Raw genomic sequence first — 55,563 nt, forward strand, 5'->3', positions numbered from 1 at the left:
AGCGCCGGCTTCGGCCAGACCATCCGCTCCATCAACGGCTCCCTCGAATGCGACGGCAAGAACCCGGCCCAGGTCCAAAGCCGCATCGACGCCTACCAGCGCTTCGCCCAGATCCTCGGCGTCAGCCCCGGCGGCAACCTCTCCTGCTGACACCGATCCGTGGGACGGTGCCCTGCGCGTGGGCGAAACCCGCAGCGGAGGGCCATCCGCAGGTGCACCGTCACACCCCGTTCGCCACGGCCGCCGCGTTCACCGCGACGGCCGTGGCGCCTGCGGCCCACGCCGCCACGACGGTTGCTGCGGCCGGCCCTGGCGCCGCAGCGGATCCGGGTACGCAACTCGCCCCGCCGCCTCGACCGGCAGCGGGCCGCGCCGTCGGTCCCCGCGCGAGGTCCCGCCTCGCCAGGTCCCACGCCACCGGGCCCGCCCTGCGGGACCCTGCATCTCCGGTGCCCGCCCTGCGGGCCCCGCATCTCCTGGCGCGTTCTCGCTCCGCCGGCCCCGCACCTTCGGGCCGCGTCGACCGTCAGCCGCATCACTCCGACGCCGATACGGCGGACGGGGGTGCCGAATTCCCGGGTGGTCTTACCCGCAAGATCCATCTTGCAGGCGCTGCTGCCTCCGTGCATCCCGACACCGGAGTGCTCGGCCTGACGTCTTCAGGTGGCGACGGCCAGGGCGGGAGCTGGACAGAACCTCGCCAGGGCGCCTGGAAAGAGGGGAACCCTGGGTCAGGGCCGAGCTCCGAGTCCCAGAGCCCGGGGTCCGATGCCGGCGCCCCGGAGTCCGGGGCCCCGGGCCCGGGAGGCAGGTTCCCTGAGGTCACAGATGGGTGGCCCCTTTTCAGTCGGGCGGTGCCTCGCATAATGGGTGCGGGCACAGCCGTACGACGGCGGCCCGGGCGACTACAATCGTGTAGACGTTCCACGGGCCGTGGACGAAACGGGTGAAGGACGTTCCCATGACCGACTCGAAGGACGAACGCCGGCCGGCCGGCGAGCTCGAAGCGAGCGTCATGGCCGCCCTGTGGGCGGCCGGCGGGCCGCAGACCCCCGGCCAGGTGCAGCTCAGCCTGGGCGCCGACCTGGCGCGCACCACGGTGACGACGATCCTGTCCCGGCTGCATGAGAAGGGGGTCGTGGACCGGCACCGCCAGGGCCGCGGTTACGCCTACGTCCCGGTCCAGGACGCGCAGGGCCTCACGGCCCGCCGCATGCACACCGAACTCGACCGCGACGGCGACCGGCAGACGGTGCTGGCCCGGTTCGTCGCGCAGCTCAGCCCCGACGACGAGCGCGTCCTGCGCGACCTGCTCGAACCCGGTGAGCGATGACCGCGCTGCTGCTGCTTCCCTTGCTGCTCCCGCTGGCCATGCCGGCGCTGGCCCGGCGTACCCTCGACCGGCTCGCACCCGCCGTCGCGCTGTGGGTGATCACCGTCTCGGCGATCGTCCTCGCGGGCTGTTCGCTGGCCGCGCTCGGCGCGTTCGTGGTCACCGGGCTGCTCAAGCTGCCGGTCTTCGCGGCGCTCGGCGAGCTGGTCCACCCGCTGCGCACCGCCTCCGACCTCGTCGTCGTGCCCGCTGCGGCGACCTCGGTCGGCGTGCTCGCCGTGGGCGCCGGCACCCTCGTGCGCTCGGTGCTGCACCAGCTGCGTGCCTTCCGGACGGCGCGTGACGAGGCCGGACTCGGGCCGGCGGCCGGCGACCTGTGTGTGGTGGACTCGCCGCGGCCGGACGCCTACGCGCTGCCTGGGCGACCGCACCGCATCGTTGTCACGACCGCCATGCTGCGCAGCCTGGACGCGGCCGAACGCGAGGCGCTGTTCGCGCACGAACGGGCGCACAACGACGGCGGTCACCACTTCTTCCTCGCCACCGCCGAGCTCGCCGCGCACTGCCACCCCGCCCTGCGCCCGGTGCGCGAGACCATCCGGCTCGCGGCCGAACGGGCGGCCGACGAGGCCGCGGCCGGAGCCGTCGGGGACCGGCGGCTGACCGCCCGTGCCATCGCCCGGGCCGCCCTCGCCGGGCAGAGCGCGCGCTCCGCCCGCCCGGACTTCGCTCCCGCCGCGACGAGCGGGCCCGTGCCCCGGCGGGTCCAGGCACTGCTGTCCACTCCCGCCGCCCCGCGCCGGTCCGTCTCCTGGATCGCCGTCCTGCTGGCCGCCTGCGTGGCCGTCTCCTGCGCCGCGGTGGGGACCGGAATGATCGACTTCCACCACCGCGTGGAGGTTGCGCAGGGTGAGCAGAGCCGCTGACGCCCGGATCCCGGCTCCCGGATTACCGAATCCCACTGGCGGTTGCCGGGCCGCTCTGCGGCCCACCGATGCCCAACGGGCGGGCACTGACAACTGACGGCTGCCTAGTTTTACGTATAACCTCTACGGTCGTCGCTCCCTCGCGATGTGCGACTCACCTCCCGACTCACCGTCCGACTCGGCTTCCACCGGCAAGCCACCACGTTCCACCGAGAGGCCACGATGAGACACATCGCCCTGGTCACCCTTGTCGTCGACGACTACGACGAGGCGATCGGCTTCTACACCCGGGCACTCGGCTTCCGGCTGGTCGAGGACGACGCGCGGCCCGGCGGCGGGCGCTGGGTCGTCGTCGCGCCGGGGCCGGACCAGCTCGGCACCGGCCTGTTGCTGGCCCGTGCCGCGGACACCGGTCAGCGCTCCCGGATCGGCGACCAGACCGGCGGCCGAGTCGGCTTCTTCCTGCACACCGACGACTTCGCCCGCGACCATGCGCGCATGCGCGCCGCAGGTGTGACCTTCCTGGAGGAGCCCCGGCACGAGCCGTACGGCACCGTCGCCGTCTTCCAGGACCTGTACGGCAACCGCTGGGACCTGCTCCAGCCGGCCGGCTGACCCCGCACGGCGCCGTGATCCTGCCGTGGTTCTGCCGGGTCACCCAGCCGAGCCGAGCAGCAGGCCGCGCACGTACGCGGCCTGCCCGGCGTGCTGGAGGTCGTCGGACAGGACGCTGACCAGCCGCGTTCCGAGGGTGACCGGTGGGTCCCAGCGCTCGTCGACGACGCGGTCGAGGTCCCCCGCGAGCAGTTCGCGCAGCACCCCCAGGGTCTGCGTGTGCACGGCGTCGTAGTAGCCGGTCAGCAGATCGGCCGAGGCGACCCGCACCCTGGCGACCTTCGCCGCGCTGTGCCCGTACCCCGTGTCGTGGCGCGGCAGGCCGAGGCCGAAATGCTTCTCCCAGCCCTGGGCCAGCCACACCTGGTCGAGGCCGAAGGCGTCGGCGACATGGTCGTCCTGGACCCGGGTGAGATGCCAGACCAGCCAGGCGACCGGGTTGGCGTCCGGCACCGGACGGGCGTGCAGCTCGTCCGCGCCGAGGCCGTCGAGCGCGGCATGGACTTCGTCCTGGATGCGGCTGTAGCCGTCGATGAGGATGTCCCGGGCATGCATACGTCCACCTTGGCCCATCACTCGCCGTCACGCGTCCGGAATCCAGCTTCCGTGGAAGCCCAGCGGCACCCGTCCCGGCAGATGGATCCGGGCCACCGGTTCGCCGGTGAAGTCCTGCGCCGCGAGGATCACCAGGTCCGCGGCTCCGCGGTCCGGATCGTGGACGTACGCGATCGCGTACCCGTCGTCCTCCGCGGTCCGTCGGCCGGCCGCGTCCCGTGGTACGAACACCGCCTCGCCCGCCGCCGCGTCCCGCGGCAGCCGGTGCACCTCGGTGGTGCCGCGCAGCAGATCGTGCTTGATGAGCGCGTTGGAGAAGGAGCGGTCGGGCGGGGTGCCGTCCGGGGTGAGGTACGCCAGCGTCATGTCGGCCGCGGCCGCCGAATAGCCGTACCGGTGCCGCCGGGAGACCAGCGTCTCGTTCACGCGCGGGAATTCCTGCGGCCGGTTGTCCAGCGTCCGTCGCCGTATGCGGCCCTCGTGCAGGTCCACGCGCCAGCGTTCGAGTTTCGCGGTGCCCGGCCCGTAGGGGCCGCCCGAGCCGTGCCCGGCGACCAGGAACGGCGCGGGATACGTCGTCATGTCGATGACCACGGACGACCCCTCGTCGTACGCGTTCAGCGTGTGCGAGTAGTAGACCGGGTCCACCTCGAACCAGCGGGCCGCACCGCCGCTGCGGGGCAGGACGCCCACCCGCGCGGGATGGTCGCGGTTCCAGACGTACGGCACCGGATCGCCGCGCTCGGCCGCCGCCGGGTCGAAGGTGATCGGGATGTCGAAGATGACGACGTGCTTCTCGGTGAGCGCGAAGTCGTGCATCATCGGCGCGTCCGGCACCGGGATCCGGGTCGTCCGCGCGACCCGCCCCGACGGGTCCACCACCAGGTGCCGGACGTGGTCCCAGGTCGGGTAGTAGGCGATGGCGTGCAGCTCACCGGCGTGCGCGTCGTACTTGGTGTGGGCGGCGAACGCGCCGTCCAGCGTGCCCCGGAAGTCATGGGTGCCCACGGTGTTCAGCTCGCCGTCGAGTTCGTACGGCAGCGGCCCGCTCTCCTGCAAGGCGAGGATCTTGCCGCGGTAGGGGATGACATGCGTGTTGCACGGGAAGTCGTCCGGCGGCACCGGGCCCGGGTAGGGCTCGCCGAGCTTCTTCGCCACCTGTGAGGAGCGCACCCAGCGGTTGCGGTACCACTCCGCCCGTCCGTCGCGCAGCCGGACGCCGTGCACCATGCCCTCGCCGAGCATCCAGTGGTGGACACGCGGGTCCTCCAGGCCCAGCACATTGGGGCCGTTGCGCAGGAAGCGGCCGTTCAGTTCGCGCGGGATCCGGCCGGTGACCGGGAGGTCGAAGGCCGTCAGTTCCTCGCTGACGGGCCTGAACGCACCCTCCAGAAAAGGGTGGTGACGAGCTGTCGCGTGCCGCGCCGACGCCGCCGCCGCACGGTGGCCCGCCGCCCCGGTGAGGGCTGCCGCCGCCGCGATCCCCGCCGTGCCGCGCAGTACGCTCCGCCGTGTGTGTTCCGCCATGGTCGGTCCTCCTGGCCGTGGTCGCCGTGAGCAGTGGACAAGAGTCTGCGGCGGCGGACCGGCGGAATCAGGAGGGGTGAACCCCGTCCTGGGGTGGTGCCAGGCCCCCTGTTTCGAGCAGGGTCATGAGCGCACGGGCCGCCGGGCTGGTGGCCCGCTCGGGCGGCAGCAGGGCGATCGTCTCGTACTCCGCCTCGTCCGCGCCCTTCAGCGGGAGCGCGGCCAGCGAGGGCCGCTTGTGCCGGAAGTGGCGGGGCACGACGGCGATCCCCAGGTTCTCGTCCACCAGGTCCAGCAGGCTGTGCACGTCGTTGACCTCCAGCGCGACCGTACGGCGGACGCCGGCCACGGCGAAGACGGCGTCGGTGGTGCGCCGCGGGCCCCAGTCCGGGTGGAAGTCGACGAAGACCTCGCCGCCGAGGTCGTCCGGCTCCAGCACCGCCCCGGCCGTGGCCAGCCGGTGGCTGGGATGGCACAGCACGGTCATCGGCTCGCTGGTCAGCGCGACCGAGCGCAACTGATCCGTGTCGTCCTGCGTGCGGTAGGCGAAGGCCAGGTCGAGCCGCCCGGCCGCGACCTCCTCGGCCAGCGCGCCCGAGCCGGTCTGCCGCAGCAGGATCTCCACGTCCGGATGGCTTCTCCGGAAGGCGGCCAGCAACCCGGCCACCTGCACCCCGGCGATGCACTGCTCGGTGCCCAGTGCCAGCGTCCCGCGCAGCACGCCCTGCACGGCCGCGACCGCCTCGTGCGCGGCCCGCACCTGCGCGAGGATCCGTTCCGCCTCGGCCAGCAGCGCGCGCCCCGCCTCGGTCAGCGTCACCCGGCGAGTGGTGCGCACGAACAGCGGGGCCCGCAGTTCGCGCTCCAGCGACCGGATCGACGCCGACAGACCCGACTGGGAGACCATCAGCCGTTCCGCGGCCCGGGTGAAGTGCTGGTCCTCGGCGACGGCGACGAAATGCTGCAGATGACGCAATTCCATGATTGAGAAGCCTAGCCGCTCAATTTCATCTCATTCTCCTGTTGGACCGCTGCCCGTCGGCCGGGGAAGAGTGGGGGTGACCGTGTGCCAACCCCTCTGGAGTCGCGTTGTACACCGCACACCCCGACCGTTACGCCGACATGCCCTACCGGCGCACCGGCCGCAGTGGCCTGAAGCTCCCCGCCCTGTCCCTGGGTCTGTGGCAGAACTTCGGTCCCGACCGTCCGGCGGAGACCCAGCGCGCCATCCTGCGCCGCGCCTTCGACCTCGGTGTCACCCACTTCGACCTGGCCAACAACTACGGCCCGCCGGCCGGTGCCGCCGAGTCCGCCCTCGCCGAGGCCCTGAGGACGGACTTCGCGGCCTACCGCGACGAACTCATCATCTCCACCAAGGCCGGTTACCTGATGTGGCCCGGTCCCTACGGTGAGCAGGGTTCGCGCAAGTACATGCTCGCCTCGCTCGACCAGAGCCTCGGGCGGATGGGCCTGGAGTACGTCGACATCTTCTACTCCCACCGCTACGACCCGGAGACTCCGCTGGAGGAGACGATGGGCGCGCTGCACTCCGCGGTGCAGCAGGGCAAAGCCCTCTACGTCGGCATCTCCAACTACCCGGCGGAGCAGACCCGTGAGGCCACCCGCATCCTGAGTGCGCTGGGCACCCCCCTGCTCATCCACCAGCCGCGGTACTCGATGCTCGACCGCCGCCCCGAGGACGAGGGCCTGCTGGACGCCCTGGACGAGCTGCAGGTCGGCTCGATCGCCTACTCCCCGCTGGAGCAGGGCCTGCTCACCGCCCGCTACCTGCACGGCATCCCGGAGGGATCGCGGGCGGCGAGCGGGAGTCAGTTCCTGAACCGGGACGCGGTGACCGAGGAACTCGTCGGCAAGGTACGCGCCCTGGACGAGATCGCCAAGGGCCGCGGCCAGAGCCTGGCCCAGCTCGCCCTCGCCTGGGTACTGCGCGGCGGCAGGGTGACCTCCGCGCTGGTCGGCGCGAGCAGCCCGCAGCAGATCGAGGACAGCGTCGCGACCATCCGCAACCTGGACTTCGACGCGGACGAACTGGACCGGATCGACGCGATCATCAAGGCGTAGACAGTCCAGGAGTGAACAAAAGGGACTGGGAAGGGCCTTAAAGGTCTGAAGGTCCTCAAATGGCCAAGGATGCACCAGGGCAGCTCTGGGCAGCTCTGTGCAGACAGCCGTAGCCAGATGACGAGGCTGGCGTGGACCCCCGTACCGCGCCGGCCTCGTCGTCGGCTCCCGCACGTGCCGGGAGGCGGTTCGGGGCGGGTCGTCAGGCTTCGGCGGGTGACCGGTCCGAAAATGACAGGGCCCAGGTGATCCGGCCTTCGGCGTCCATGCCGCAGTGAATGGCGCGGCATGGACGCGGCGAATGCCTTCGTGTGCGCCGCAGGCTCGGTGGCGGTCCACGCCTCGAAGGCGCGGACGGTGGCGGTGTGGCGACGTTCCGTGTTCACGGGCATGCTGAATCAGCCTCCATCGAGGCGTCCTTACCGGTCAGGATCCGCGTCGACGGCTTGCCCATCCGGTGCGGCCACCCGGTCCGGCGGCGCGGGGCGGTCGATTGCCTCGCAGGTCATGAAGGCACGACCACGACAGGGGCGCAATCCGGCCATGCGAGAGGCCCCAAATGCCAGGAGACTGGCCGGAAAGGCATGGTGACAGTGTTTCAGTAGTGAAGATACTCGAACGCCAGGGGCACTTCACCGCTCAGGAGCCGCACGGAAAGCGAGGGCCGGCCGGCACCCTACAGCGAGGCGACGGGGGAGTGATCGTGCACGACGAATTCCTGTGCCATGTCACCGCGTACGGGACGTGCGGCGGACAGCGTATCGGTGTGCCGCTGGGAACCTACCGCGCACCCACCCTGGCCCTCGCCCTGTGGTGGCTCCGGGACCGGGCGTCCTGGATCGCTGAACGCCTCGATCCGACCCCCGAGGACCCGAGCGTCCCGCCAGGCGCCCTCGTCCCCGTGGCGGCGACCATACCCGATGTACCCGGACTGCTCCGCACCTGGTGCGCCGACGACGTCCAGCAGGAACTCGTGGCGGACGAACTGGCCGGCGGCCGGCTGGTGCGGATCGCCGTCGCCGACGACACCACGGAGTACGAACTGCTCGCCGAGTCCGTCGACGCCCTGCGCATGCAGCGCACCATCCCGGCGCTCGTCCTGCCCGTCGCCTGATACGCGCCTCTCGCGCCTCTCCCGTCCCGGCCACGTGACCACGGCCGGTGGGCGTGGGTCGCCAGCCGGCCCGGTGGGCGGGCGCACAGATGAGCGAATCGGTAGAATTCCGGCCAGGGCGGAGTGGCCGGCCATCGCCCCCGGCGGCGCCCGGACACGGCGTGGAGACCGGCATGGACCGCACGGCGAGGTGCGGCCACGCGACTCCGGCCTCGCCGGATCACCGTCCACGCCCTGCCGTCTCCCGGTCCGGGCGCCCCGCCTGGGAGACGCCCGACCCCGCCCGGCCCACGGTGCCCCTCGACCCACTGCTTCCGGTCCGGCTCACCGAGTGGCACGGCGACTGGGCGCACATCGTCTGCGCCAACGGCTGGACCGCCTGGGTGGACGGCCGTTTTCTCGTCGCCGTACCCCACGGCCCGGCCGCCGGCCGACACGGCCGATCCCGGCCCGCTGCTGGACCGCGCCGGACGCGCCCTCGCCCACTACCGGCGGCCGTGGTGGACCTCTCGGCAGGCGACCTGGACGGGCAGTCCTTCGGCGACCGCACACGCGGGCTGCGGACCGGGGTGGCGGTCGACGGGGAGTCGATGTGGATGTACGACGCCGACCAGGAGCGGTGACTGGACGGCGACGGCAGACGGCTGAGCACCTACGCCACCGACCGCGAGCACCCGGACACCCCGCCGTCCGGCCACCCGGCGTCGGGCCACCCGCCGTCCGGTGCCGCGGCAGCGGACGGCGAACCATGAGGACGGGAAGGAACGGCCGGAGGCCCGTACCCGGCAGCCCGTCTCACCGCCTCCTCACGCGTCGTTCCGGCCCGGTCCCGCCCCGGCGGTGCAGGGGCCGTGCCAGCAGTCCGCCGAGGAATCCGGCGACCAGCCCCCACACTGCTGCCCGACCGACCGCCGGCCACACGTCGGGCCGCAGCAGCAGTTCCCCGGACAGCCCGCCGCCCAGATCGCCGATGCCCAGCACGGACAGCCCGTAGTGCGCCGAGATCCGGCCGACGAGGCAGATCACCAGTACGGCCACGGCGAGGACGACGGCGAAGTGCAGCGCGTGCTGCCAGGCCCGTACCCGAGCCGGTGACCGTGCCACCATCAGCAGCGCGGCGGCCGGAACGAGCACGACCGCCGCCACCAGCAGCCACCATGCCCGCCCGTCGTGCTCGGCGAGCGTGCGCAGGTTCAGCGTGGAGACGCCCGGGGTGCGCAGCACCTCGTCCAGGATGTGCGGCATGGGCAGTCCGAACGGACCGTCCACCCGGCCGTGCCAGGTCGCGCCGAGACCGACGGTGAGGGCCGGCCAGGCCAGGTTCGGCAGCCCCAGCAGGAGCACCGCGAAGGTGTCCGCGCCATGCCCGCGTACGGCCGCCGTCACCAGCGCGGTCACCACACCCAGGGCCACGTACGCGAGCAGCAGCGCCACCACGGCCAGCACGGCCGGACGCGCCGACTCCTGCAACCGCGGCAGCCGGCCCGGCAGCGGCACCCCGGGCGACACCAGCAGTGCCAGCACCAGTACACCGACCAGCCACAGCAGACCGAACAGCACCGTCCGCGGCACGTCCGCGGCGAACCCGAGTCTCGGCGCCGAGTCGAACAGGCCGGTGAGGTCGCCGAGCACGCCGCTGCCGATGTCGACGGCGAAGGTCTGACGGGCGGCCAGTGCCAGGCCGGCCAGCCCGAGCAGCCACAGCACCGCGATCCGTGCGGCCCACCCGGCCAGTTCCCCGGCGCGGAGCGGTTGCCGGCGGCGCAGCGGACGCAGGAACGCCCCGCCCACCACGAACACCCCGACGAGGGCGACCGACAGCGGGACCACCGCGAGCCCCGCCCGGGTCTCGGCGAACGCCCCCGCGTTCCCCGACAGCTCGACACCGCCCCCGACCGCCGTCACCACGGTCGCCACGACGACCCGGGCGAACGCGCCGTCCGGAAGCCGGGCGGCCCCGGCCGCCCACAGCCCGAGCACGGCCACGACCAGCATGGCGACCAGCGCCGCCAGCACCGTGGCCACGGCCTGGAGCCAGCCGTGACGGCGGACGGGCCGGTCGGCGGTGGTGATGGCGCTCACGCTGCCACGCTAGACAGCGTCCGGACGGACCGCCCCCGCTGTGGTCCGTCCGCTGCCTCGGCCGGCGCCCGCGCGCCCGCCCGGACCGGACTTTCGGACCGGCGGTCCGGCCTGTTCCCGGCCTGCAGTCCGGCCTGTTATGGGCCGGCGAGCGGGAGCAGTTTCCCGGTGAGCCGGGTCTGTCCGTCCCGTACCGGCTACGCTCCAGATGTCCCGGAGTGCCGTCCCGAGGTCCGCCGTGCGCGGTCGGCGAACACGCGACGGGACTGCGGGGTCCTCCTCGGGGTACGAGCACTGGTGCAGCAGTGACCGGCCAGACCGGCCTCCGAGAGAGATACAGATGTTCGAGCACCTGGACGGGGCAGTGATACCGACTGGTTTCGATGTGCCCGTGGAACCGCTTCGGCGGGCGGCGCACTTCACGGGCGAGCCCGGATGCATCGCCGCGGCACGATCGTTCGCCGCGGTCTTCCTCCAACAGCTCAGGAGCGCGTGGCGCGCGACGATCGACGACCGCGCCGACGAGGAACTGCTCCTGGTGGTCAGCGAATTGGTCACCAACGCCGACCGGCACAGCGACGGCCCGTACATCCTCGAACTGGAGGGCACCGACGCGGCCGTCACGGTGTCCGTCTACGACAGCAGCGTGGCCCTGCCCAGGCGCTACCCGCGTGATCCCGAACGCGTCGGGCGGCACGGCCTGGAGATCGTGCACGCCCTGGCCGCCGAGGTGACCACCGAGCGCGTACCCGTCGGCAAACGGGTACGCGCTCTCCTCACCCTCGCCCGCTGAGCCGGGCGCGCGCCGCTCGGTGCGCGGGCCCGGCCGCGCCCGTCAGGCGTAGCCGAGTTCGCCCAGCATGCCCCGGCGCAGACGCGCGATGACCCGTTTGATCAGGCGCGAGACATGCATCTGCGAGCAGCCGAGCCGTTCGCCGATCTCCGCCTGGGTGGCCTCCTCCACGAACCGCAGATGAAGGATCTGCCGGTCGCGGTCGCTGAGATCGCCGATCAGCGGCGCCAGCGACTGGAAGTCCTCGACGAGCCGCAGCCCCTCCTCCTCGACACCGATGAAGTCGACGAGAACCGCCTCGCCGTCCTCCGGACCGTCGCCGGTGAGCGCGGCGTCGAGCGACGCGGAGTTGTACCCGTTGGCGGCCAGCTGGCCCTCGACCACCTCGTCCTCGGAGATGTCCATCAGCGCGGCCAGCTCCGCGACCGTCGGCTCGCGGTCCAGCCGGCCGGCCAGTTCCTCGCGGGCCTTGGCCAACTCGACGCGCAGCTCCTGGAGCCGCCGGGGTACGTGCACCGCCCAGGTCGTGTCGCGGAAGAAGCGCTTGATCTCGCCGACGATGTACGGCACGGCGAACGAGGTGAACTCCACCTCACGGGACAGCTCGAACCGGTCGATCGCCTTGATCAGACCGATCACCCCCGTCTGGACGATGTCCTCCATGTCGTCGCCGCGGCCCCGGAACCGGCCGGCCGCGAACCGGACGAGTGAGATGTTCATCTCGATGAGCGTGTTGCGCGCGTACTGGTGCTCCGGGGTGCCTTCTTCCAGTTCTGTCAGCCGCTGGAAGAACTGGCGGGACAACTCCCGGGCGTCACGCGGCGCGATCGACGTCGGGTCCTCGATTCCCGGCAGTGGCTGCTCGCCTGCTCCGTTCTCTGCGGTCTTCTCGACGACGTCTGTTCCCGGCCGGATCCCGGCGGTGTCCATTGCCCTCTCCCCACGCAAGTCACGATTCGCTGTCCGGACGCGCGGTCCGCGGTCCGTGTGCCGCGTCCCCGGTCCGTCTGTCCTGGCATGCCGGCTCACGTACCCGCAACCTGGCGCGCCATACTTCGTTCGTGGTTCGCCTACCCGGGGTGGGCCGGGGCATGCGCCTCGTGCGGAGGCGGGCCGGAAATCGGTTGGCGGCCACCGTGCGCACCGCCGATCCTGTGAACCATGACTGACATCACAGAACCTCAGGGCGCGCTGCCCGACCGGCTGTTCGGCTGGTGGGACATGTTCGTTCGACCCGAGGACGATCCACGCGGCGACGGCGGATTCGTGGGGGAGCGGGACACACTCGTCGGCTATCTGCGGGACCAGCGGCTGACGTTGGAGATGAAGTGTGCCGGGCTGGACGCCGAGGCCATGGCCCGGCGTTCGGTACCGCCGTCCAACCTGTCGCTGCTGGGCCTCGTCCGTCATCTGGCGGGAGTCGAGCACCATTGGTTCCGGCGGGTGATGGCCGGGCAGCAGGCACCCCGCCTCTACCGCACCGCCGACGACCCCAACGGAGAATTCGACGGCGCCGTGCCCGACCCGGAGCACGTCGCCGAGGCATGGCGGACCTGGCGGTCCGAGACCGCCTTCGCCGAGCGCCTGGTGTCCGAGGCACCGAACCTCGACGTCACCGGCACGAGCGGCGACGCGGACGAGCCGATCACACTGCGCGAGGTACTGGTGCACATGATCGAGGAGTACGCCCGGCACAACGGGCACGCCGACTTCCTGCGCGAACGGATCGACGGACGGGTCGGCCAGTAAACAGCTTGGGCGCACGGCATCGGCTCGTCCGGACCTTCGGGTGCCGGGACACGGTGACATCGCCGAAGCACGCGGACCCGCCGCCGCCCCCTGTGGCACCGATCCGGTCGGCCGGCCGATGAGTTTCCGGCCGCGGGCCGGTCGTATGGGGGACAGCGCTCCATGCTTCAGGAGGTACCGATGACCGCCGACGGATTCACCACCTGCCTCTGGTTCGACGGGCAGGCCGAGGACGCCGCCCATTACTACGTCTCGATCTTCAAGAACTCCAGCATCGGACGGATCGGCCGTTACAACGAGGCGGGCCCGGGCCAGGCCGGCTCCGTGCTCAGCGTCGAGTTCACGGCGAACGGCCAGAAGTTCGTGGCGCTGAACGGCGGTCCGCAGTTCACCTTCACCGAGGCGATCTCCTTCCAGATCTTCTGCGCGGACCAGGAAGAGGTCGACTACCACTGGACCAAGCTCACCGAGAACGGCGGCACGCCCGGCCCCTGCGGCTGGCTCAAGGACAAGTACGGCGTCTCCTGGCAGGTCGTCCCGGACGGGCTCCTCGACCTGCTCGGCGACGCCGACCCGGAGAAGGCGACCCGCACCACCCAGGCCATGTACGAGATGGGCAAACTCGACATCGCCACGCTGCGGAAGGCTTACGCGGGCGCGTAGCCGCCTCGGCGGTCCCATGACCGCCCCTGCGACCCGTGCCCGGTCCACAACGGCCCGCGCGTTCGCCCGAGCGGGGCGCCGCGGGATGCCGGGGGAGTGGACCGGGCACGGCTCATGTCCGGCAGACCGGATCGGGGCTCAGATCCGGTCTGCCACGATCAGCAGGTACTGGAAGCTGCCGTTGCGGTACGCGGACAGGAACGTGTCCTCGATGCCCGTGACCAGGTGGTCGGCCTGCTTGCGCAGCTCCCAGTAGGGGATCGTGGTCGCGGTGAGGTCCTGGACATGCACCGGGACCAGCCGGTTGGCGGCCATCGCCCGGAAGTACGCCGACCTCGGGTGGATGTCGCAGATGTAGTGCGCGTTGATCAGCGACACCTCCCGCGACGCCCGCCCGTACGTGTCGTTGTAGCAGCCGGTGACCACCACATAGCGCCCGCCGCGGCGCAGCAGCCGGGCGTGCTCGGCGAACAGCAGCTCCAGCTCGACGTACATGGTCGACTCGTTGTTCCAGGAAGCCGCGTACGCACCCCGTTCGAAGCCGGTGTCGAGCATGTTGCGGTGGTGGTAGCGCACCTTGTCCGCGATGCCCCGCTTACGGGCCTGCTCGTTGGCGAAGTCGGCCTGCTTGGCGGAGAGCGTGACGCCGTCCGCGTGACAGCCGTACCGCAGGTTGGCCACGACGCTGCCGCCGCCCCGCCCGCAGCCGGCGTCGAAGACGCGGTCGGCGGAGGTCAGCGGGCCGAGATGGGAGGCGAGCAGTTCGGCCTGGGCGTGCTCCAGGCGGTGCAGCTCGCCGGTGATCCGCTCCCGGCGCAGCTCGGGATCGGGCTCGTCGAGCACCGTCCAGTCGGCCTCACCCACGCCGTAGTGATGGTGGTACAGGTCGTCGATCTTTCCCAGTTCGAGGTTGACCGGGTTTTCCTCGGCGTTCCAGTAATCCGCGACGCGGTTCTGGTACGTGGACTGGGTCGGCACCGGTGCGGTCGTGGTACGGGCGACGGGGGCGGTGGTCAACGGTGACTCCTCGTGGCGCAGCTGGACAGTGGTTCGGAAAGCCTGCGACTGCCTGCGGCAGCGATTACCAGTAATCGGGCAGGTGGTAGCGGTGGGAATTGGTGGCGTGCCACTCGTGGTTGCCGGACACCCAGGCGGCGAGCCCCTCGGCGTACCGTGCGACCAGCGGCGAAGTGGCGGCGAGCAGGGCGGACTCCTCCTCGAAGGCCGTCATGATCCGGTTGTGGATCTCGACGGACTCCAGATAGGCGGCCTTCAGCCCGCACCGCTCGTTCGCGGCGACGACCTGGGGCAGATTGAGGTGGGTGGGGTCGCTGGCCAGCTCCTTGGTGAAGGAGTACAGGTCATTGACGATGGTGGTGGCGTTGCAGGCCAGCGCGGTGATCCGCTGGATCTCGGGGCGGGCGTAGACCGGTTCGGGCAACTCGTAGCCGTCCACGGCGTCGACGATCGACAGACACGGGCGGAAGTTGTTGAACTGCCGCATCACCAGGTACTCCCAGACCCGCGGCGTGTACCGGGTCTCCGCCCAGGCGGCCTCGGCCAGGTAGCCCAGGTGCAGCCGGGCGATGTCGTGCACGAACCGGTCGGTCTGGCTGGGGGTGGCGAGGCTCGCGAAGTCCTTGAGCGCGAAGTGGTAGGAACGCAGCGGCCCGTCCGCCCGCATGCCCTCGCGCCATTCCTCCTCCAGCTCGGGAACACCGTGGAAGGGATCGAGCGCGGACTGGGCCAGGATCAGCCGGCCGCCCAGACCGGCGCGCGCTCCGCCGCGGCCCTCGTCCTCCTCGCAGTAGCAGGAGTCGACGACGTTCTCCGCGAGCAGCAGCTTGCCTGCGGCGGTCAGCCGATCCAGATCGGCGGCCCCCGGATGCTGAAGCGCCACGGCCCGGCCGAACTGGAAGCCGGTGAAGTCGCCCTGCCAGGCCGCGGGGAACAGGTCGAGTTCACGCGCCCATGCCTCCAGTCTGCGGTCGACCTCGGCGGCCTTCTCCGGGTCGGCGGGCACGGCCGGCCGGTACCGCAGCCCGGGGATCGCGCCGGTGCGGCGGGTGGACAGCGTGCGCGCGATGTTCGGCGGTCCGGGCAGCGTGAGGGAGGTGGGGGATGTGGTCATGTGATGCTCCACGCCGTCATTCGGCACTCCGGCCGATCTGCACGTTTTCGAGGATGCCCGCCGCGTCGGGCACCAGGATGGCCAGTGAGTAGTAGGCGGTCACGAGGTAGTTGATGATCGCGGCGGTGTCGATGCCCATGAAGCGGACGTTCAGGCCCGGCTGGTACTCCTCCGGGATGCCGGTCTGGTAGAGGCCGACGACACCCTGGTCGGCCTCACCGGTGCGCAGCGCGATGATGCTGCTGGTGTGCTCCCGGCTGACCGGGATCTTGCCGCACGGGAGGAGGGGGACCCCGCGCCAGGCGGGGACCTCGTGCCCGTCCAGGCTCGCGGTGCCCGGCACCAGGCCGCGCCGGTTGCACTGCCGGAAGAACGCCGCGATCGCCTTCGGATGGGCCAGCAGTACCTTGGTCCTGCGGCGCATCGACAGCAGTTCGTCGAGGTCGTCCGGGGTCGGCGGACCGGTGAAGGTGCTGATGCGCTGGCCGTAGTCGACGTTGTGCAGCAGCCCGAACTCCCGGTTGTTGACCAGCTCCCACTCCTGGCGCTCCCGGATCTCCTCGACGGTCAGGCGCAACTGCTGCCGGGTCTGGTCCATCGGATCGTTGTAGAGATCGGCGACCCTGGTGTGCACCCGCAGCACGGTCTGCGTCAACGACAACTCGTACTCGCGCGGGGCGAGTTCGTAGTCGACGAAGCCGGCGGGCAGCGTCGGCTCGCCCACGTGGCCGGCCTGTATGGGGACGTCCGCCTCGCCCTTGCGGTTCACGGGTTTGCGCTGCCGCTCGACGTACGCGCGCAGATGCGCCCCGAGGGACGGCGCCCGCTCGGTGACCTCTTCCACCACGGCCCAGGGCAACGCCAGCACCACGCCCGCGGTCTCCGCCCGCACCGAGGTCAGCCACAGCGGGTCGGACTGGCCCACGGCCTCGTCGCCCATCTGATCGCCGTCCGCGACGACCCCGATGACCTCCTCCCCGCCGTACTTGCCGGCGGCGAAGCGGGTGAACCGGCCGTGGACGACCAGATACGCCTCCCTGACCGGCTGCCCGGCCTCGAACAGCAGGTGCCCGGCGCGCACTTCACGGGTCTCGAACCGCGCCGCCAGCTCCCGCAGCACCTCGACATCGGAATAACCGCGCAGCACCGGCAGTTCCGTCAGCGTCTCGGGGATCACCCTGATGTCGTCGGCGCCGTTCTGCTCGAAGTGCACCCGGCCACGACCGGTGCGCAGTTGGAGCCGGCGGTTGACCCGGTAGGTGCCGCCCTTCACGTCCACCCACGGCAGCGTTTTCAGCAGCCATCGCGAGGTGATGGCCTGCATCTGGGGCTCGGACTTGGTGGTCGTGGCGAGCCGGCGGGCCGCGCGGGTTCCGAGGCTGGTGAGTTCCCGCCCGGCCGAAAGGGCCTGGGCGGGCTCGGCTATCTCGGAGCCGGTGGCGCTGTCCGGAGTGGACACTTTCCCTCCCACTGGGTGAACAGGGGTGACCGGATCGGTCGGTGGTGTGCGAGGTGGTGGTGTGCTCGGACAAGCCAAGCAGTTGGGGCGGCGGCGTGGGATAGCACGAAGGGGGCGGGTTCGCACCAGGGGATGCGCAAACCCAGGGCTCGTGGCACACGGCGCGCGGACGATCACGCCGCGCGCCTCCCGTCTGCTCCCGCACGCGGTGACAAGGTCGCGTTTGATCTCGGGAAAGATCGCTGACCTCAGCGAAGGCCGGTGATGTCACGGAGGTTCGCCGCTCAGGACAAGTCGTTGACCAGCACCGCCGCGCCGCCGAAGCGCCCGGCCTTGAGGTCCCTGAGCGCCTGCGGGGCCCGCGACAGCGGATAGCCGTGCGTCGTCGCACGGACGGCGTGCTGCGCCGCCAGCGCCAGGAACGCCCGGCCGTCCGCACGGGTGTTGGAGGTGACGCTGCGCAGTTCCTTCTCGTAGAACAGATCGGTCTCGTAGTGCAGCGGCGGCACGTCACTGAGGTGGATGCCCGCGACCGACAGCACACCACCCCGGTCCAGCGCCCGCAGTGCGACCGGCACCAGATCGCCGACCGGGGCGAACAGCACCGCGCCGTCCAGGGGCTCGGGCGGCGCCTCGTACGCGTCGCCCGCCGAGACCGCGCCCAGCTCCAGAGCGAGCCGCCGGGCCTCGGCACCACGGGTGAGGACGTGCACCCGGGCGCCCTCGGCGAGCGCCACCTGCGCGCACAGATGGGCGCTGCCCCCGAAGCCGTACAGCCCGAGCCGGCCGCCCGGCGGCAGCGAGGTCCGCCGCAGCGCGCGGTAGCCGATGATCCCGGCGCACAGCAGCGGCGCCAGCGCCACGTCGGGCACGGCTCCCGGCAGCCGGTAGGCGAACGCGGCCGGCACGGTCGTGTACTCCGCGTAACCGCCGTCCGCGTCCCAGCCGGTGTACTCCGATCGCGGGCAAAGGTTCTCCGCGCCCCGCCGGCAGTAGGCGCAGGTGCCGTCGGTGCGCCGCAGCCAGGCCACACCGACCCGGTCGCCCTCGGCGAAGCCCTCGACGCCCTGCCCCGCCCCGGCGACCTCGCCGACCACCTCGTGCCCGGGGGTCACCCCGGGCCGGTGCACCGGCAGGTCCCCCTCCGTGACATGCAGGTCGGTCCGGCACACCCCGCAGGCGCGTACCCGCACCAGCAGTTCGTCGTCCCGGGGGACGGGTACCGGACGCTCCACGAGCCGCAGGGGTTCCCCCTCCACCGGTCCCGGCGCGGTCACCGACCACGCCCGCATGGTCCCTGTCGCCGTCGAGTCCGCCATGCCGTGCCCCGTCCCGTCGCAGCCCGCCGTACCCGCCCGCCGCCTCCAGTCTCGGGCAGGTCCGCCGGTTCGGCGCGCGGGTGGCAGCCGGGCTGGCTAGCGTGAGGGTGCGGGCAGTCCGACGCACCGGAGGGCGGATCCATGGCCGCACCACCTGAGGGAACCCCTTGCTGGGCCGACGCGATGTTCGACGACGCCGAGGGGGCCAAGACCTTCTACGGCGACGTCCTCGGCTGGGCCTTCGGCGAGGCGTCCGCGGAGTACGGCAACTATGCGCTGGCCTACGCCGGCGGCCGGGCGGTGGCGGCCGTCGTCCCGTCCATGTCCGGTCAGGAGGGCCCGTCCCAGTGGTGTCTGTACGTCGCCTCGCCCGACGCCGCAGCGACCGCGGCACGGATCCGGGACAACGGCGGCGAGATCCTGATGGAGCCGATGCAGGTCGGCGGGTTCGGCACCATGTGCCTGGCCCGCGAGCCCGGTGGCGCCCTGTTCGGCGTGTGGCAGCCGGACAGCCATGAGGGCTTCGAGGCCGTCGCCGTGCCCGGTGCCTACACCTGGGCCGAGGTCTTCACCCGCGAGCCCGAACGGACGGACGCCTTCTTCTGCGCGGTCTTCGGGTACCGGGCCAAGCAGGTCGTGGACGACGCCGTCGACTTCCGGTTGTTCGACCTGGGCGGCGACCCCGTCCTGGGCCGCATGAAGATGACCGACGACTTCCCGCCCGAGGTGCCGTCGTACATGAATGTCTACTTCGGGGTCGCCGACTGCGACGACGCCGTGGCCAAGGCCGCCAAGCTCGGGGGCATCCTTCACTTCGGCCCGATGACCAGCCCGTTCGGCCGGTTCGCGGCGCTCAGCGATCCACAGGGCGCACAGTTCTCGGTGATCGACATCTCGACGGCGGCGGGCGAGATGCCCCGGGCCGAGGACGTCTGACCGGGCCGGGACGGACGGTCCGCACCGCCATGGCATGATCGTGCCCATGGGTGAACGTGTGGTGGCCGCGTGCGACGGGGCTTCGAAGGGAAACCCCGGCCCGGCGGGCTGGGCCTGGGTGGTGTCCGACGAGGCGGAGTCACCGGACCGCTGGGCCGCCGGACCGCTCGGCAAGACCACCAACAATGTCGCCGAACTGACCGCTCTGGAGCGCCTGCTGGTGGCCACCGACCCCGAGGTGCCGCTTGAGGTCCGGATGGACTCGCAGTACGCGATGAAGGCCGTCACCTCCTGGCTGCCCGGCTGGAAGCGCAACGGCTGGCGGACGTCCGCCGGCAAGCCCGTCGCCAATCAGGACCTGGTGGTCCGAATCGACGAACTGCTCGAAGGCCGCTCCGTCGAGTTCCGCTATGTCCCCGCCCATCAGGTCGACGGCGACCCGCTGAACGACTTCGCCGACCGCGCGGCCAGCCACGCGGCCTCTGCCCAGGAGCCCGCGGGCAGTGCCCTCGGTTCGCCGGAACCACCGCCGTCGTCCGGCGCCCCGGCGTCCTCCGGCTCCCGGCGCGGGCCGGCCCGCCGCGCGGGCGGCGGCTCCTCCTCCCGCACCCTCAAGGCCAAGTTCCCCGGCCGCTGCGTGTGCGGCCGCGCCTACGCGGCCGGCGAGCCCATCACCAAGAACGCCCAGGGCTGGGGCCATCCGGAGTGCCGTACCGCGGAGGTCTGACCGGGGGACCGGGCGGGACCTTTCCGGTACCCGGCGCGGTGCGCCCGGCCGCCCGGCCGCCGCTCGTTCGGCCCCTGCCCGCCCATGTCGCCTCCTCCGGGCCGGGCCCGTCGTCCCCATGCCGGTCCCTGCTCCTGTGCTCATCCCCGTCCCCGCCGGACGGGGCCACGGCGTACGGCACCGACGGCGTCTGCCCTGTCCACTGGTGGACGTCCACGGCACGGCTGAGGAAGACGGCGGGCCGAACCGCAGTCCGACCCACCCCGCACTGCTACTCTGCGTCTTCGATCGATCACGTCGAGTGACTGCACGATTACCAGGGGTGTGCCGTGAAGGTCGTCTGTGTCGGAGGCGGGCCCGCCGGGCTGTATCTCGCGATCCTGCTCAAGCGGCAGGACCCGTCGTGCGACGTCACCGTCCACGAACGCCGCCCCGAGGGCTCGACCTACGGCTGGGGCGTCACCTACTGGCGCGGCCTGCTCGACCAACTCGGGGCGCACGACCTGGAGTCGGCGCGCGCCGTCGAGGAGCACTCGGTCCGCTGGAGCGACGGGGTCGCCCATGTGCGTGGCCTCGCCACCCACCACCACGGCGACCAGGGCTTCGGCATCGGCCGCCACCGGCTCCTGGAGATCCTCGCGGCCCGCGCCCGTTCCCTCGGCGTACGGCTGCAGTTCGAGAGCACGGTCCGCACCGCGCCGGCCGGCGCCGACCTCGTCATCGCTGCCGACGGCGTGCACAGCGCCCTGCGTGCCCCGCACGCCGGCCACTTCGGCACCGAGGTCAGGGCGGGCCGCAACCACTACATCTGGCTCGGCACCTCCAGGGTCTTCGACGCCTTCACCTTCGCGTTCGTCGAGACCGAGCACGGCTGGATCTGGTGCTACGGCTACGGCTACAGCGGCGAACGCAGTACCTGCGTCGTCGAATGCGCCCCCGAGACCTTCACCGGACTCGGCCTGGACCGGCTGCCCGAGACGGAGGGCCTCGCCCTGCTGGAGACGCTGTTCGCCCAAGTGCTGGACGGCCACCGGCTCATCGGCCGCGCCGCGGGCGACGGCGGCGCCCCATGGCTGAACTTCCGCACGCTCACCAACCGCACCTGGTCCCGCGGCAACCTCGTCCTGCTCGGCGACGCCGCCCACACCACGCACTACTCCGTCGGTGCCGGGACCACCCTCGCCCTGGAGGACGCGATGGGCCTGGCGACAGCCCTGCGCGCCCACGACACCCTCCCGCGGGCGCTCGACGCCTACGAACGCCAGCGGAAGGCCGAACTGCTCGCGGTGCAGAGCGCGGCCCGCTACAGCGCCCAGTGGTACGAGAACCTGCCCCGCTACATCCAACTGCCCCCGCACCGCATGTTCGCCCTGCTCGGCCAGCGCCACTCGCCCCTGCTGCCGTACGTCCCGCCGCAGCTCTACTACGGCATCGACAAGGCGGCCGGCCGGCTGGAAGCGCTGCGCAGGCTGAAGCGGTGGCTCGGCCCCCGGGCCGCCAAGGCCCTGTACGCGCGGTCGTCGGACGGCCACCGGTAGGAATCGGGCAGTTCTGGTGAACGATTATTCACCTGCTAGGGTGAATGGCCGTTCACCAACCTCCGACCGCTTCCAGGAGCGCCGATGGATCAGCCCGCCCCGATATCCCCGCCGCCCGGCGCCCGCGTCGGAGCGGCGCGCGCGAGGGACCGGGCGACCGTCCCGGTGCTGGCCTTCGGCGGCATCCTGATGGCCGTCATGCAGACCGTGGTCGTGCCGTTGCTGCCGGACCTGCCCCGGCTCACCGGGGCGTCCCCGGCCACCGTCTCCTGGACGGTCACCGCCACCCTGCTGTCCGGCGCGGTCCTCACGCCGGTGCTCGGCCGGGCCGGCGACATGTACGGCAAGCGCCGGGTGCTGGTCGGGGCGCTCACCCTGATGACCGCGGGCTCCGTGATGTGCGCCCTGTCCTCCGACATCTCCGTGATCATCACCGCCCGTGCCTTCCAGGGCGCGGCCGCCTCCGTGGTCCCGGTGTCGATCAGCATCCTGCGGGACGAACTGCCGCCCGAACGCCGGGGTTCCGCGGTCGCCCTGATGAGTTCCACGGTCGGCATCGGCGCGGCCCTCGGTCTGCCGCTGGCCGCGCTCGTCGTGCAGTACGCCGACTGGCACACCATGTTCTGGCTGACCGCCGTCCTCGGCGCGCTCGGTGTGCTGCTCGCCTGGTGGGCGATCAAGGAGTCGCCCGTACGGGAGCCGGGCCGGTTCGACGTGCTCGGCGCGTGCGGGCTCGCCGCCGGACTGATGTGCCTGCTGCTGGGTGTCTCCCAGGGCGGGCAGTGGGGCTGGGGCAGCCCGCGGATCCTCGGGCTGTTTCTCGCGGCGGTGGCCGTCCTCGCCCTGTGGTGGTGGTACCAGTTGCGCGCCGAGCGGCCACTGGTCGACCTGCGGCTGGTCAGCCGCCCCCGGGTCGGCCTCTCCCACGTCGCGGCCCTGCTGACCGGGTTCGCCTTCTACGCCAACACCCTCGTGACCGCCCAGCTGGTCCAGGCGCCCGAGGCAACCGGTTACGGCCTCGGTCTGTCCATCGTCGCCACCGGGCTGTGCCTGCTGCCTGGCGGTATCACCATGCTGCTGTTCTCGCCCCTGTCGGCCCGCATCTCCGCGGCCCGCGGTCCGCGGATCACCCTCGCCCTCGGGGCCGCGGTCATCGCCTGCGGCTACGCCGTACGCATCGCGGACAGCCGGGACCTCTGGATGATCATCGTCGGCGCCACGGTGGTCGCCACCGGTACCACCCTCGCCTACTCGGCCCTGCCCACCCTCATCCTGCGGGCCGTGCCGGCCGGGCAGACCGCGTCAGCCAACGGCGTCAACGTCCTCATGCGCACCATCGGCCAGGCGATCTCCAGCGCGGCCATCGCCGCCCTCCTCGTGCACCAAAGCAGCCCGGTCGGCGGGGTCCCGGTGCCCACGCTGCACGGCTATCTACTGGCGTTCGCGATGGCGGGCGCCGTAGCCCTGGCGGCCTGCGCGGCGGCCCTGGCCATTCCCGGGGGCACCGCCCCGGACGACCCCCGGCCGACCTGCGGCACCCCCCGCGGCGCACGGGAGCGGGCGATGGAGGGAGCATGAACACCATGGCCTCCCGACCCGGCACCGACCCACCCGCCTCGACCGGCGCTGCCGCATCCGTCCCGGCCGGTACCGCCGCATCGGCCCGCCGGGACGCCGACGCGACCCGGGCCGCCATCCTGAGGGCGGCCCGCCACTTCCTGGCCCGGCAGCCGCACACCGACGTCACCCTGAAGGCCGTCGCGGAACGCGCCGGCGTCAGCCCGCCGTTGATCCTCAAGTACTTCGGCAGCAAGGACGCCCTGTTCGCCCGCGTGATGTCCTTCGAGACCGACGCGGAGGCACTGCTGGACGCGCCCCTGGAACGGCTCGGTCCGCACATGGTGCGCTATGTCCTTGAGGGCCAGCGGCGCCGCGGTGCGGACCCGCTGGTGCGCATCGTCTTCGCGCCCCTGCACGGCGACCACGGCGCCGTGCTGCGGGAGAATTTCCGCGCTCAGGTGACCACCCGCCTGGCCGGCCGGCTCCCCGGCCCCGACGCGGGCCTGCGCGCCGAACTCGCCGTCGCCGCGCTTGTCGGCCTCGGCGCGATGTACGGCATCGCCCGCGGTGCGCACCTGCGCGCCTGCGACACCGACACCGTCGTCGAACGCTACGGGCCGCTCGTCCAGGCGCAGTTGACGCCCTCGTCCTGACGTCCGCGCCGGCCCACGGCCCGTCCGGAGCGGGCCGTTCCGGACGGACCGGAGGCAGATGACAGACTGATGGCATGGACGAACGCGTATTCGGTAGGTCGGGACAGCGGGCATCGGCCGTCGGTCTCGGCACCTGGCAGCTCGGCGCCGACTGGGGCGATGTCGACGACAAGGAGGCGCGCGCCGTGCTGGAGGCGGCGGCCGAGTCGGGAGTGACCTTCTTCGACACGGCCGACGTGTACGGCGACGGACGCAGCGAACAGACCATCGCCGCGTTCCTGCGCGGCAGGCCCGACCTGGAGGTGCAGGTCGCCACGAAGATGGGCCGCCGGGTCGACCAGATCCCGGAGAACTACGTCCTCGGCAACTTCCGCGCCTGGAACGACCGGTCGCGGCGCAACCTCGGCGTCGACCGGATCGACCTGGTGCAGCTGCACTGCCCGCCGACGCCCGTGTACTCCTCGGACGAGGTCTTCGACGCCCTGGACACCCTGGTCGCCGAGGAGCGGATCGCCGCGTACGGCGTCAGCGTGGAGACCTGCGCCGAGGCGCTGACCGCCATCGCCCGGCCGGGCGTGGCGAGCGTACAGATCATCCTCAACCCGTTCCGCATGAAGCCGCTCGGTGAGGTGCTGCCCGCCGCCCGGGAGGCGGGCGTCGGCATCATCGCCCGGGTGCCGCTGGCCTCCGGTCTGCTGTCCGGCCGGTACACCAAGGACACGGTCTTCGCCGCCAACGACCACCGCACGTTCAACCGGCACGGCGAGGCGTTCGACCAGGGCGAGACCTTCTCCGGCGTCGACTACGACACCGGCGTCGAGGCCGCCGCCGAGTTCGCCGACCTGGCCCCCGACGGATACACCCCGGCCCAGCTCGCCCTGCGCTGGATCGTCGAGCAGCCGGGCGTGACCACCGTGATCCCCGGCGCCCGCACTCCCGGCCAGGCCCGCGCCAACGCGGCCGCCGCAAAACTCCCGCAGCCGCCCGCGAAGACCCTGGCCGCGATCCGGGACCTGTACGACCGCCGGATCAAGGCCCAGGTGGAGGACCGCTGGTAGGGGCAGCGGCCGTTTGAACGGCAGGCCGGACGGTTAACCGCATCCCATGACGCACGCGGGCGACCGGACGGGACGCGACGAGAGCGACGAGGAGCGGGCCGACCGGATGTGGAGCGAACTCATCCAGGAGGTCCGCGTCGCCCAGACGGGCGTCCAGATCCTGTTCGGCTTCCTGCTCACCGTCGTGTTCAGCGCGAAGTACGACGACCTGGCCGACGCCGACCAGGCCATCTACACCGTGACCGTGGTGCTCGGCGCCTGCGCGACCGGGGCCCTCATCGGACCGGTCTCCCTGCACCGCATGGTCTCCGGGCGCCGCGTGAAACCCCGGGCGGTGCGCTGGGCCTCCCGGCTGACCTTCGTCGGTCTGTTCCTGCTGCTGGCCACCATGACCACCTCGCTGCTGCTGATCCTCAGGGTGGCCGGGCACGACACGGCCGTGGTGTGGCTGGTGGCGGCGGTGGTGGTCTGGTACCTGGTCTGCTGGTATCTGCTGCCGCTGTGGGTGCGCCGCCGCCACACCACGCGCTGAGTCCGTGAGCCGGGCGTCCCGGCCGACTCGGACCTGCCGGCGCCCGGCCCTGCTCGCGGGCCACCTCCGGGCCGGGGCCGGCCGGTCCCGGCGCCTGCGGCGTGCCAGGCGGACCGGCACCCACGGTGTGTCCCGCACCGGACGGCATCGAGGAGGAGCCGGGACCGTCCGGCCACCGGATTACGGTGCCGGGGCGTCCGTCACCGCAGCGCGAACCGCTCCGTGAACCCCATGAGGTCCCGCGGCGTCATGTTGCCCCCGCACACGACCAGTCCGAGCCGGGCGTGCCCGCCCACCCGTTCCAGCACCTGGCGGGCCGCGGGCAGCAGACAGCCGGCGGCCGGCTCCGACCACACCTTGGCGTGGTCGGCCAGGTCGAGACAGCCCTCGACGGCCTCCCGGTCGGACACCACGAGGACCTCCTCGACCAGGGCCGAGACATGGTCGTACGTCAGCTGGGACACCGACGGGGCGCTGAGCGTCGTGACGACCGAGGACAGGTCGACCGGCACCGGCCCGCCCGCCGCCAGCGCCTCGGACATCGCCTGGGCGCCGGCCGTCTCCACCCCCCAGACGCGCACGTCCGGCCGACGGGCACGCAGCGCCGCCGCCACCCCGGAGATCAGACCGCCGCCGCCGACACTGACGACGACATCGGTCAGTTCGTCGGCGTCGTCCGCGAATTCCAGTCCGACAGTGCCCTGCGCGGCGATCACGACGGGGTCGTCGAACGGGTGGACCAGTGTCAGCCCCTCGTTCCGCAAGCGGTTCACCAGCTTGAACGCGCTGTCCATGCCGTCGGTCAGCCGCACCGACGCCCCTGCCTCCCGTGCGATCTCGATCGAGCGCTCGGGCGCCGTCCGGGGCATGACGACCGTCGCCTTCACATCGAGGGCGCCGGCCATGACCGCGAGGGCGACCCCGTGGTTGCCGCCGCTGACCGCGACCGCTCCGGCCGCGCGCTCGGCCTCGCTCAGCGTGAGCAGCTTCGCCGTGGCACCGCGCGCTTTGAACGATCCGGTGCGCTGGAGCAGTTCGAGTTTGGCCGTGACCGGGACGCCGAGCAGCGCGGACAGTCCGGGACTCGGTACCGTCGGGGTGCGTACGACATGCCCGGCGATGCTCCGCGCCGCGGCCTGGATGTCCGAGATGCCGATCAAGGAACTCATCCTCTCCGGCGCGGTGTCGGGGCGGGGACCGCGCCGACCCGAACCCTGACCCGGGGACCCTGCGAAGGTCAACTCCGGGACCTGTGCCCGGGCCGCGGCCCGCCGGGAAGTCCGCAGGCCGCGGGCCCCGCGCCGGCCCGAGAAGGACGCTCCGGGCCGGGGCGTCGTCCTTCCCGGATCGGGCCGTCGGTCCATCCGAAGGGACACCGGCGCGGTACGGGCGGACCGTGCCACGGCGGGTCGTGTCACGGACGGGTCGTGACACGGGCGGACCGTGTCACGGGGGACGTGTCAGTGCTGTTGCGGCCGCTGCGGGGTCGCCTCGCTCGGACGCACCACGACGTATCCCTCACCTTGCAGCATCAGCTGCACCGCTTCGCCGGAACCGCCGCGCAGCATCGAGCCGATGGACTGCGACCGGTGCAGCGAGGTCTGCAGCCGGGTGGTCCAGCCGACCACCGCGTCCGTGTCGACGTAGACGGGGTAGTGCGCCGAGACCGGGATCACCAGCGGGGTGCCGTCGCAGACCAGACCGAGTCGGCCGTACCCGCTGAAGACGCTGTTGAACAGGCCGCCACCGGCGATGCCCGAGCCCTTGACGGTCTTGATCTCGTACGAGAGCGAGGCGTCGAAGCACAGCACGTTCCGGCCGTTGACGGTGAACTGGTCGCCGGGCTCGATCTCGACGACGAAGCAGTTCTGCGCCTCGTGCGCGAACCACGCCTCGCCCTGGCCGCGCACCGCCATGAGGGGCAGCCCCTCACCGGTGACCGCACGCTTGAGCATGCCGCCCACGCCCTGGCCCTTGCGTTCGAACTGGAGGCTGCCGCGGAAGGCGATCATCGCGCCCTGGCGGGCGATCATCTCGCCGTTGACCGCGTACTTGATGCATTTGGCGTTTTCGACGGACATGCCGGGCTCGACGGCCGGCTGCACCATGTGCTCACTGGAAAAGAGGTCACCCTTCATGCGGGCATGGTGTCCCGGAGCATGTCGTTCCGCCAAGATCGCGGAGTATGGTTTCGGCCCGGCGCGGTCCGGCGGTCAGGCGCCGAAGAGCTGGGTCCAGTACGTGCCCGTCCGCCCGCCTCCGGCGAAACCCACGCCGATGTGGGTGAAGTCCGGCTTCAGGATGTTGGCGCGATGGCCGGGACTGTTCATCCAGCCCGTCACCACCTCGGCGGCGGAGCGCTGGCCGCAGGCGATGTTCTCCCCGATCGTGCGCCGCCGGGAACCCGCGGCGGCGGCCCTGTCCCAGGGCTGTGAGCCCTCGGGCGAGGTGTGCGAGTAGAAGTCCCGGGCCACCATGTCCGCGCTGTGCGCCTGCGCGGCGGCCGTGAGCAGCGGATCCGGTGAGAGCGGCGCCAACCGCGCCCGCCGCCGCTCCCGGTTGGTCAGCTCGACCACATCGGCGCAGGTGCGCGCCAGCGCGTGGGGGGTGAGCGGGCTGGCCCACAGCGCCGTCCAGTAGACGTCGCCCGTGCGCGGCCCGGTGGCGTACGCCAGTCCGGTGTGCGTGAAGCCGGGATCCTGGAGGGTGCGCCGGGCCTGTTCGGTGCGCAGGCAGTACGCGACGAACTCGGCGGGCGTGCGCGGTCCTGAGACCAGGTGTTCGCCGACGGTGACGTAGGCGAATCCGGTCGCGGTGATCCGCTGGTGGAGCGCGGTGCCGTCCTGGCTCTCGGCGGCGAGACGGCCGGCGGCGGCCAGCGCGGCCGCATGGGCCCGCGCGGCGGCGACCAGCCGGGCGTCGAGGACGACCGGCGGTGCCCCGGCCCCGGCGCGGGCGGAGTTGACGAGGGGGAGGAAGCCCTCGGAGTCGGGCGCGGGGGACGCGGCGGGGGTGGACCCGGGCACGGGGGAGGTGACGCGGCGGGACATGGCGGAGGTGCCAGGTGCGGGGGAGGCGGCGGTGCGGGGGCCGTGGCGGTGCGCCGGCGTGGCCGTGGGCTCGTCGAGGACATCGACCCCGAAGTCCCTGGCGAGTCCGGCCAGCCCGTCCGCGTACCCCTGTCCGATCGCCCTGAGCTTCCAGACGGCGCCCCGGCGGTACAGCTCGGCGAGCAGCAGCACGGTCTCGGGGCCGGGGCGCGGCGGGGCGAACCGGGCCAGCGTCCTTCCCCGCACGTCGCCGACCTGGAGCACGGGCGCGGGCAGCCGGCCGAGCGGAGTGTCCGGCTCGGCGGGGCTGACGGCCACGGTGACCCGGACCGCGCCCGCGCGCAGCCGGGCCGGTTCGACGCTCAGCGTGTCGCCGCGCAGCCGGACGCCGGGGACGGCCGGCTGGTTGTAGAACACGAAGTCGGCGTCACCCGCGACCTTTCCGCTCTCCCCGGTGACGATCGCGGACACGTCGAAGGGACCGGGCACCCGCAAGCTCAGCCTGCCGTCCGGCAGGGGCAGATTGCCCCCGGGAACCAGCTCGCTCATCGTGCCGCCCAGGAGAAGTGGTGGTCCGGGCCCGGTCGGGTCCTCGGTACAACGCCTGGGCGGCACGCGATGGTTCCCGTGGTCCGCTCAGTGGCGGATCAGCGACGGGGCGATGTCCTCGGTACGCTCGACGGCCGCCGCGGCGCGCTTCCGGTCCGTCCGCTGTTTCCCGCAGAACGCCGACTCCAGTGTGCCCGCCATCGTGTTGAGCACCTTCGTGTTGTTGGAGGTGTTGGCGAGCGCGGTGACGCTGCGCCGGCCGTCCTCGCTGGTGAAGGCGTAGGTGTAGTAGCCCTGGACGACGCCCGTGTGGCCCTGCACCGAGACGCCGCAGGACAGGGTGCGGCGGCGCAGTCCGAGGCCGTACGCCGTCGTGCTGTCCACCTTCGTGAACCGTTCCATCTCCGCCAGAGACTCGGCCGAGGTCAGCTTGGCGTCGGCGAGCGCGGAGAGGAAGGTGTTGAGGTCCCGGGTGCTGGAGATGACGGCACCGGCGCTCTGCGCCCAGGAGACCGTCTGCTCGGTCGCGTCGACCAGTGCCTGCCCGGCCGTGTCCGGGGTGAGGTAGCCGCGGGCGTAGCGGCCCTGGATCCTGACGTCGGGGTGCACGTACGAGGTGTCGTTCAGCTTCAGCGGCTTGAAGATGCGGTTCTCGTACTCGGAGCGCACGGAGTGCCCGGTGATCTTCTCGATCAGCATCCCGGCCACCACGAAGTTGGTGTTCGAGTAGGCGTAGGCGGCGCCGGGCGTGTTGGTGCGCGCCTTCTTCAGCGAGAGGTCCACCAGCTGACGGTAGGAGTAGACCTTGTTGCGCACCGCCTCGAATCCGGAGACGGACTGGGCGAACATGTCGTCGGTGTAGTCGTACAGGCCGCTGCGGTGGCTCAGCACGTGCCGCACGGTGATCCGGTCGTCGGGCAGCAGGCCGGGCAGATACCGGTTGACGGGAGCGTCCAGGTCGAGCTGGTGCGCGTCCACCAGTTGCAGCAGGACGACGGTCGAGAAGACCTTGGTGACACTGCCGACGCGGAAGCGGTCGTCGGTGTCGAGGGCCCGCCGGGTGTCCTGGTCGGCGAAGCCCTGCGTCGCCGTGTACACGCTTCCGTCGTCGTCGATCCGGGCCATGGCGCCGGGCGCTCCCTGCGCCACCGCCGAGCGCAGTACGTCGCGCAGCTGCGCGGTGTCAGGCGCCGGCAGTGCGGTCGGCGCCTCGCCGCTGACCTGGCCGGGCGTGGCCCGGGCCGGCATCGCGAGCAGCGAGAGCGCGAGCGCTCCGAGCACCGCGCCGCTGCCGACCACTCCTCTGCCCACCGTTCCTGAGATCATCCGGTTTTCACTCCCATTTTCATTGATTCGGGGAGAAATATCCCGTATCGGGGCGACGTAACTTTCTCGTACGCCGTCAGATCTCCGCGGCTGACACACAGTTGGTGTGCGGCCGATCACCCGGTGGCACGGCTGCGCAGAGGACGCCGGGGGCGGCGGGCGGCCGGAATGCGAGCCAACTGCCCGTTCGACAACTGCTGTTTCATTTATTGACAGTAGAAAATAACGGCCCTAGGTTCCCGGCCATGCGTTCGACCCCACACCCCAAGTCGTTCCCGGCGCACACGCCGGCCGCATCACGGATCGCCACGACGGTCCCGTCCCCCGTTCCGGAAGCACGCGCCGTTCCGGCGGCACGTCCCGGGACGGCCACCGCTCCGGCCGCGAAGGCCGCGGCGCACCCGCGCCGTCGCCAGGCCGACGGTCACTGGTCCCCGGAACACGGACCACAGGACGCCGAAGGCACCACTTGTGCACCGGAACTGGTCCGGGCGCCGTTCGACAACTACCGTACGGCGACAGCGGAGTTGCAGCGGAACACTCCGTTTGCCGGCACCGTCGGCGGACTGCGCGAGCACCTCTACCTGCCCCAGGTGGGTCCCGCGAGCGGACGGCTGGAGGAACGGATGTCCCCGGACGACCTCGGCGAGACCGCCCACCGGCAACCGTCCCCGTTCGTCGGCCCCTTTCCCGGCGGCCGGACCACGACGGCGACCCACGGCGGCGACGACCGCACGGCCACCCTCGAACCGGGCCACCCGGTCACGCGCGACCCGGACCGCTCGGTCACCCGCGAAGGGATCGCCCGGTGACCGGCCGGCTCGCCCGCGGCTGCCGTGCCGTCGCCGTCGCCGTCGTCCTCGTGATCGCCGTCGGCCAGAACGCGTTCGCCCACGGGATCGACGCCCCCGGGACCGGCGCCGACCCGGACTCCGTCGTGACCTGGGCGGCGAGCGCCGACCGGATCGGCGACGCCGTCGCCGACCGCGGCTACCGGCTGATCGTGCACACCAGCGCCGGCGGCAGCGGGACCCGGATCCGGCTGTCCAACGCCTTCGGGGACCGGCCGGTGACGTTCGACAGCGTCCGTGCCGGGATCCGGGCCGAGGGCGCCGCGCTCAAGAAGGGCAGCAACAGGCGGGTGGCCTTCGACGGCGCCCGTACGGTCACCGTGCCCGCGGGCGCCGCCGTGTGGAGCGACCCGCTGCCCGGCACCCTGCCTGCCGCGACCGACCTGGTGGTGAGCCTGCACAGCCCGGACGCGGCGGGCCCGGTCACCGGTCACAGCATGGCGATGCAGACGTCGTACCTCAGCGACGGCGACCACACCGCCGAGGACTCCGCCGCAGGCTGGACCGCCACGACCGGCTCCTGGGCCTATCTCGACGCCGTCTCCGTGCGGCCGAAGGACGCTGCCACCCGGGCCGTGGCGGCGCTCGGCGACTCCATCACCGACGGCTGGGCGTCCACCGGCGACACCAACCGCCGCTGGCCCGACTACCTCGCCCGGCGCCTCGCGACCGCGGACACCACGGTCAAGGGCGCGGCCAACGAGGGGATCTCCGGCAACAAGGTCCTCGCGGACGGCGCCGGGCAGAGTGCCCTGAACCGGCTCGACCGGGACGTCCTGTCGCTGCCCGGGGTCCGCACCGTCTTCCTCTTCGAGGGTGTCAACGACATCAAGGCGCACACCGGTGTCACGGCCGAGGCCCTGATCGCCGGATACCGCGAGATCGCCGACCGGGCGCACGCCGCAGGCAAGTGCGTCGTCGGCGCGACCGTCGGCCCGTTCAAGGGCTGGTCCGAATGGGACCCGGAGGCCGAGGCCGTACGCCAGGAGGCGAACGCGTTCATCAGGACCGGCGGACTGTTCGACGCCGTCACCGACTTCGACCGCGTCCTGCGCAACCCCTACGACCCCGAGCGGATGCTGCCCTTCCTCGACGCCGGTGACCACCTCCACCCCAACGACAAGGGCATGCAGGCCATGGCCGATGCCGTCGGCCTGGACACGCTCGACTGCTCCCGCACACCCGGCACCCAGTGACCCCCCGCACAGCGAAGGAGCCGCACCAGTGAACCGACGTCAGTTACTCACCGGCGGGACCGCGCTCGCGGCCACCGCGACGGTCCTGTCCGCCGCGCCCGCCTCCGCCGCGCCCCCGCCCCTGCCCCGCAGGGCGGAGGTGGTCGCCGTCCTGCGGCGGGTCGCCGACCACTGGATCGGCTCCCACCAGGACCCGGGCGACAACGGCTGGGCCAACGCCACCTTCTTCAGCGGCCTGCTCGCGCTCCACCGCCTCAGCGGCGAGCCCCGCCACCTCGCCTACGCGAAGGCATGGGCCGAGAAACACGACTACGCGCTCAACGGCGGCGTCGCCACCCGCCACGCCGACAACCACAACGCCGGGCAGGCCTACCTCGACCTGTACGAGATCGGGGCCTGGCCGGCACCGCCGTCCACCCGGACGGCTTCCTCGGCTACGTCCAGAACGTCGGCGACCGCCCCGAGTCCAGCCAGCCCGTCACCTACGACAGCACCGCGAACTTCGGCGTGGGCGCGTTTCTGCTGGGGGGTGCGGAGTTCGCCCTGCTGTGCGGGTGACGCTCCGCCGGGTGGGCTGAGGAGAGGGCGCCGCTCGACCGCGGGTGTGCGGGGGCTGGTCGCGCAGTTCCCCGCGCCCCTGTCGGGGCGCGGGATTCAGAGGAGTATTTGTGCCCAGTTCGCGGGGACGCGGCCCGTCGGGCCCGGGACGGGCTGATCCGCCGGGTGGGCGGCCGGGGGAGCGAGTTCCGGGCCGGCCTCGGACAACTCCTGCGTGTCGTAGTTCCAGAACCAGCTCTCGTCCGGCTCGAAACTGCGGATCACCGGGTGGCCGGTGGCCTCGTGGTGGGCGGTGGCGTGCTTGGCGGGGGAGTCGTCGCAGCAGCCTATGTGCCCGCACTGCGTGCAGCGCCGCAGGTGGAACCACCACCCGCCGACGTCGTCGCACTCCACGCAGCCGGTACCGCTCGGCGGGACGGTGGGATCGATCGCGGTGTCGGTCATGCTGCCTCCTCGGGTGTCTCGGCGGCCAGCGGGAGCAGGACCTGGAAGCGGGTGTCGCCGGGCACCGACGTGACCCGGATGCTGCCGTGGTGCTTGTTGACGATGATCCGCCAGGAGATGTCCAGGCCGAGTCCGGTGCCCTCGCCGACCGGTTTCGTCGTGAAGAAGGGGTCGAAGATGCGGTCGCGGATCTCCGGCGCGACGCCCGGACCGGTGTCACCGAACTCGACCAGGATCTGTTCGTGGACCGGCGCCGTCCGGACGGTCAGCGTGCCCTCGCCGCCCGCGCCGTCCATCGCCGCGACTGCGTTGTCGACCAGGTTGGTCCACACCTGGTTCAGCTCCGCCGGGTAGGCCGAGATCGGCGGGAGCGTACGGTCGTACTCCCTGACGACGCGGATCCGCGGGCCGATCTTGGCGGACAGCATCAGCAGTGTGCTGTCGAGGAGTTCGTGCACGTCCACCACCCGGTAGGGCGCCCGGTCCAGCTGCGAGTACTGCTTGGCCGCATCGACCAGGTGCGAGATCCGGGAGGTGGCGTCCTCGATCTCGTTCATCAGCAGCTCGGTCTCGATCGTGTAGTTGAGCCAGCCGATCGCGCCGGGCAGGATCTCCTCGCCGACCGCTGCCGCTGCCTCCTCCAGCCAGTCGACGTCGAGCCCGGCCTGCACGAAGGCGGGCGCGACCTGCCAGCCGTTGTCCACGCCGTGCTCGTCGAGCCAGTCGGTGAGGGCGTCCTCCCGGTCGGCGGCCTCCAGCGGGCTGAGCGAGGGAGCCTTGGCGACCCGTTCCGCGGTGCGTTCCTGGACCTCGATGAGCGCGGCCAGCTCCTCCCGGGAGAAGGGTCCCTCGGTGATGACGGCCAGCTTGTGCCGCATCTTCGCCACTCGCTCGCGCAGGGTCGCGGTGGCCCGCACGGCGGCCGCCGCCGGGTTGTTCAGCTCATGCGTGAGGCCGGCCGACAACGAGCCGAGCGCCAGTAGCCGTTCCCGCTGTCCGACGGTCACCTGCGTGTTCTTCGAGCCGAAGAACAGCCCCTCCAGCAGGTGCACCGCCATCGGGAACCACTCGCCCATGATGTCCGCGAACGTGTCCGCGGGCAGTACGAAGAACCGCGTCGGCTCGGTGACGCGCATCGAGTTGCGGTACACCTGCCGCACCCGGTCGCCCAGATATGCCTGCATGGCGCCCGCGTACACGCCGCGCTGCGAGGTGCGGTTGGTCTCCACGTCGTCGCCCGCCACCCGGCGGGACATGACGACGGTGCCGTCGAGCATGACGTAGAAACAGGTGGCGGGCTCGCCCTCGGTGTACACCGGGCCGGGGTCGTGCAGTTCCACGTGTCCTTCCCGGCACAGCCGGCCCAACTGTTCCTGTTCGAGTTTCTCGAACAGGAACAGCGTGCCGATCTCCTTGGGACTGCACGGCATCATCCGACCGCTCATGACTGCTCCAGATACCGGTGGACGAGCATCACGGCCATGGCTCCCTCGCCGACGGCCGACGCGACGCGTTTGGCGGACTCGGCGCGCGCGTCACCCGCCACGAACACGCCGGGAACACTGGTCTCCAGGTGGTACGGCGGCCGGTCCAGCTCCCAGAGCGCGGGCGGGCGGCCGTCGGCCGTCAGATCGGGCCCGGACAGGATGAACCCGCGCTCGTCGCGCAGCACCGTGCCGTCCAGCCAGTCGGTGAGCGGGGCCGCGCCGATGAACACGAACATCCACTGAGCGTCGACGCGTTCCGTCTCCCCGGTCACCGCGTGCCGCAGCGTCAGCTGTTCCAGGTGGTCCGTGCCGTGCGCGGCCTCGACGACGGTGTGACAGCGCACGAAGATGTTGGGCGCCTCGTTGATCTGCTGGATCAGGTAGTACGACATGGAGGCCGACAGGTCCGCGCCGCGCACCAGCAGCGTGACCGACTTGGCGCCCCGGGCCAGGTACATCGCGGCCTGTCCGGCCGAGTTGGCGCCGCCGACGATGTACACGTCGTGTCCCTGGCAGGCGGCGGCCTCGGTCAGCGCGGAGCCGTAGAACACGCCGCAACCGGTCAGCCCCGTGCAGCCGTCGGCGGTCAGCTGCCGGTACTGCACCCCGGTCGCCAGGATCACGCTGTGCGCCGCCACCGCGGAACCGTCCGCGAACCGCACCACCCGCGCCGCGCCGTTGATCTCCAGACCGGCCACCTCGCGGGCGGTGAGGATCTCGGCGCCGAACTTGGCGGCCTGCCGCCGGGCCCGGTCGGTGAGCTGTGCGCCGGAGACGCCGTCCGGGAAGCCCAGGTAGTTCTCGATGCGGGAGCTCTGCCCGGCCTGCCCGCCGGTCGCCGACCGCTCCACGAGCACCGTCCGCAGCCCCTCCGAGGCCCCGTACACGGCCGCGCCGAGCCCGGCGGGTCCGCCGCCGATGACGACGAGGTCGTAGAAGTCGGCTGTCGGGGTCGTCGCCAGGCCCACCTTCGCGGCCAGCTCCGGCGCCTCCGGTTCGACCAGCACGGTCCCGTCGGGGGTGATCACCAGCGGGAGGCGCTGCCCGTCCTGCCCGGCCGCCGCCAGCAGCCGCCCGCCCTCCGGCTCCTCCACCGAGTACCAGCGGTACGGCACCTGGTTGCGGGCCAGGAACTCCCGTACGTCCGACGAACGGGCCGACCAGCGGTGACCGACGACCTTGGTGCTGGGCACCGGCCGGTGGTCGCTGCTGCGCCAGGACTCCAGCAGGTCGTCGAGCACCGGATACAGCTTCTCCTCCGGCGGGTCCCACGGCTTGAGCAGATAGTGGTCGAGATCGACGACGTTGATCGCGTCGATCGCCGCGTCGGTGTCCGCGTAGGCGGTCAGCAGCACCCGCCGCGCACCCGGGTACACGTCCAGGGCCTGTTCCAGGAACTCGATGCCGTTCATCTGCGGCATCCGGTAGTCGGCGAGGATCACGGCGACCAGGTCACCGCGCAGCTTCAGCTCGCGCAGCGCGCCCAGTGCCGATTCGCCCGACTCCGCGCGCACGATCCGGTACGACTGGCCGTAACGGCGCCGTAGGTCCCGGGCGACGGCACGCGAAACACCCGGGTCGTCGTCCACGGTCAAAATGACGGTCCGCGCTGTGTCGGCGGCCTGTGCCATATGTCTCCCACCCCGAGCGGTCTTCTCCACGGGACGGTGTCGCCGTCGTCACCGCGCCGGTCCATATCCCATCGTATGTTCGATCCGCCGGCTTCGCCCTGCCACGCCGGAGCGCACCCGCGACCAGGCCCGGGTGGGGAAGACTGACCCCGCACACGCGCGACGACGAGGAGGCTGCGCATGACACGCCCGATCACGGCGGGGGTCGACGGTACGGAGGAGAGCCTGGCCGCACTGGCGTGGGCGGCCCGCGAGGCCGTCCGCCGGGACCGGCCCCTGCACGTGGTGCACGCCTGGCATCCCCAGCACCACGAGGCGACCGCCGCGGCGGACCGGGACACCCAGCAGGGCTGGGTGCGCGACGCGACGGCCCGGGCGGTGCGCCCGGTCACCGAGCGGCACCCGGAACTGACCGTCACCACGGACGTCGTCGAGGGCCACGCCGCTGAGGCGTTGCTCGCCGCCGCGGCCGACGCCGAACTGCTGGCGCTCGGCTCACGCGGCCACGGACCGGTCGTGGGGTTCCTGCTCGGCTCCGTCGGCCAGCAGGTGATCGCCGGGGCCCGGCGGCCGGTGGTACTGGTGCGCGCCGGGGACCGGGCCGCGGCCGAGGCGGCCGGCCGGGACGTGGTCGTGGGCCAGCAGGGCGACCCCGAGGACAGCGCCGCCACGCTGCGCTTCGCGTTCGAGACCGCGGCGGCCCGCCGGGCCGGGCTCCTGGCCGTACGGGCCTGGACCCTGCCGCCCGTCTTCGCCTACAGCCCGGGCTCGATGAAGCTGCTGGACGACGCCGGGGGCCTGGAGCCGTACGAGAAGGAGGCGCTGGCCGAGGCGCTCAGGCCGTGGCGGGAGCGGTTCCCCGGCGTTCCCGTCACCGAGCACATCGAGATGGGCAGCGCGGGCCAGGTGCTGCTGTCGGTCGCGGAGCGGGCCCAGCTGATGATCGTGGGGCGCCGGGCGCACCGCACGGCGGTCGGCGCCCGCATCGGCTCGGTGGCCCACGGGGTGCTGCACCACGCGCCGTGCCCGGTGGCCGTGGTCCCGCACGACTGACCGGGCCCGCCGGACTGTCGGCCCGGGGCGCGGCCGGCGCGGCGCCCGGACCGGCGGACCCTTCACTCGGGGGTCGTCGGCTCCAGCGTCGCGCGGGCCTTCGGCAGGACGTTCTCGATGTAGTCGGAGACCGCCGTGTCCAGTCCTATGTCGTGCTGCGCACGCTCGGACAGGTACCAGCGGTGTTCGAGCAACTGGTGGTAGATCTCCGCGGGATCCATCGCGCCGCGCAACTCGGGCGGCACGGCCCGCACGGTGGGCCGGAACACGTCTCGCACCCAGCGGTGGGCCAGCACCTCGTCACGGGTGCTGAGGGGGTCGCCGGGCGCGTAGTCGTCCTGGGTGGCCATCCAGCTCTCCAGGTCGTTCAGCAGCCGCCGGGCCTGGTTCTCCTCGGTGTCCAGACCGGTCAGGCGCAGCAGTTGGCGCTGGTGGTGGCCGGCGTCGACGACCTTGGGCACGAAGGTGACCGAGTCACCGTTGGAGGAGTGCTCGATCTGCATCTCGGCGACGTCGAAACCGAGATCGTTCAGGCGCCGGATGCGGCGCTCGATGTAGTGGTACTTGCCGGCCGGGTACACCGAGGTGCGGGTCAGCTCCTGCCACAGGCCCTCGTAGCGGGTGCAGATCTCGTGGCCGAACTCGACGGGGTCCACGGAGGGGTGCAGCGCCCCGGACGCCTCCAGGTCCATCAGCTCGCCGCTGATGTTGACGCGCGCCAGGTCGAGGTCGTACTCCCGCTGGCCGGGGCTGAGCCGCGGGTGCAGGTCGCCGGTCTCGGCGTCCACCAGATAGGCGGCGTAGGCGCCCGCGTCGCGCCGGAACAGCGTGTTGGACAGCGAGCAGTCGCCCCAGGCGAACCCGGCCAGGTGCAGCCGCACCAGCAGCACGGCCAGCGCGTCCATCAACCGGTGCATGGTCTCCGGGCGCATGGTGGTCTCGAACATCGAGCGGTACGGCATCGAGCCGCGCAGGTGCCGGGTGACCAGCGCCGACTCCAGCGGTTCCCCGTCGCTGTCGGCGCGGCCCGTGATCATGGCCAGCGGGTCGACGGCGGGGATGCCGAGCCGGTCCAGGTCGCGCAGCAGTTCGTACTCGCGCAGCGCGGGCCGGCCGGCGAGTTCCTTGACCGCGATGACCTCGGTGCCGGCCCGGGCGTAGCGCACCACGTGCCGGGAGATGCCCCGGGGGAGCGGTACGAGGTATTCCTCGGGCCACTCCTCCAGGGGCAGGCCCCAGGGAAGTTCGAGCAGGAGCGCGGGGTGCTCCGGATTGGTGGCGCTGATCTGCAAGGCCATGGCTCGAACCCTACGACCTGCCGCGGCGGCCGGTGCAGGGCGGTCCGCCGCCTACGGGCGGGTGCCTCAGCCGGCCCGTGTCCGGGCTTGTTCGGCGGCCTCGCGCACCGGCCCGTGGTGGACCGGCCCGTGGCCCGGCAGCAGGGTGTCGCCCTCCAACTGCGCGATCAGCTCCAGCGAGGCCACCGTACGGGCCCGGTCGTGGTCGAACATGACCGGCAGCAGTTGGGGTCCGCGCAGCCGGGCGGTCGGGTGGCCGCTGACCAGGGCGTCACCGGAGATGACGATGCCGAGGTGGGGCAGGTGGTACACGGTGTGCCCGTCCGTGTGGCCGGGCGTGTGGACCGGGACGGGCCGGCCCGGCAGATCCAGCGCCCCGTCGCCGGGGAACGACTCCGGAGCGCCGACCGGATGCTGTTCGGTGCCCCCGACGCGCAGCACGTGCACGAGCCAGGGAACGACGCCCGGCCGCCAGACGTTGCGCAGCACCGCGCCCACGGACACCTGCTGGAGGAACTCCCGGCGGGCATGCGGGACTTCGGCCTTGTGCAGGTAGACCGGGGTGCCGTAGGTGCTGCGCAGGTACTCGGCCGAGCCCAGGTGGTCGTTGTGCGCGTGTGTGATCAGCACGGCGGTGATCGCCTCGGGCGCGCTGCCCACCGCGGCCAGGGAGTCGAGGAGCGGCTGCCGGTCCCCGGGGTAGCCCGTGTCCACCAGGGTGACGGCGTCCCCGTCCTTGAGGATCACCCAGTTGGTGTGGTTCCCGTGCACCAGGTAGGCGCCGTCGGCGACTTGGCGTACGTCTGCCTGCATGATCTCCCCGAGTCCTGAGCGTGCTGTCCGACGCGGACAGCCAATCAGATGCGCCGGCCGCCGCGGTGCGCGGGGGCGCCGGAGATCACCGTACGCCGTGCGGGCGGAACTGGACGCTGATGCGCGGCCCCGTGGCGCGCGCCGTTTTCGGGATGCAGTGCTCCCAGGTCCGCTGGCAGGAGCCGCCCATCACGATGAGGTCGCCGTGCCCGAGCGGCCGGCGGACCGAGTGGCCGCCGGCCGCCGGGCGCAGCAGCAGGTCCCGCGGCGTGCCCACGGAGAGGATCGCGACCATGGTGTCCTCGCGGGCTCCCCGTCCGAACCGGTCGCCGTGCCAGGCGACGCTGTCCCGGCCGTCGCGGTAATAGCACAGGCCGGCCGTGGTGAAGGGTTCGCCCAGTTCGTCGGCGTAGTGCCGGGAGAGCGCGTCGCGGGCCTCGGTCAGCACCGGGTGCGGCAGCGCGTCGTCCGCCCGGTAGAAGGCGAGCAGCCGTGGTACGTCGACGACGTTGTCGTACATCGTGCGGCGCTCCGCGTGCCACGGCACGTCCGCGGCCAGTCGTTCGAACAGTGCGTCCGCCCCGCTCAGCCAGCCGGGCAGCACGTCGATCCAGGCTCCGGCGCCCAGTACGGTGCGGCGGGCCGCGGCGAGAGCGGCGAGCCGCAGCTCGTCGCTCTGGTCGAACAGGGAGCCCTGCAGGTGCGCGGCCATATCGTCAGCGTAACCCTTGAATCGAAAATGTGTTCCCATGATCGTCGTGCGGTGCCCTCCGCGCTGCGCTACGGGCGTGCCGGGCCCTTTCGATACATCGATGTATCCGATACATTCGCGTATCGAACGGAGGTCCGGGTGATGGCGGAGACGACGGCCGGGCGGGTGACCCGGCGCCGGGGCCGGACCCGGGCCCGGCTGCTCGACGCCGCGTTCACCGTCTTCGCCGCCAAGGGTTTCGGCCGGGTCTCCATCGAGGAGGTCTGCGAGGCCGCGGGCTTCAGCCGCGGCGCCTTCTACTCCAACTTCGCCACCCTGGACGAGTTGTTCTTCGCCCTCTACCGGGCCCGCGCCGACCTCATCGCCGAGCAGGTGACCGCCGCGCTGGCTCTCGACGGGCCCGGCCTGGACGTCCCCGCCGCCGTGGACCGGGTCACCGAGGTGCTCCTGCTGGACGTGGACTGGCTGCTGGTCAAGACGGACTTCCTGGTGCACGCCGCCCGCGACCCCGCCGTGGCACAGGCGCTCCTCGGCCACCGGGCCCGGCTCAGGCAGGCGATCGCGGACCGGCTCTCCCGGGCCGCCGGCCACGCCCCGCTGCCCGCCGCGCTGGGCGGCGCGGACGGCGCCGCGCACGCCGTGGTCGCCGCCTACGACGGCGTCACCACCCAACTGCTGCTGGACCGGGACGTGGACGCCGCCCGTGCCTGGCTCCGCCGGCTGCTCACCGCGCTGCTGACCGCAGGCGGCACCCCGCACGGCTCGTCGCACGACTCGTAGAGACATTTGCCGAGGGAAGGAAACGGTCACCATGGACGCGGACGTCATCGTCGTCGGAGCGGGCCTCGCCGGTCTGGTCGCGGCGCACGAACTCACCAGCCGGGGCCGGCGCGTCGCCCTGGTCGACCAGGAGAACGCCGCCAACCTCGGCGGCCAGGCGTTCTGGGCCTTCGGCGGCCTCTTCCTCGTCGACTCCCCGGAGCAGCGGCGCCTGGGCATCAAGGACTCCTTCGACCTCGCCTGGAACGACTGGCAGGGCAGCGCGCGGTTCGACCGGCTCGCGGACGAGGACTCCTGGGCGGTGCGCTGGGCGCGCGCCTACGTCGAGTTCGCCGCCGGCGAGAAGCGCTCCTGGCTGCAGGGGCACGGCATCTCCCTGCTGCCCACCGTCGGCTGGGCCGAGCGCGGCGACCTGCGCGCCGACGGCCACGGCAATTCCGTACCGCGCTTCCACATCGCCTGGGGCACCGGCACCGGTGTCGTCGAGCCGTTCGCGCGCCACGCCCGGCAGGCCGTCCGGGACGGGCTGCTCACCTTCCACCACCGGCACCGGGTGGACGAACTGGTCGTCGAGGCGGGGCAGGCCACCGGTGTGCGCGGCACCGTTCTGGCCCCCGACGACGCGCCGCGCGGGGTCCCCTCCAACCGCGAGGGGATCGGCGACTTCGAACTGACCGCCCAGGCCGTGATCGTCACCAGCGGCGGCATCGGCGCCGACCACGACATCGTGCGCCGGTTCTGGCCCGAGCGGCTGGGCACGCCGCCCGCGCGCATGGTCACCGGCGTCCCCGCGCACGTCGACGGCCGGATGCTCGACATCAGCGCCGAGGCGGGCGCGCGCCTGGTGAACCGGGACCGCATGTGGCACTACACCGAGGGGCTGCGCAACTGGGACCCGGTCTGGCCCGGCCACGGCATCCGCATCCTGCCCGGCCCCTCCGCCGTCTGGCTGGACGCCCTCGGCCGCCGGCTGCCCGACCCCTGCCTGCCCGGCTACGACACCCTGAGCACCCTCAGGCACCTGCGCACCACCGACGACCTCAAGCACCACGACCACTCCTGGTTCGTCCTCACCCGGAAGATCATCGAGAAGGAGTTCGCGCTGTCGGGCTCCGAACAGAACCCGGACATCACCGCCAAGGACCGCAAGGCGGTGCTGCGCGACCGGCTGCTCGGCAAGGGCGCCCCCGGGCCGGTGCAGGCATTCCTGCGGCACGGCGCGGACTTCGTGACCGCCGACACCCTGGAACGGCTCGTGGAGAAGATGAACGGACTCACGGACGAGCCGCTCCTCGACCCGGCCGTGGTGCGCCGCCAGATCGAAGCCCGTGACCTGCAGATCGACAACCCCTACAGCAAGGACTCGCAGATCCAGGGCATCCGCAACGCCCGCCGCTACATCGGTGACCGACTCGGCCGCGTCGCCGTCCCGCACCGCATCCTCGCCCCGGCGGCCGGCCCGCTCATCGGCGTCAAGCTGCACATCCTGACCCGCAAGACGCTCGGCGGCATCCAGACCGACCTGGACTCGCGCGCCCTGGGTGTCGACGGGCAGCCCGTCGGCGGGCTGTACGCGGCGGGCGAGGTGGCCGGTTTCGGGGGCGGCGGTGTGCACGGCTACAACGCGCTGGAGGGCACCTTCCTCGGTGGCTGCCTCTTCTCCGGGCGGGCCGCGGGGCGGGCGGCGGCGCGGCAGACCGGGTGAGCCGGCCGGGTCAGTCGCTCAACACCCCGGCCAGCACCGCCGCATGGCTCTGCGCCGGATCCTTGGACGCGGTGAGCAGCGTCACCGGGCCTTTGCCGGCCGCGGTGCGCAGGCCGTCGAGCAGTTCGGCGGCCCCGGGCTCCGCGAGTTCCGCCTCGTAGCGGCGGCGGAACTCCTCGTAGTCGCCCTCGCCGGCGTGGTACCACTGGCGCAGTTCCGTCGACGGCGTCAGGGTCTTCGGCCATTCGTCCACCTCGGCCGCGTCCTTGGCCATACCGCGCGGCCACAGCCGGTCGACCAGGACCCGCAAACCGTCGTCGGGCTGCGGCGGTTCGTAGATGCGACGCACACGCACGCTCACGATCGTGGCCTCTCTCCGGTGCGGACGGTGTCGTGAGCGTACTGCGGCGAAACCGGCTGACCGATGGATGACGCGGCATATATTTTCATAAAAGTTAGCAATTCGGGCGAGGGCTCTCGTAGGCTGTGGCAGATCGGTCACCGGTCACCCTCCAAGGAGCGCATGTGACGCCACCTCGACAGCGGGGCGCAGGACGACGCGCCACGGTGCGTCGCCACGCGGTCCTGGCCACCATTCCCGTCGCCGCGGCGGTGCTGCTCGGCGCCGCAGAAGCGCCCGCAGCCATGTCGACCGGCGCCTCCGGGCTGCGCGACCCGTACTATCCGCTCTCCGGAAACGGCGGATACCACGTCGAGCACTACGATCTGACGCTCCGTTACGAGACCGCCACCCGGCGTCTCGACGGCACGGCCGTCCTCACCGTCCACGCCACACAGCCGCTCAGCCGCTTCGACCTCGACCTGCACGGGCTGGAGGTCACCGGCGTCACCGTCGACCGCGAGCGCGCGAACGTCGGCCGCACCGGCCAGGAACTCGTCATCACACCGCATCAGGCCCTGCGCAAGGACCAGGTGTTCACCGTCACGGTCGCCTACAACGGCACCCCCGAACCCGTCACCGACCCGGACGGGAACCCCGACGGCTGGGTCCCCACCGACGACGGCGCGTTCGTCGCCGGCCAGCCGCAGGGCTCGATGACCTGGTTCCCGGGGAACAATCACCCGCGGGACAAGTCCTCGTACGACTTCACGATCACGGTCCCCGAGGACCGCACCGCCGTCGCCAACGGCGTGCTGGTCGGGCAGAGCACCGCGAACGGCCGGACCACCTTCCGCTGGCGCCAGAGCGAGCCCATGGCCGCCTACCTGGCCACGGCCTCGATCGGGAAGTTCCAGGTCGAGAAGTACACCACCCGCGACGGCATCCAGATCTACAACGCCGTCGACCCCCGCCAGGCGAAGGCGTCGGCGCCCGTCCTGAAGAACCAGTCCTCCGTGCTGGAGTGGGGGAGCAAGATCTTCGGCCCGTATCCGTACCGGTCCGCCGGATCGATCGTCGACCACGCCCCGGCCATCGGCTACGCACTGGAGAGCCAGGGCCGGCCCGTCTACGACTCGGCACCCGACCTGCATACCTTCGTCCACGAGATCGCCCACCAGTGGTTCGGCGACTCCGTCTCGATCACCTCGTGGAAGGACATCTGGCTCAACGAGGGCTTCGCGAGCTACGCCGAGTGGCTCTACGACGAGCAGCACGGCGGCGACAGCGCGCAGGACACCTTCGACGTGCTGTACGCCACGGACGCCGACGACGAGCTGTGGGACTTCCCGCCCGGCGACCCGGGCAGTGGCGAGAACCTCTTCGCGACACCGGTGTACGACCGCGGCGCCATGGTCCTGCACGAATTGCGCAGGGCCGTCGGCGACACCACGTTCTTCCGGATCCTGCGCGAGTGGCCCACGCAGCATCGTGACGGACACGGCACCACCGCGGAGTTCGTGAGCCTGGCCGAGCAGGAGTCCGGTAAGGATCTGGGCGCGCTGTTCCAGACCTGGCTGTACGAGGACGGCAAGCCGAAGCGGGCCTGAGCCTGTGGCCGGGCGGTGCCGTCGCCGGGCCGCGAAGGCACCGCGGTGCTCCCCGGTACCCGATCGGTTCCTGCGGGGCCGCAGGTCGCCCGGCACTCGGTCAGTTCCCGGGGGACCGCAGGTTCTCCCCGGCCGCCGCCACCACCGCGTCGGCCACGGCCGCCAGTGCGGGGGAGTCGAGCTTCCACTGCTGCCAGTACAGGGGGACGTCGGCCCAGCGACCGGGAGCGAGCCGGACCAGCCGGCCGGCCTCCAGCAGAGGGTCGGCCTGGGTCTGCGGCACCATGCCCCAGCCGAGCCCCGCGGCGACGGCCGCGGCGAACGCCTCGGAGGCGGGAACGTGGTGCCGCAGCGCGCTCGCGGCACCGGCGCCGCCGCCCAGCGCCCGCACGAAGTCGTCCTGGAGGTCGTCCCGCCGGTCGAAGACGACCACCGGCGCCGCGGCCAGCGCCTCGGCCGGCGGCCCGCTCAGATGCCGCGCGGCGAACTCGGGGCTCGCCACGGGGAGATAGCGCATCCGGCCCAGCGGACGCACGGAGCAGCCCGGCACCGGGTCGGGCGACGACGTCACCGCGGCCATCACCAGCCCTTCGCGCAGCAGCGCCGCCGTGTGGTCCTCGTCCTCGCGCCGCAGTTCGAAGCAGATCCGCGGCTGCCTCGGCACCCGTCGCAGCGCCGACAGGAACCAGGTGGCCAGCGAGTCCGCGTTCACCGCCACCGACACTCGTGTGGGCTCCCCGGCCCCGCTGAGCCCCAGCTCGCCCCGCGCGTCCCGGTCCAGCCGGGCCAGCTGCCTGGCGAACCGCACGAGCACCGCGCCGGACTCCGTCGGCCGCACCGGTTTGGTGCGCTGGAGCAGCACCCGGCCCGTGCGCTGCTCCAGCGCCTTCACCCGCTGGCTGACCGCCGAGGGCGTCAGGTGCAGGGCGGCCGCCGCCGCGTCGAACGTGCCCTCGTCCACCACCGCGAGCAGCGTCCGCACCTGGTCGAGGGGCAGTTCCGGCATCATCGAGGCCCGCGCCTCCTCCCCGGCCAGCTGTCTGCAGTCGCGCTAATGCTACGTAAAAATCCTTAGCTGTACGCCGGGTGATCGTGTCGTTAGCGTCACCGGCATGTCCAGCGCCCTGACCGCCGCTGCCGCCGGATTCGGCACCGGCCTCTCGCTCATCGTCGCCATCGGCGCGCAGAACGCGTTCGTCCTGCGCCAGGGCATCCGCCGGGACACGGTCCTCGCGGTCGTCGGTATCTGCGCGCTCTCCGACGCGGTGCTCATCTCACTGGGCGTCGGCGGAGTCGGCGCGGTGGTGGTGGCCTGGCCCGGCGCGCTGCGGGCGGTCGGGCTGATCGGCGGAGCCTTCCTGCTGTGCTACGGCGCCCTCGCCGCCCGCCGGGTGCTCAGGCCGGACGCCGGCGGGCTGCGTACGCAGGGGCCGCCGGCGGGTTCGAGACGGCGGGCGGTGCTCACCTGTCTCGCGCTGACCTGGCTCAACCCGCATGTCTACCTGGACACCGTGTTCCTGCTGGGTTCGCTCGCCGCCGACCGCGGCCCGCTGCGCTGGACGTTCGGCCTCGGCGCGGCGCTGGCCAGCCTGTGCTGGTTCACCGCCCTCGGCTTCGGCGCCCGGCCGCTCGGCCGCGTCCTCACCGGGCCGCGGGCCTGGCGGGTGCTGGACGGGCTGGTCGCGGTGACCATGATCACGCTCGGGGTGCTGCTCGTCGCCGGATCCTGAGACGACCGGCGGCATCGTTTCGGCAGGCGGTGCCGGTGCGCCATAGTGAGGCCCGGATTCGAAAGTTGTAACGAGCAACCAGGAAGCACGTGGACACCACCGAGAGCACCGACGGCAGTACCGCGCCGCAGTCCGGCTCCCCCCGTCCGGCGGCAGAGCCGAAGGGCGGCTGGCGCCGCTGGGCGATGGACACCCGCCCCCTGCGCCACCCCGCCTTCCGCAGGCTGTGGTCCTCGACGATCGTCACCTCGGTCGGCAGCCAGCTCACCGCCGTCGCCGTGCCGAAGCAGATATACGACATCACGCACTCCTCAGCCTGGGTCGGCTACGCCGGCCTCGCCGGTCTGGTGCCCATGGTCGTCTTCGCGCTGTGGGGAGGCGCGGTCGCCGACACGGTGGACCGCCGCAAGCTGCTGCTGGTGACCAACATCGGCATCGCGGTCACCTCGCTGCTGTTCTGGGCGCAGGCCGTCACCGGACTGGACTCGGTCGTCGTGCTGATGGTCCTGCTCGCGGCACAGCAGGCGTTCTTCGGCCTCAACTCCCCGGCGCGCAGCGCCTCCATCGCCAGGCTCGTCCCGGCCGAGGAGCTGCCCGCCGCGAACGCCCTCGGTTCCACGGTCATGCAGACCGGCCTGGTGGCGGGACCGCTGCTGGCCGGCGCGCTGATCCCGGTGGTCGGCCTGCCGGAGCTGTATCTCATCGACGCGGTGGCGCTGTGCGCCACGGTCTGGGCGGTCGTGCGGCTGCCGGCGCTGCCGCCGCTCGGTACTCCGTCGGCCCGGCGCGCGGGCTGGCGGGAGGTGAGCGACGGCTTCCGCTACATCTCCGTGCACAAGGTGCTGCTGCTCTCGTTCGTCGCCGACATCATCGCCATGGTCTTCGGCATGCCCCGCGCCCTGTTCCCGCAACTGGCCGCCCAGACCTTCGCCCCGAACGGCGAGGGGCTGGCGCTCGGCGTGCTGTTCGCCGGGATCCCGGTCGGGGCGGTGATCGGCGGGCTGTTCTCCGGCACGTTCTCCCGGGCACGGCGGCACGGCTGGATGGTCATCGGCGCGGTGGTCGGCTGGGGCGCGGCGATCACGGGCTTCGGCCTGAGCCGCAATCTCTGGGTCGCCCTGGTGTTCCTCGCCGCGGCCGGGGTCGCGGACATGGTCTCGATGGTCTTCCGCGGGGCGATCCTGCTGTCCGCCGCCACCGACGAGATGCGCGGGCGCATGCAGGGTGTGTTCACGGTCGTCGTGGCGGGCGGTCCGCGCCTGGCCGACGTGCTGCACGGCACGGCGGGCGCCGCCTTCGGCCCGCGCGCCGCCGTCGCGGGCGGCGGCCTGCTGGTGGTCGTCGTCATGGTGGGGCTGGCGGCGATGGTGCCGGCGCTGCGCCAGTACCGCATCTGAGGCACGGGCGGATCCGGGAGGCCGACGCATCCGCAGTGCGACCGCATCCGAGGGGCTACAGCCCGCTCCGGCGGCGGAGCGCGTACTGGTCCATGAGCTTGCCCCGCGTCAGCTCCAGACGGTGGGCGAGGATCTCGGCGACGGTCCGCACCAGCGACAGCCCGAGCAGCGGGTCCTCCACGCTCAGCGCGAGCACCGCGGACGCGTCGTACTCGTAGGCCCGTACGAAACTGAAGGCCACCGCGCCGAAGTCCCAGGTGTACGGCGGGAACAGCCACGACCAGCCGAGCAGGTCCCCCGCGCCGAGGCTCGCCACCGTGACCCGCTGATGCGAGGTCACCTGCTGGTCGAGGTTGACCGCGCCCGACCGGATCACCCAGAAGCGGTCGGCGGTGCCGCCGGCCTCGAAGATCCTGGTGTCCTCGGGGAAGGACACCTCCCGCGCCAGCTCCATCAGACGCTCGCGCTGCGGTTGCGGGAGGGCGGTCAGCAGTTTTATCGCTTTGGTCATGGCGCGGGGCTCCTCGCGGGCGGGATGTTCCGGAGTTCTCCCTACGCCCATTTCAGCCGCTGCCGCCGCGCCGGGCACCTCGGGAAACGGAGAATTCCGCGGACCTGGGCCGAAGGGCGGCAAAGCGCCCTGGCCGGACGGGGGAATCCGGCCAGGGCCGTAGCCGGTGGTCCAGGCAGGACCGCACAGCCGCCTCCTGTCCACACTTGGATGAACGCTAAACCATCCAGGGAATGTGTGGCGACAAAGACCGGGTCGCGTGACCTGTTTCACAGCTCCGGCACGGAACGCCGGTGCCCTGGTGCCCGCCCGGACCGACGGGCCCGTGGTCAGTTCCCGCTCCGCGCGACCGGCACGCCGAGCGGCCGGGCCAGCCCCACCACCGTCTCGTCCAGCCGTTGCAGATGCCGCAGCACCCGGTCCGTCACCTGTCCGTCGCGTGTGTCGGCCGACGTGCCGGGCTGCAGCAGTGCGGCGATGCTCGGACCGGTCTCGACCTCGGCCTCCGCGCGCCGGTCCGTGGTCGAGGCGGCGATGGCCTCAAGGTTGTGCACGATCCGGCTGCACGCCCCGCGCAGCCGCGGGTCCGCCGCTATCGACGTCTTCGACGGCAGGAGTTCGGCGGTGGCCGCCAGCGAACGGGCGTGGTACGCGCACGAGTCCAGCAGCGCCACCACGTACCGCACGGTGTCCCGGCGGGTCCGCAGCGGCGTGATCGGATGCGTCAGCGGTTGTGCGGAGGACCCCAGGTCCGCCAGCGACTGGTCCAGCCGGCGGGCTTTGTCCAGCAGGTCCACCGGCGGTGCGCCGCTCAGCTGGTCGACCGCGGACCGCGTGACGTCCGCCAACTGGTCCAGGACGGTGACCAGCAGTTCGTTGGTGCGCCGGTCGGTGTGCACCGGCAGCACCACCGCCGCTGCGATGAGGCCGGCGACGGCGCCGAGCGCCGTCTCCTCCACCCGCAGCACCAGGACGGCGAGGCTGAAGGTGTGGAGCAGCGTGTACAGCAGCCCCAGCATCGCCGTGACGAAGAACGACATCAGCGTGTAGGACAGCGGGGCCGTGTAGAACATCGCGAAGATCAAGACCAGCACCAGCGCGAACGCCGTCCAGGTGTGGTGGCCGATGAGGCCCGCCAGCCCGATGCCCGCCACCACCCCGAGGACCGTGCCCAGCAGCCGACGGTAGCCCTTCACCAGGATCTCGCCGGTGGAAGCGGTGTTGATGAACACGATCCAGCAGGTCAGCACCGCCCAGTACCACCGCTGGGGAGACAGCAGCTCGCCGCCGACGATGGCGAGCGACGATCCGACGGCCACCTGCACCGCCGCCCGCGTGCTGGGCCGCAGCCCGGTGGCCGCCTGCTTCTCCGCGGCGCGCTCCTCGCTCCCGATCGCCGCGTCCTCCACGTCCAGCTCCTCGCGCGAGCGGGCCGTCGCGGGTGTGTCGTCGGAGTCGTCCACCGGCCCGCCCAGGGCGAGCCGCAGACCCAGGATCGCCCGCGCGGCCTCGCCCAGACCGCGGAAGACGTCCCGCACGGCGGGCGGCGCCTGTGGCAGGTTCTCCTCGTCGCGGTAGCCGAGCAGCCGGTTGCGGACCTGGGCCAGCGCCGTACCCCGTTCCGCGTACACAGGCCGCAGCACCAGCAGGCGCAGCGCCTCGAAATCACGGCGGAGCGCGGCCCTGGTCCCGTCCAGGATCGGCTGCTCGCCGCCGAAGGGCAGCGGTGCGCCCGGCAGATGCAGGGTCAGGGTGTCCGCGCGCTCGGAGCCGCGCGCCGTCAGCAGCATCAGCCCGAGCCGTTCGGCGGCGATCTCGGCGTCCGCGATCCGCCGCTGGAGCATGCGCGCCGACGCCTCGTCCGGGGTGCCCTCCACCAGCTGGCCCTGGATCAAGAGGGCGGACTCGTGCAGCCGGGCGGTCCTGACCCGGACCAGCTCCAGGCTCTTGGCCGCGTCCTGCGGACCGGCGTCGAGCAGTTCGATCTGGGCCGTGATCAGCTGGGCGAGCCGCGCCCGGAAGGCCCGGCGCAGCCGGTCCAGGATGCCTGCGGACGTCTGCGGGAGGAGGACGAACCGGGTCACCGCGCAGCACACGAAGGCGAGGGCGAGCGCACGGTACAGTCCCGGCAGCAACGGCACGGTCGCGTGCACGAACAGCGACAGGAAGTAGGTCTGGAAGCCGATCTGGCCGAGTGCCGTGCCCCGGTCGCCGAACCTGCGGCTGTAGACCGCGCAGAAGATGAGCGCCACGAAGAACAGGTCGCCGACCACGACATGCGTGTCGAGCAGCGCGCTGAGCGACACGGAGGCCAGTGCCACCGGCAGGCCGAGCGCGAGCGTCACGGCCTGCTTGGCGCGTTGCTTCTCCCGGATGGCGAAGGTCCCGACCATCGCGCCTATCGAGCCGGCCACCAGATGCGTCACATCGGCCCGCAGCAGGGCGAGGGAGAGCAGGGTGAGCGCGATGGACGTCATGGTGCGCAGCCCCGCGGTGAGCCGGAGCAGCCCGGGGTCGGACGCGGCGAGCCGACCCCACAGCTCCGCCCGCACCGACCGCTTCGCTGTCCTCACGCCGCTGCGCTCTCTCCCGTGTCACGTCGTGATCCACGGCCCAGCATGGCACGGCACCCGCGCCGGGACGCCACATGCCCCTGCGGGCCCGCCCGTTTCAGTCCGCCGGGCTGTCCAGCGCGCGTCCCGCCACATGTGCCCGCACCTGCTCGGGCGTCAGATACGTGTTGGCGAACTCGAAGTCCTTCAGCTTCGCGGGGCGGCGGGCCTGGAACCCGGTGCGGACGAAATCGTCGCCGCCGACGGCGTTCAGCAGCCAGTTGGTCAGCACCCGGGTCTTGGCGACGTTGGTGCGCAGCGCCGACCAGTGGTAGCCGCGGGCGACCGCCTGGGCGAGTGTGCCGCGCAGCTCGATGCCGAGCGGCTTGGAGACGGCGTCCCGGCCGCCGAGGTCGACGACGAGCCCCAGGTCCCGGTGTTCGTACGGCCGCAGGGGCAGGCCGCGCAGTGCCGCGATGACGTTGTCGGCCACCTGCCTGCCCTGCCGCATGGCGTGCTGCGCGGTGGGCGGGCAGACCGCCCCCTGCTCGTGCTTGGCCTCGTCCGGGACGGCGGCGGCGTCGCCCAGCGCGAACACCCCGTCGTAACCCGGCAGGGCCAGCTCCGCGGTGACCGCGAGCCGCCCCCGCACCGTGTCCGCGCCGAGCGTGGCGATCAGCGGGCTGGCCACGACTCCGGCGGTCCAGATCAGCGTGCGGGTGGGCACCACCCGCCCGTCGGTGAAGGTGACCTCCCGCGCACCCGCCTTCGCGATCGACACGCCGAGGGAGATCTCGATCCCGCGCCGGCGCAGGATCTCCTGCGCGCTGCGGCCGAGCTTGTCGCCGAGCTCCGGCATCAGCCTGGGCGCGATGTCGATCAGGTGCCACTTGATCAGGCCGGGCTCCAGCCGCGGGTAGCGCCGCAGGGCGGCGTGCGTGAGCCGCTGCAGACAGGCGGCGGTCTCGGTGCCGGCGTACCCGCCGCCGACGACGACGAACTGCAGTCGCGAGGCACGCTCCGCGGGATCGTCGCTGGCGTCGGCGAGGTCGAGCTGCGCGATGACATGGTCGCGTACGTAGGCGGCCTCCGCGAGGGTCTTCATGCCGTAGGCGTGATCGGTCAGGCCGGGGATGTCGAAGGTGCGGGTGACGCTGCCCGGGGCCAGCACGATGTAGTCGTACGGCTCGTCCACGATCTTGTCGGTGATCGTCTGGACGACACAGACCTTGGCCTTCAGATCCACGCCGATGGCGCCGCCCGGAACGATCCGGGTGCGGTACCTGCGGCTGCGGCGCAGCGAGACGGCGATCGACTGAGGGGTCAGCACACCGGAGGCGACCTGCGGCAGCAGCGGCAGATAGAGCTGGTACGAATGGGGCGTCACCAGGGTGACGTCGGCTTCGTTCGGGGAGAGCTTGCGCTCCAGGCGGCGAACACACTCCACCCCGGCGAAGCCCGCGCCCACCACCAGGATCCTGGGTCGTGTCACGGTCTCCATCCCTTCTCCGTGTCCGGGCGTCTGCGGGTCCCGGCGGCCCGGCCCGACGCCGTTCGCCTGCCCCGGATCGCCGGTTCGCACCCCCATCGATCCCACCGTGCCGCAGCCGGTTCCGCCAGCCGGGAGCCCCGGCGGGATCGGCCCGCGGGCACCGGCGCCCTCCGCCGCGGGCCGGAGTCCGTCCTTCTGCGCGAGTGGACCACACGCACGCCGCGGGGGTCGTAGAGTGCGCGCCATGCCGCAGACACCGCCCGTCCCGGGCTTTCGGACGCACCCGACCGCCCCGCCCGACCAGGCGCCCCAGGCCGACGCGCTCGACGCGCAGGACGCCAACCCCGGGGTACGGCGGCTGCGCGCCTGGGCCCACGAGGCACTCGCGGTCAAGGGCGGCGAACGGGCGCTGGACGTCGGGGCCGGGACCGGTTCACAGACCCGGGAACTGGCCGCCGCGGCCGGGCCCGACGGCTTTGCCCTGGGCGTCGAACCGAACCCCGGGCTGCGCGCCGTCGCCGAGGCGCGATCGGCCGAGAGCCGGGCCCGCTTCACGCACGGCGACGCACTGGCCCTGCCCGTGCCGGACGCCTCGGTGGACGTCGTGTGGTGCGAACGCGTCCTCCAGCACCTGACCGAGCCGGACCGGGCGGTCGCCGAGATGGTCCGGGTGCTGCGCCCCGGCGGCCGCGTCGCGCTGCTCGACACCGACTGGGCCACCACCGTGCTGCACCCCGGCGACGCGGAGACCGTACGGGCGCTCGCCTCGGGCGCCCTCACCGGTGCCGCCAACCCGTACTCGGGGCGCCGGCTCGTCGGACAGGTGACGTCGGCCGGCCTGGTGGTCGACGACCGCGGCTGCGAGGCCCTGTTCCAGGACCACCGGTCGGTCGCCTGGCCGATCATCCGGATGCTGGGCGACTCGGCGATGCGCCGCGGACTGCTCACCGAGCGGCAGCGGGACGCCGCGTACACCACGTTCGCCGAGGCGGCCGAGCGGGGCGGACTGCACATGTCCGTGACGATGTTCGGCGTGGTCGCCCACCACCCCGGGTGACACCGCGGCACGGCGGCCGTCCCGGCGTGCCCTGCCCCCCTACGCGGCGCGATGGCCGCCCCTCACCAGGGCAGGAAGGCGTGGATGTCCTTGCCGCCGCGCGTGACCACCACGCTGACCTGGTCGCACAGCGTGCCGACGAGACGCCAGCCGACGCCGCTGCCGGTGCGGGGGCTGAACGGCCGCGGCTCGGGCCGTACCGTGCTGGTGTCGTGCATCGTGACGTGCACGCCGTCGAACGTGCGGCGCAGCCGCAGGACGAACGGTCCCGGCGCGTACTGCACGGCATTGGCGGCAAGCTCCGTGACCACCAGCAGGATGTCCTCCCAGGATTCGGGGCCGGCCGGCGGGGACGCCCGGGCGAGGGCGCCGAGGAAGTCCTGCGCGGCGAGCCGCGCACTCGTCACATTGCCCAGCTCACCCGGGAAGGAGGCCCTGCGCTCGAAGGACTCCTCCGAGAGGGGGGTGTCGTCCCATCGTGACCCGGTCGCCATCGTCTCTTCCCCAGCACCGTGTGAAGCGGGCCGCTCCCCAGCACCGTGTGAAGCGGGCCGCGGCCCGACTGCTCTCTCCCTGGGCTGGGTTCCCGCGGGCGGCCCGGATACGCCTGCCCGCCCGGCGGAACACGTGCTCGGAGCCCGTCCGGCCGGGCGGACACCGCCCGCGGCGGCCGCCGCGGGGCGTCGCGCGCGAGCCCTGACGGCCGCCCGCCGGTCCCGGAGACCCCACGGAGGGTGACGTCGCCGGTCCCTCCTGTGGCCGACGGCGCCTCGGACGCGGCGCAGGTGAGCGAGGCCGGGGCGGGAGCGGCGGAGGGGCCGGATCAGTCCGCGGACCCCGGCACCAGCCACACCGTGGCGAGGGGCGGCAGGGTGACGCGGAGGTGCCCGTCCCGCGGCACCAGCGGACCACGGTCGCCGACGTCGCCGCCGCCGTAGCGCGCGCTGTCGGTGTTGAGCATCTCCCGCCACACGGACACACCCTCGGGCACGCCGAGGCGGTAGTCGTGGCGGACGACGGGGGAGAAGTTCGACACCGCGAGCAGCGGCGTCCCCTGGGCGTCGAATCTCAGGAACGCGAAGACGTTGTCGTCGGCGGCGTCACCGACCACCCACTGGAAGCCGGCCGGGTCGGTGTCGCGCTGCCACAGGGCGGGGGTGGCGCGGTAGCCGGTGTTGAGGGCGCGGACCAGGTCGCGGACGCCGCGGTGGTCGGCCTCGGCGACGTAACCGGGATCCAGGAGCCACCACTCCGGGCCGTGGGCCTCGGACCATTCGGCGCCCTGGGCGAACTCCTGCCCCATGAAGAGGAGCTGCTTGCCCGGGTGGGCCCACATGTAGGCCAGGTAGGCGCGGTGGCCGGCACGCCGCTGCCACCAGTCGCCGGGCATCTTGGAGACGAGCGCCCGCTTGCCGTGCACGACCTCGTCGTGGGAGATGGGCAGGACGTAGTTCTCGCTGTGGGCGTACACCATCGAGAACGTCATCTCGTGGTGGTGGTACCTGCGGTGCACCGGCTCGTGCCGGATGTACTCCAGCGAGTCGTGCATCCAGCCCATGTTCCACTTCAGCCCGAACCCCAGACCGCCGCGGTCCGTGGGCCGGGTCACGCCGTCCCAGGCCGTCGACTCCTCGGCGATGGTCACCACGCCGGGACAGCGCCGGTAGACGGTGGCGTTCATCTCCTGGAGGAACACCACGGCGTCCAGGTCCTCACGGCCCCCGAACACATTCGGCGTCCACTGGCCGGAGTCGCGCGAGTAGTCGAGGTAGAGCATGGAGGCCACCGCGTCGACGCGCAGACCGTCGATGTGGAACTCCTCGCACCAGTACACGGCGTTGGCGACCAGGAAGTTGCGCACCTCGGTGCGGCCGAAGTCGAACTCGTACGTCCCCCAGTCCGGATGCTCGGCCCGCCGCGGATCTGCGGGCTCGTACAGCGGATCCCCGTCGAACCGGGCCAGCGCCCAGTCGTCCTTGGGGAAGTGGGCGGGCACCCAGTCCATGATCACGCCGATGCCCGCCCGGTGCAGCGCGTCCACCAGGTACTTGAAGTCGTCCGGGGTGCCC

The 55,563-nt window shown here is 72.3% G+C and carries 53 protein-coding genes (1 of these 53 only partly in view); 27 read left to right on the plus strand and 26 right to left on the minus strand.

Translation table 11 applies throughout. The features are described from left to right. The 4 genes from ACFYPJ_RS36665 to ACFYPJ_RS36680 form a co-directional block, all read left to right on the plus strand. Positions 1 to 150 (plus strand): glycoside hydrolase family 19 protein (locus ACFYPJ_RS36665; protein ID WP_389025955.1); only part of this gene is annotated, 150 nt, incomplete at its 5' end. An 811-nt stretch (positions 151 to 961) separates the two neighbouring features. Further along, entirely contained in the window at positions 962 to 1,333 is a 372-nt protein-coding gene (locus ACFYPJ_RS36670; protein ID WP_389026054.1) for a BlaI/MecI/CopY family transcriptional regulator, read from the plus strand. Next, the gene (locus tag ACFYPJ_RS36675) at positions 1,330 to 2,259 is read left to right on the plus strand and encodes a M48 family metalloprotease (RefSeq protein ID WP_389026056.1); all 930 of its coding nucleotides are present in this window, start codon (positions 1,330 to 1,332) and stop codon (positions 2,257 to 2,259) included. Before ACFYPJ_RS36670 ends, ACFYPJ_RS36675 begins: the two co-directional genes overlap by 4 nt. 222 nt (positions 2,260 to 2,481) lie before the next feature. Next, a complete protein-coding gene (locus ACFYPJ_RS36680) occupies positions 2,482 to 2,874 on the plus strand; it encodes a VOC family protein (RefSeq protein WP_389026058.1) in 393 nt (130 codons plus the stop codon). A 39-nt stretch (positions 2,875 to 2,913) separates the two neighbouring features. On the opposite strand, the gene ACFYPJ_RS36685 is transcribed toward ACFYPJ_RS36680, so the two are convergent. The 3 genes from ACFYPJ_RS36685 to ACFYPJ_RS36695 form a co-directional block, all read right to left on the minus strand. Next, positions 2,914 to 3,429, minus strand: coding sequence for a DUF664 domain-containing protein (locus tag ACFYPJ_RS36685; protein ID WP_389026060.1), 516 nt, complete (start codon positions 3,427 to 3,429; stop codon positions 2,914 to 2,916). 27 nt (positions 3,430 to 3,456) lie between these two features. After that, positions 3,457 to 4,956 (minus strand): carotenoid oxygenase family protein, encoded by a 1,500-nt coding sequence (locus ACFYPJ_RS36690; RefSeq protein WP_389026062.1) that lies wholly within the window; start codon positions 4,954 to 4,956, stop codon positions 3,457 to 3,459. Positions 4,957 to 5,023: 67 nt separating this feature from the next. After that, complete coding sequence (locus tag ACFYPJ_RS36695) at positions 5,024 to 5,938, minus strand: LysR substrate-binding domain-containing protein (protein ID WP_389026064.1); 915 nt, start codon at positions 5,936 to 5,938, stop codon at positions 5,024 to 5,026. 107 nt (positions 5,939 to 6,045) lie between these two features. On the opposite strand from ACFYPJ_RS36695, the gene mgrA reads away from it, so the two are divergent. The 3 genes from mgrA (at position 6,046) to ACFYPJ_RS36710 (ending at position 8,775) form a co-directional block, all read left to right on the plus strand. Then, on the plus strand, positions 6,046 to 7,038 hold the full coding sequence (gene mgrA, locus ACFYPJ_RS36700) for an L-glyceraldehyde 3-phosphate reductase (RefSeq protein ID WP_389026066.1): 993 nt from the start codon (positions 6,046 to 6,048) through the stop codon (positions 7,036 to 7,038). Between the two features lie 703 nt (positions 7,039 to 7,741). After that, the gene (locus ACFYPJ_RS36705) at positions 7,742 to 8,152 is read left to right on the plus strand and encodes a hypothetical protein (RefSeq protein WP_389026068.1); all 411 of its coding nucleotides are present in this window, start codon (positions 7,742 to 7,744) and stop codon (positions 8,150 to 8,152) included. Between the two features lie 173 nt (positions 8,153 to 8,325). Further along, on the plus strand, positions 8,326 to 8,775 hold the full coding sequence (locus tag ACFYPJ_RS36710) for a hypothetical protein (RefSeq protein ID WP_389026070.1): 450 nt from the start codon (positions 8,326 to 8,328) through the stop codon (positions 8,773 to 8,775). 172 nt (positions 8,776 to 8,947) lie between these two features. Here the strand turns inward: ACFYPJ_RS36710 and ACFYPJ_RS36715 are convergent, their stop codons facing one another. Then, the gene (locus ACFYPJ_RS36715; protein WP_389026071.1) at positions 8,948 to 10,234 is read right to left on the minus strand and encodes a streptophobe family protein; all 1,287 of its coding nucleotides are present in this window, start codon (positions 10,232 to 10,234) and stop codon (positions 8,948 to 8,950) included. A gap of 340 nt (positions 10,235 to 10,574) precedes the next feature. On the opposite strand from ACFYPJ_RS36715, the gene ACFYPJ_RS36720 reads away from it, so the two are divergent. After that, complete coding sequence (locus tag ACFYPJ_RS36720) at positions 10,575 to 11,027, plus strand: ATP-binding protein (RefSeq protein WP_389026073.1); 453 nt, start codon at positions 10,575 to 10,577, stop codon at positions 11,025 to 11,027. A gap of 42 nt (positions 11,028 to 11,069) precedes the next feature. Here the strand turns inward: ACFYPJ_RS36720 and ACFYPJ_RS36725 are convergent, their stop codons facing one another. Continuing rightward, a complete protein-coding gene (locus tag ACFYPJ_RS36725; RefSeq protein WP_389026075.1) occupies positions 11,070 to 11,957 on the minus strand; it encodes an RNA polymerase sigma factor SigF in 888 nt (295 codons plus the stop codon). Between the two features lie 231 nt (positions 11,958 to 12,188). Between ACFYPJ_RS36725 and ACFYPJ_RS36730 the strand changes: the two genes are divergently transcribed. Further along, on the plus strand, positions 12,189 to 12,776 hold the full coding sequence (locus ACFYPJ_RS36730) for a DinB family protein (RefSeq protein WP_389026077.1): 588 nt from the start codon (positions 12,189 to 12,191) through the stop codon (positions 12,774 to 12,776). A gap of 180 nt (positions 12,777 to 12,956) precedes the next feature. Next, positions 12,957 to 13,439, plus strand: coding sequence for a VOC family protein (locus ACFYPJ_RS36735; RefSeq protein ID WP_389026079.1), 483 nt, complete (start codon positions 12,957 to 12,959; stop codon positions 13,437 to 13,439). Positions 13,440 to 13,577: 138 nt separating this feature from the next. Here ACFYPJ_RS36735 and ACFYPJ_RS36740 read toward each other — a convergent pair whose 3' ends face one another. From ACFYPJ_RS36740 to ACFYPJ_RS36755, 4 genes are all read right to left on the minus strand, one after another. Then, positions 13,578 to 14,456 carry a geranyl diphosphate 2-C-methyltransferase gene (locus ACFYPJ_RS36740; RefSeq protein WP_389026081.1) on the minus strand — a complete coding sequence of 293 codons (879 nt, stop codon included), beginning with the start codon at positions 14,454 to 14,456 and terminating at the stop codon, positions 13,578 to 13,580. Positions 14,457 to 14,520: 64 nt separating this feature from the next. Then, positions 14,521 to 15,570, minus strand: coding sequence for a family 2 encapsulin nanocompartment cargo protein terpene cyclase (locus ACFYPJ_RS36745; protein WP_389026083.1), 1,050 nt, complete (start codon positions 15,568 to 15,570; stop codon positions 14,521 to 14,523). 16 nt (positions 15,571 to 15,586) lie between these two features. Continuing rightward, positions 15,587 to 17,029: a family 2B encapsulin nanocompartment shell protein gene (locus ACFYPJ_RS36750; protein WP_389026085.1), complete on the minus strand. Its 1,443-nt coding sequence runs from the start codon at positions 17,027 to 17,029 to the stop codon at positions 15,587 to 15,589. Positions 17,030 to 17,313: 284 nt separating this feature from the next. After that, positions 17,314 to 18,321: a zinc-binding alcohol dehydrogenase family protein gene (locus ACFYPJ_RS36755; RefSeq protein ID WP_389026154.1), complete on the minus strand. Its 1,008-nt coding sequence runs from the start codon at positions 18,319 to 18,321 to the stop codon at positions 17,314 to 17,316. A gap of 168 nt (positions 18,322 to 18,489) precedes the next feature. On the opposite strand from ACFYPJ_RS36755, the gene ACFYPJ_RS36760 reads away from it, so the two are divergent. The 7 genes from ACFYPJ_RS36760 to ACFYPJ_RS36790 all read left to right on the plus strand — a co-directional run bounded on the left by ACFYPJ_RS36760 (position 18,490) and on the right by ACFYPJ_RS36790 (position 25,352). Further along, positions 18,490 to 19,284 carry a VOC family protein gene (locus ACFYPJ_RS36760; RefSeq protein WP_389026087.1) on the plus strand — a complete coding sequence of 265 codons (795 nt, stop codon included), beginning with the start codon at positions 18,490 to 18,492 and terminating at the stop codon, positions 19,282 to 19,284. Between the two features lie 34 nt (positions 19,285 to 19,318). Further along, a complete protein-coding gene (locus ACFYPJ_RS36765; RefSeq protein WP_389026089.1) occupies positions 19,319 to 20,011 on the plus strand; it encodes a ribonuclease H in 693 nt (230 codons plus the stop codon). A 329-nt stretch (positions 20,012 to 20,340) separates the two neighbouring features. Beyond that, a complete protein-coding gene (locus ACFYPJ_RS36770) occupies positions 20,341 to 21,549 on the plus strand; it encodes an FAD-dependent monooxygenase (protein WP_389026091.1) in 1,209 nt (402 codons plus the stop codon). A gap of 84 nt (positions 21,550 to 21,633) precedes the next feature. Next, a complete protein-coding gene (locus tag ACFYPJ_RS36775) occupies positions 21,634 to 23,127 on the plus strand; it encodes an MFS transporter (RefSeq protein WP_389026093.1) in 1,494 nt (497 codons plus the stop codon). Further along, the gene (locus tag ACFYPJ_RS36780; RefSeq protein ID WP_389026095.1) at positions 23,124 to 23,762 is read left to right on the plus strand and encodes a TetR family transcriptional regulator; all 639 of its coding nucleotides are present in this window, start codon (positions 23,124 to 23,126) and stop codon (positions 23,760 to 23,762) included. The genes ACFYPJ_RS36775 and ACFYPJ_RS36780 overlap by 4 nt, the downstream gene beginning before the upstream one ends. A gap of 74 nt (positions 23,763 to 23,836) precedes the next feature. Further along, positions 23,837 to 24,820 carry an aldo/keto reductase gene (locus ACFYPJ_RS36785; protein ID WP_389026097.1) on the plus strand — a complete coding sequence of 328 codons (984 nt, stop codon included), beginning with the start codon at positions 23,837 to 23,839 and terminating at the stop codon, positions 24,818 to 24,820. 46 nt (positions 24,821 to 24,866) lie between these two features. Then, the gene (locus ACFYPJ_RS36790) at positions 24,867 to 25,352 is read left to right on the plus strand and encodes a DUF6328 family protein (protein ID WP_389026099.1); all 486 of its coding nucleotides are present in this window, start codon (positions 24,867 to 24,869) and stop codon (positions 25,350 to 25,352) included. 200 nt (positions 25,353 to 25,552) lie between these two features. On the opposite strand, the gene ACFYPJ_RS36795 is transcribed toward ACFYPJ_RS36790, so the two are convergent. The 4 genes from ACFYPJ_RS36795 to ACFYPJ_RS36810 form a co-directional block, all read right to left on the minus strand. Further along, a complete protein-coding gene (locus tag ACFYPJ_RS36795; protein ID WP_389026156.1) occupies positions 25,553 to 26,512 on the minus strand; it encodes a threonine/serine dehydratase in 960 nt (319 codons plus the stop codon). Positions 26,513 to 26,812: 300 nt separating this feature from the next. After that, positions 26,813 to 27,490, minus strand: coding sequence for an AIM24 family protein (locus ACFYPJ_RS36800; RefSeq protein ID WP_389026101.1), 678 nt, complete (start codon positions 27,488 to 27,490; stop codon positions 26,813 to 26,815). A gap of 75 nt (positions 27,491 to 27,565) precedes the next feature. Beyond that, positions 27,566 to 28,951 carry a CAP domain-containing protein gene (locus ACFYPJ_RS36805; protein WP_389026103.1) on the minus strand — a complete coding sequence of 462 codons (1,386 nt, stop codon included), beginning with the start codon at positions 28,949 to 28,951 and terminating at the stop codon, positions 27,566 to 27,568. Between the two features lie 87 nt (positions 28,952 to 29,038). After that, a complete protein-coding gene (locus ACFYPJ_RS36810; protein WP_389026105.1) occupies positions 29,039 to 30,277 on the minus strand; it encodes a serine hydrolase domain-containing protein in 1,239 nt (412 codons plus the stop codon). Positions 30,278 to 30,522: 245 nt separating this feature from the next. Between ACFYPJ_RS36810 and ACFYPJ_RS36815 the strand changes: the two genes are divergently transcribed. The 3 genes from ACFYPJ_RS36815 to ACFYPJ_RS36825 all read left to right on the plus strand — a co-directional run bounded on the left by ACFYPJ_RS36815 (position 30,523) and on the right by ACFYPJ_RS36825 (position 33,039). Beyond that, the gene (locus ACFYPJ_RS36815) at positions 30,523 to 31,089 is read left to right on the plus strand and encodes a hypothetical protein (protein WP_389026107.1); all 567 of its coding nucleotides are present in this window, start codon (positions 30,523 to 30,525) and stop codon (positions 31,087 to 31,089) included. A gap of 86 nt (positions 31,090 to 31,175) precedes the next feature. Further along, a complete protein-coding gene (locus ACFYPJ_RS36820) occupies positions 31,176 to 32,324 on the plus strand; it encodes an SGNH/GDSL hydrolase family protein (RefSeq protein ID WP_389026158.1) in 1,149 nt (382 codons plus the stop codon). A 28-nt stretch (positions 32,325 to 32,352) separates the two neighbouring features. Next, entirely contained in the window at positions 32,353 to 33,039 is a 687-nt protein-coding gene (locus ACFYPJ_RS36825) for a glycoside hydrolase family 88 protein (RefSeq protein WP_389026109.1), read from the plus strand. Here the strand turns inward: ACFYPJ_RS36825 and ACFYPJ_RS36830 are convergent. Genes ACFYPJ_RS36830 through ACFYPJ_RS36840 form a run of 3 tightly spaced genes read right to left on the minus strand, consistent with a single transcriptional unit; the run spans position 32,979 to position 36,444 of the window. Then, positions 32,979 to 33,326 carry a UBP-type zinc finger domain-containing protein gene (locus ACFYPJ_RS36830; RefSeq protein ID WP_389026111.1) on the minus strand — a complete coding sequence of 116 codons (348 nt, stop codon included), beginning with the start codon at positions 33,324 to 33,326 and terminating at the stop codon, positions 32,979 to 32,981. The two genes, ACFYPJ_RS36825 and ACFYPJ_RS36830, sit on opposite strands and share 61 nt — an antisense overlap. Beyond that, complete coding sequence (locus ACFYPJ_RS36835; RefSeq protein WP_389026113.1) at positions 33,323 to 34,771, minus strand: ATP-binding protein; 1,449 nt, start codon at positions 34,769 to 34,771, stop codon at positions 33,323 to 33,325. Before ACFYPJ_RS36835 ends, ACFYPJ_RS36830 begins: the two co-directional genes overlap by 4 nt. Further along, a complete protein-coding gene (locus tag ACFYPJ_RS36840) occupies positions 34,768 to 36,444 on the minus strand; it encodes an FAD-dependent oxidoreductase (RefSeq protein WP_389026115.1) in 1,677 nt (558 codons plus the stop codon). The genes ACFYPJ_RS36835 and ACFYPJ_RS36840 overlap by 4 nt, the downstream gene beginning before the upstream one ends. Positions 36,445 to 36,624: 180 nt before the next feature. On the opposite strand from ACFYPJ_RS36840, the gene ACFYPJ_RS36845 reads away from it, so the two are divergent. Continuing rightward, a complete protein-coding gene (locus tag ACFYPJ_RS36845; protein WP_389026117.1) occupies positions 36,625 to 37,497 on the plus strand; it encodes a universal stress protein in 873 nt (290 codons plus the stop codon). Between the two features lie 62 nt (positions 37,498 to 37,559). Here the strand turns inward: ACFYPJ_RS36845 and ACFYPJ_RS36850 are convergent, their stop codons facing one another. The 3 genes from ACFYPJ_RS36850 to ACFYPJ_RS36860 form a co-directional block, all read right to left on the minus strand. Then, the gene (locus ACFYPJ_RS36850; protein WP_389026118.1) at positions 37,560 to 38,795 is read right to left on the minus strand and encodes a DUF4032 domain-containing protein; all 1,236 of its coding nucleotides are present in this window, start codon (positions 38,793 to 38,795) and stop codon (positions 37,560 to 37,562) included. A 66-nt stretch (positions 38,796 to 38,861) separates the two neighbouring features. Next, positions 38,862 to 39,608, minus strand: a complete 747-nt coding sequence (locus ACFYPJ_RS36855) for an MBL fold metallo-hydrolase (protein ID WP_389026120.1) — start codon at positions 39,606 to 39,608, stop codon at positions 38,862 to 38,864. Positions 39,609 to 39,693: 85 nt separating this feature from the next. Further along, positions 39,694 to 40,320 carry an alpha-ketoglutarate-dependent dioxygenase AlkB gene (locus ACFYPJ_RS36860; RefSeq protein WP_389026122.1) on the minus strand — a complete coding sequence of 209 codons (627 nt, stop codon included), beginning with the start codon at positions 40,318 to 40,320 and terminating at the stop codon, positions 39,694 to 39,696. 141 nt (positions 40,321 to 40,461) lie between these two features. On the opposite strand from ACFYPJ_RS36860, the gene ACFYPJ_RS36865 reads away from it, so the two are divergent. Beyond that, a complete protein-coding gene (locus ACFYPJ_RS36865) occupies positions 40,462 to 41,100 on the plus strand; it encodes a TetR/AcrR family transcriptional regulator (protein WP_389026124.1) in 639 nt (212 codons plus the stop codon). Positions 41,101 to 41,131: 31 nt separating this feature from the next. After that, positions 41,132 to 42,805 (plus strand): FAD-binding dehydrogenase, encoded by a 1,674-nt coding sequence (locus tag ACFYPJ_RS36870; RefSeq protein ID WP_389026126.1) that lies wholly within the window; start codon positions 41,132 to 41,134, stop codon positions 42,803 to 42,805. Positions 42,806 to 42,815: 10 nt separating this feature from the next. Here the strand turns inward: ACFYPJ_RS36870 and ACFYPJ_RS36875 are convergent, their stop codons facing one another. Continuing rightward, positions 42,816 to 43,166: a DUF488 domain-containing protein gene (locus tag ACFYPJ_RS36875; protein WP_389026128.1), complete on the minus strand. Its 351-nt coding sequence runs from the start codon at positions 43,164 to 43,166 to the stop codon at positions 42,816 to 42,818. Between the two features lie 164 nt (positions 43,167 to 43,330). On the opposite strand from ACFYPJ_RS36875, the gene ACFYPJ_RS36880 reads away from it, so the two are divergent. Further along, complete coding sequence (locus tag ACFYPJ_RS36880) at positions 43,331 to 44,755, plus strand: M1 family metallopeptidase (protein ID WP_389026130.1); 1,425 nt, start codon at positions 43,331 to 43,333, stop codon at positions 44,753 to 44,755. A 100-nt stretch (positions 44,756 to 44,855) separates the two neighbouring features. Here ACFYPJ_RS36880 and ACFYPJ_RS36885 read toward each other — a convergent pair whose 3' ends face one another. Beyond that, the gene (locus ACFYPJ_RS36885; protein WP_389026132.1) at positions 44,856 to 45,764 is read right to left on the minus strand and encodes a LysR family transcriptional regulator ArgP; all 909 of its coding nucleotides are present in this window, start codon (positions 45,762 to 45,764) and stop codon (positions 44,856 to 44,858) included. 103 nt (positions 45,765 to 45,867) lie between these two features. Here ACFYPJ_RS36885 and ACFYPJ_RS36890 point away from each other — a divergent pair, with 103 nt between their 5' ends. Next, positions 45,868 to 46,485, plus strand: a complete 618-nt coding sequence (locus ACFYPJ_RS36890) for a LysE/ArgO family amino acid transporter (protein ID WP_389026134.1) — start codon at positions 45,868 to 45,870, stop codon at positions 46,483 to 46,485. Between the two features lie 89 nt (positions 46,486 to 46,574). Then, positions 46,575 to 47,882, plus strand: coding sequence for an MFS transporter (locus ACFYPJ_RS36895; RefSeq protein WP_389026136.1), 1,308 nt, complete (start codon positions 46,575 to 46,577; stop codon positions 47,880 to 47,882). Between the two features lie 55 nt (positions 47,883 to 47,937). Here ACFYPJ_RS36895 and ACFYPJ_RS36900 read toward each other — a convergent pair whose 3' ends face one another. The 3 genes from ACFYPJ_RS36900 to ACFYPJ_RS36910 form a co-directional block, all read right to left on the minus strand. Next, a complete protein-coding gene (locus tag ACFYPJ_RS36900) occupies positions 47,938 to 48,393 on the minus strand; it encodes a cyclic nucleotide-binding domain-containing protein (protein ID WP_389026138.1) in 456 nt (151 codons plus the stop codon). Between the two features lie 329 nt (positions 48,394 to 48,722). Beyond that, entirely contained in the window at positions 48,723 to 50,966 is a 2,244-nt protein-coding gene (locus ACFYPJ_RS36905) for an FUSC family protein (RefSeq protein WP_389026140.1), read from the minus strand. Positions 50,967 to 51,063: 97 nt separating this feature from the next. Continuing rightward, entirely contained in the window at positions 51,064 to 52,446 is a 1,383-nt protein-coding gene (locus tag ACFYPJ_RS36910) for an NAD(P)/FAD-dependent oxidoreductase (RefSeq protein ID WP_389026142.1), read from the minus strand. 235 nt (positions 52,447 to 52,681) lie between these two features. On the opposite strand from ACFYPJ_RS36910, the gene ACFYPJ_RS36915 reads away from it, so the two are divergent. After that, complete coding sequence (locus tag ACFYPJ_RS36915; protein ID WP_389026144.1) at positions 52,682 to 53,494, plus strand: methyltransferase domain-containing protein; 813 nt, start codon at positions 52,682 to 52,684, stop codon at positions 53,492 to 53,494. 62 nt (positions 53,495 to 53,556) lie between these two features. Here ACFYPJ_RS36915 and ACFYPJ_RS36920 read toward each other — a convergent pair whose 3' ends face one another. Then, positions 53,557 to 53,988 (minus strand): ATP-binding protein, encoded by a 432-nt coding sequence (locus tag ACFYPJ_RS36920; RefSeq protein WP_389026146.1) that lies wholly within the window; start codon positions 53,986 to 53,988, stop codon positions 53,557 to 53,559. 329 nt (positions 53,989 to 54,317) lie between these two features. Continuing rightward, positions 54,318 to 55,563 carry the 3' portion of a 1,4-alpha-glucan branching enzyme gene (gene glgB, locus ACFYPJ_RS36925; RefSeq protein WP_389026148.1) on the minus strand. The gene runs 971 nt beyond the window's last position, so only the last 1,246 of its 2,217 coding nucleotides appear in the window; its start codon lies off the right edge, out of view; its stop codon occupies positions 54,318 to 54,320.

Source organism: Streptomyces sp. NPDC006012 (assembly GCF_042871185.1).
In the GTDB taxonomy this organism is placed as follows: Bacteria; Actinomycetota; Actinomycetes; order Streptomycetales; family Streptomycetaceae; genus Streptomyces.

Bases quoted from the DNA above. Each gene is read 5' to 3' on its own strand.
- ACFYPJ_RS36670 (WP_389026054.1), top strand. From the start codon at position 962: ATGACCGACTCGAAGGACGAACGCCGGCCGGCCGGCGAGCTCGAAGCG.
- ACFYPJ_RS36675 (WP_389026056.1), top strand. From the start codon at position 1,330: ATGACCGCGCTGCTGCTGCTTCCCTTGCTGCTCCCGCTGGCCATGCCG.
- ACFYPJ_RS36680 (WP_389026058.1), top strand. From the start codon at position 2,482: ATGAGACACATCGCCCTGGTCACCCTTGTCGTCGACGACTACGACGAG.
- ACFYPJ_RS36685 (WP_389026060.1), bottom strand. From the start codon at position 3,429: ATGCATGCCCGGGACATCCTCATCGACGGCTACAGCCGCATCCAGGAC.
- ACFYPJ_RS36690 (WP_389026062.1), bottom strand. From the start codon at position 4,956: ATGGCGGAACACACACGGCGGAGCGTACTGCGCGGCACGGCGGGGATC.
- ACFYPJ_RS36695 (WP_389026064.1), bottom strand. From the start codon at position 5,938: ATGGAATTGCGTCATCTGCAGCATTTCGTCGCCGTCGCCGAGGACCAG.
- ACFYPJ_RS36710 (WP_389026070.1), top strand. From the start codon at position 8,326: ATGGACCGCACGGCGAGGTGCGGCCACGCGACTCCGGCCTCGCCGGAT.
- ACFYPJ_RS36720 (WP_389026073.1), top strand. From the start codon at position 10,575: ATGTTCGAGCACCTGGACGGGGCAGTGATACCGACTGGTTTCGATGTG.
- ACFYPJ_RS36725 (WP_389026075.1), bottom strand. From the start codon at position 11,957: ATGGACACCGCCGGGATCCGGCCGGGAACAGACGTCGTCGAGAAGACC.
- ACFYPJ_RS36730 (WP_389026077.1), top strand. From the start codon at position 12,189: ATGACTGACATCACAGAACCTCAGGGCGCGCTGCCCGACCGGCTGTTC.
- ACFYPJ_RS36735 (WP_389026079.1), top strand. From the start codon at position 12,957: ATGACCGCCGACGGATTCACCACCTGCCTCTGGTTCGACGGGCAGGCC.
- ACFYPJ_RS36745 (WP_389026083.1), bottom strand. From the start codon at position 15,570: ATGACCACATCCCCCACCTCCCTCACGCTGCCCGGACCGCCGAACATC.
- ACFYPJ_RS36755 (WP_389026154.1), bottom strand. From the start codon at position 18,321: ATGCGGGCGTGGTCGGTGACCGCGCCGGGACCGGTGGAGGGGGAACCC.
- ACFYPJ_RS36760 (WP_389026087.1), top strand. From the start codon at position 18,490: ATGGCCGCACCACCTGAGGGAACCCCTTGCTGGGCCGACGCGATGTTC.
- ACFYPJ_RS36765 (WP_389026089.1), top strand. From the start codon at position 19,319: ATGATCGTGCCCATGGGTGAACGTGTGGTGGCCGCGTGCGACGGGGCT.
- ACFYPJ_RS36775 (WP_389026093.1), top strand. From the start codon at position 21,634: ATGGATCAGCCCGCCCCGATATCCCCGCCGCCCGGCGCCCGCGTCGGA.
- ACFYPJ_RS36780 (WP_389026095.1), top strand. From the start codon at position 23,124: ATGAACACCATGGCCTCCCGACCCGGCACCGACCCACCCGCCTCGACC.
- ACFYPJ_RS36785 (WP_389026097.1), top strand. From the start codon at position 23,837: ATGGACGAACGCGTATTCGGTAGGTCGGGACAGCGGGCATCGGCCGTC.
- ACFYPJ_RS36790 (WP_389026099.1), top strand. From the start codon at position 24,867: ATGACGCACGCGGGCGACCGGACGGGACGCGACGAGAGCGACGAGGAG.
- ACFYPJ_RS36800 (WP_389026101.1), bottom strand. From the start codon at position 27,490: ATGAAGGGTGACCTCTTTTCCAGTGAGCACATGGTGCAGCCGGCCGTC.
- ACFYPJ_RS36805 (WP_389026103.1), bottom strand. From the start codon at position 28,951: ATGAGCGAGCTGGTTCCCGGGGGCAATCTGCCCCTGCCGGACGGCAGG.
- ACFYPJ_RS36810 (WP_389026105.1), bottom strand. From the start codon at position 30,277: ATGATCTCAGGAACGGTGGGCAGAGGAGTGGTCGGCAGCGGCGCGGTG.
- ACFYPJ_RS36815 (WP_389026107.1), top strand. From the start codon at position 30,523: ATGCGTTCGACCCCACACCCCAAGTCGTTCCCGGCGCACACGCCGGCC.
- ACFYPJ_RS36830 (WP_389026111.1), bottom strand. From the start codon at position 33,326: ATGACCGACACCGCGATCGATCCCACCGTCCCGCCGAGCGGTACCGGC.
- ACFYPJ_RS36835 (WP_389026113.1), bottom strand. From the start codon at position 34,771: ATGAGCGGTCGGATGATGCCGTGCAGTCCCAAGGAGATCGGCACGCTG.
- ACFYPJ_RS36840 (WP_389026115.1), bottom strand. From the start codon at position 36,444: ATGGCACAGGCCGCCGACACAGCGCGGACCGTCATTTTGACCGTGGAC.
- ACFYPJ_RS36845 (WP_389026117.1), top strand. From the start codon at position 36,625: ATGACACGCCCGATCACGGCGGGGGTCGACGGTACGGAGGAGAGCCTG.
- ACFYPJ_RS36850 (WP_389026118.1), bottom strand. From the start codon at position 38,795: ATGGCCTTGCAGATCAGCGCCACCAATCCGGAGCACCCCGCGCTCCTG.
- ACFYPJ_RS36855 (WP_389026120.1), bottom strand. From the start codon at position 39,608: ATGCAGGCAGACGTACGCCAAGTCGCCGACGGCGCCTACCTGGTGCAC.
- ACFYPJ_RS36860 (WP_389026122.1), bottom strand. From the start codon at position 40,320: ATGGCCGCGCACCTGCAGGGCTCCCTGTTCGACCAGAGCGACGAGCTG.
- ACFYPJ_RS36865 (WP_389026124.1), top strand. From the start codon at position 40,462: ATGGCGGAGACGACGGCCGGGCGGGTGACCCGGCGCCGGGGCCGGACC.
- ACFYPJ_RS36870 (WP_389026126.1), top strand. From the start codon at position 41,132: ATGGACGCGGACGTCATCGTCGTCGGAGCGGGCCTCGCCGGTCTGGTC.
- ACFYPJ_RS36885 (WP_389026132.1), bottom strand. From the start codon at position 45,764: ATGATGCCGGAACTGCCCCTCGACCAGGTGCGGACGCTGCTCGCGGTG.
- ACFYPJ_RS36890 (WP_389026134.1), top strand. From the start codon at position 45,868: ATGTCCAGCGCCCTGACCGCCGCTGCCGCCGGATTCGGCACCGGCCTC.
- ACFYPJ_RS36900 (WP_389026138.1), bottom strand. From the start codon at position 48,393: ATGACCAAAGCGATAAAACTGCTGACCGCCCTCCCGCAACCGCAGCGC.
- ACFYPJ_RS36910 (WP_389026142.1), bottom strand. From the start codon at position 52,446: ATGGAGACCGTGACACGACCCAGGATCCTGGTGGTGGGCGCGGGCTTC.
- ACFYPJ_RS36915 (WP_389026144.1), top strand. From the start codon at position 52,682: ATGCCGCAGACACCGCCCGTCCCGGGCTTTCGGACGCACCCGACCGCC.
- ACFYPJ_RS36920 (WP_389026146.1), bottom strand. From the start codon at position 53,988: ATGGCGACCGGGTCACGATGGGACGACACCCCCCTCTCGGAGGAGTCC.